The following is a 57,671-nucleotide window of genomic DNA, read 5'->3' on the forward strand; positions in this document are numbered from 1 at the left end:
TGGTGGCAGACATCCGGCAAGGCACGTTACGGATCGGCGCGCGAGATTTTTATCACCGCCGACTGCGGGGGCAGTAACGGTTACCGCAGCCGGCTCTGGAAGCTTGAACTTCAGGGGCTCAGTGACGAGCTGGGTCGATCAATCAGCGTCAGCCACTTTCCGCCGGGCACGAGCAAATGGAATCGAATCGAGCACCGACTCTTCAGCTTTATCACCATGAACTGGCGCGGCAAGCCGTTGTACGATTATCGCACGGTAATCGAGCTGATCGGAGCGACGAAGACAGAACAAGGACTAGAAGTACGCTGTGAGCTTGACACAAACACCTACGAGAAAGGGCGCAAGGTAACGGACGAAGAAATGGAGTCAATCAACCTGCACCCCCACAAATTCCATGGCGAGTGGAACTACACGATAAAACCACGGGAATAATGCAACTCTGTGTAATTGAATAGTTATTTATGCACAGGCCCTAACGTAAACCAACAGGTGTCCAGTGATTGAATTCGTTCAACAGTACCCCTTGGCAATACTGATGGTTGTCTCGCTTTTGCTGGGGATTTTCTCTGGATATCCGGTGGCGTTTTTGCTGGGCGGTATAGGCATTGTGTTTTCGTTTATAGGCGACATTCCGGTAGCCTTTCTTGGCACGGTCAGCTCTCGAATTTTCGGTGGTATTATCGAAAATTGGCTGTTACTTGCGGTGCCGCTCTTCGTTTTCATGGGCCTGACACTTGAACAATCCGGGGTAGCCAAGAATTTACTGCTGACGCTTCAGCGTCTGCTGGGGCGAACGCCCGGAGGTTTGGCAATATCGGTTGCCATTCTTGGCGTGGTAATGGCAGCTTCCACGGGCATTATCGGGGCATCGGTAGTGATGCTCGGGCTATTGTCGCTGCCGGTCATGATGAAGCAAGGCTACAAAGCTGAGATGGCGTGCGGTGTTATTGCAGCCTCTGGTACGCTTGGTATCCTCATTCCGCCATCGATCATGCTGGTGATCATGGGCTCCATTCTGCAGATATCTGTCGGAGATTTGTTCAAGGCTGCGATTATCCCAGGTCTGCTTCTGGGAGGGCTTTATATTACGTATATTTTCGTGACTGCATCAATCAAGCCTGAATGGGCACCTCCGGCCAGTGAGGCGCCGGAGGATATAGATGACACGCCGCTCTATTTTGCCTTGCTGCGAGATCTGATGGGGCCGTTGTTCTTGATTGCCGCGGTTTTGGGGTCTATCATCATGGGGATAGCGACACCAACTGAGGCTGCCGCGATCGGAGCCGTTGGTAGTCTTTTGTTAGCGGCAATGGCGCGACAACTGAACTTTGAAAATCTCCGCACAACGGTGCGCAACACGTCCAACACATCGGCAATGATTCTATTCGTTGTGATTGGAGCGACTTGCTTCTCAGTGATATTCAAGCGCCTTGGCGGTGATTATATGATTGAACAGCTTATCACTGGCACAGGCTTCGGGCCATTTGGTCTTTTGATGCTGATAATGGGGATTATCTTTGTTCTGGGATTCTTTCTGGAATGGATCGAGATCAGCTTTGTTGTGCTGCCGTTGGTTGCGCCTGTTATTGAAACGCTTGATTTCGGCCTTGGTCTTAGTGGGCAAGCGGTTCTTGTGTGGTTTGCAATACTGATTGCAATAAATTTGCAGACAAGCTTTCTGACACCACCTTTTGGATACGCATTGTTTTATCTAAAAGGGATAACCGGTGGGGAAATTAGCATAGGCACAATTTATCGATCAATCATCCCCTTTGTTTTGCTTCAAGTGACGGGTTTGGCTTTGTGTATTTACTTCCCCGCCATCGTGCTGTGGCTGCCAGGCCTCATGCCCTGATTTTATTAAGATAAGGCTGGTCGATATCAACCGCCAGATGCTCAACACCTAGTACCATTTGGTGTCGAGCTTCTGGCTAAGCCGAGACATTGGTGTTTCTTTTTGCATCACTCCCCAAAGTAGGGGACCATGCGCTTGAAGGAGGCTTCTATATGATTGAACATTGCATCTCTAGCGAGAAGAGCCTTTCTCTTTATTACGGCGTTAAATATTGCACGGTGCTCCACGATTGCCTCTTCGGTTACAGTGTGGTGATTGCGCAACCGAAACAAATGAGTGTGTGTATGTAGTTGCTCAAGTGCATGGGTGGTAATGCTATTGCCCGCTTTCTCTGCGATCCACATGTGAAATTTCCCGTCATCCACCGCGAACTGACCATAGCGCAGATTGAGCTCTTTTTGAACAGGGTCTTCCATTCTAGCCATCAAAACTTCCAGCTTGCTGACGTCTTTCTTGCTCATGTTCTCAGCTGCCATACGCGCAACTTCGGGCTCAACAAGTAATCTGAATTGGAAAATATCCTTGTAGACTTTAGCCGAAGGCAGCGGCGCTGTTGAATAACCAACGTTCTGTGCCTTCACCACCAATCCTTGTGCCTGTAATCTAACCAGTGCTTGCCGAATTGGAGTTTGAGACACCTTAAGATCACGCCCGAGAGCATCCACTGACAGGCGGCTGCCTGGAGGGGTCTTGGGCGAAATTATTAGCGCAAGAATTTTCTCATAGACCGTCTCGGCCAGTGATGCTCTGCGCGGCACCGGCGAAAGTTTCACGGCAGATTTCCCGACTTTTTCTGACATAAGATTTCTTTTATAATCCTTCATTCAATGTGCAGGAGAATATACAAGGATACGCTCTTTTCGGCCAGCCGTGATCCGATCGGATGTACTATTGATGCAAATGTGTGCTTGTTCCATGCGCAAGCAGTCCGGTGAGCAACGCTTTTATTGATTAGTAGCGCTGCTATAACGTAAAAGAGGGATTCTGAATTGGATAAAACTGTTCTTATAACGGGTGGCAGTCGCGGCATTGGCGCCGCCACAGCCGTTTTAGCCGCGCAAGTTGGATATGATGTGGCAATCAACTTTACCGCCAATGAGGCCGCTGCGGAAGAGGTTGCGAAGCTTGTGCGCGCAACTGGACAGCGTGCCATGACAGTTCGCGCTGATGTGTCGAAAGATAATGACGTCATCAAAATGTTTCAAGCCATCGACAATCAGCTTGGCAATCTGAGGGCGTTAGTTAACAACGCGGGTATGGTTGATACGGTTTGCCTGGTTGAAAACATGTCTGTCGAGCGGGTTCGACATCTGTTCGATGTGAATGTCATTGGCACCTTTGCCTGCGCCCGTGAAGCCGTTCTGCGCATGTCGCTAAAGCACGGCGGTAGCGGCGGCGCAATCGTGAACATGTCATCAGTGGCAGCCCGTTTGGGTGCGCCAAACGGGGCGGTGGACTACGCGGCAACCAAGGGGGCGATAGATGTTTTCACCAAAGGCCTGGCCATCGAGGTGGCTGCGCAGGGTATCCGTGTTAATGCTGTCAGGCCCGGGCTGATCGATACGGATATGCATGCCTCGCAAGGTCAGCCTGATCGGGTTAGAGAGTTGGGGCCAACCGTTCCGATGGGACGCTATGGCACTGCGAATGAAGTCGCCGCCAGTATTCTATGGTTGTTATCCGATGCTGCATCGTACGTCACCAGTACGATAGTTGATGTCAGTGGTGGACGTTAATAGCACAACCAGCCCTCGCCAGTAACTCAACAGTTTTAGCTTGACTGTGACGGAGTAGAAATATACTATTCTTTATATCTAGATACGATCGGATCGGATGTTTGATATTTTTACAAATTTAAAACCCAAATGTGCGATTAATGTTGAGGAGTAAACAGATGAACTATCACTTAGGTGTAACGCGGGCACCAAGCAGTATTCTTTTCGGTGTGGGCCAGCGTCACGCTTTGGGACGTGTTGCACGTCAGCATGGTACGAAGACCTTGGTCTGCACCGATGAACGATTCGCGGATAGCGAGGAAATGCGTGATGCACTGGCCTCACTTAAAGATGCAGGCGTCGAGGTCAAGGTGTTCTCTAGCACGTTACCGGAGTTACCTATTGAGAGCATTATGGCCTGTGCTCAAACTCACGCAAACTCAAAAGCGGACTCGGTGATTGGGGTGGGCGGAGGTAGTTGTCTGGATATGGCTAAATTCGTTGCACTCTTGCTAACTCACAAGGGTGGGTTGTCGGATTACTACGGTGAATTCAAAGTACCTGGCCCTGTTATTCCGGTCATTGCAGTACCGACTACCTCGGGCACAGGGTCAGAGGTGACACCAGTTGCTGTGGTGGCCGACAATTCGCGAGACCTGAAAGTCGGCGTATCTAGTCCTTTTCTGATACCACACTCAGCCATTTGCGACCCCGAGCTGACACTGAGCTGCCCTACCTCACTTACCGCCGTGGCAGGGGCCGATGCCCTTACCCATGCAATTGAGGCTTTTACCGCCGTTGCTCATGAGCCTACGCCATCAATCTCTGGCGAACGCGTGTTTGTCGGCAAAAATATTCTGAGCGACTATTACGCGCTCAATGCAATTCGAGAAATTTCTGCCTCGTTGGCTAATGCTGTCAGAGAAGGCAGCGACCTTGAGGCGCGCACCCGCCTGATGCTCGGCGCCTTGTTTGCAGGCCTTGCCTTTGGGTCGGCTGGCACTGCTGCGGCTCATGCAATCCAATACCCCATAGGCGCAATTACCAACACACCACACGGGTTGGGCGTGGCTACTTTAATGCCCTACGTGATGCGATTCAATCTGGCTTCTCGGCAGAATGCTTTCGCCGAGGTTGCGCGCGCGATGGGGGCTGATTCTGGTAGCACACAAGCTTTGGCGAACGACGCGATTGATAGAGTCACCATGCTTTTTTCGGAGATAAAAATTCCTGTGACACTTGCAGAGCTCGGTGTACCTGCAGATCGATTGGAGTGGGTAGCGACACAATCGATGAGTGCTGCTCGGTTGATCAACAATAATCCGGAGTTGCTTGATCACGCCGGTGTTTCAAAAATTATCGCGGCGGCTTTTGCCGGAGCTTGAATGATTAACAAAGGAAATTTCTGATGCGACTCGAGAGAACAGACATGAAGACGGACCTGTTTATCGGAGGGGCTTGGTTAGCAGCTTCGGGTGGAAACCGTATCGACGTGATCAATCCATCCACTGAGGAGAAACTGACGGCAGTGGCTGACGCTACAGTCGAGGATGGCCTGAAGGCCGTTGATGCAGCAGCAGATGCAGCAGCAGACTGGGCGCAAACCAGTCCCCGACATCGAGCAGATATTCTGCGCAAATGCTACGACTTGATGATGCGCGACAAAGAGTTCTACGCAAGGCTTATTTCACTTGAGAACGGCAAGTCACTCAATGACTCGCGTGGTGAAGTCGGTTATGCCGCCGAGTTTTTCCGCTGGTACTCTGAAGAAGCGGTTCGCATCATTGGTGACTTTGCAATCGCACCCAGCGGCACAAATCGCATGCTAGTGCAGCATCAGCCAGTTGGTATCGCGCTGTTAGTGACGCCATGGAATTTTCCAGCAGCTATGGCCACACGCAAAATCGGTCCTGCATTGGCTGCAGGGTGCACATGCGTGTTGAAGCCTGCGACCGAAACACCGCTAACCGCCTATGCAATCGCTGCGTTAATGGCCGAAGCGGGGGTGCCCGATGGTGTCGTCAACGTCATCACGACCTCGAGCTCTGGAAAGGTGGTCAGCGCCATTATGGATGATCCGCGTGTACGAAAAATTTCTTTTACAGGCTCCACAGAAGTGGGCCGTATCCTTCTCAAGAAAGCGTCCGAGTCAGTGATGAACTGCTCGATGGAACTGGGTGGGAACGCACCCTATATTGTATTCGATGATGCCGATCTGAATAAGGCTGTCGATGGCTTGATGATCGCCAAAATGCGTAACGGTGGCGAGGCCTGCACAGCGGCCAATCGCATCTATGTGCAAAGTGGTGTGTATGAAGCTTTCGCCAAAAAGCTCAACGATAGAATGGGCGCAATGAGACTGGGCGCTGGTGAGAGTGAGGATACTGAATGCGGTCCAATGATCAATGCCGATGCAGTCGAGCGGATTAACGAGCTCGTCCAGGATGCAGTTGAAAAAGGCGCTGAACTGATGCTGGGCGGGCAGAAAGAGAAGCGGCAAGGTTACTTCTACCCACCAACTATTATTGTGAATACCCCTAGCGACGCCAAGTGCCTGCATGAAGAGATCTTCGGACCTGTCGTGCCGCTTGTATCCTTTGATACAGAGGAGCAGGCAATCGCTGCTGCGAACAATACCGAGTATGGATTGGTAGCCTATGTGTACACTCAGGATCTTGCGCAGGGCTTAAGAGTCTGTGAACAAATAGAGGCTGGCATGGTAGGACTGAATCGCGGTTTAGTATCTGACCCAGCCGCGCCTTTCGGTGGGACCAAGCAAAGCGGGCTGGGCCGAGAGGGTGGTCACGAGGGCATGCTCGAGTATCTGGAAAAGAAATATATCGCGGTGGATTGGTAGTCTGCAATGATGTTTAAGAATTGAAGTTCAAGACAATGACGCTTGAGAAATAGAGGAAATAGACATGCCGAGAGTTGGAATCGTTGGTGTTGGATTGATAGGACGTGCTTGGGCAAACGTCTTTGCCCGCGCGGGTTGGTCGGTTGCTCTTTGGGACGCGAACCCACAAGCACTTGCCGCAGCACCAGCGCTTATCCGTCGATCACTCGATGACTTGGTGCCACATGGCCTGGTGAACGATGCTGCAGCGGCCGCTGAAAACCTGCGAGTCGGCAGATCCTTACAAGATACTTTGAATGGTGCTGACCTGGTGCAGGAAAGCGGACCCGAACAGATCGATATTAAAATTGCAATGTATCGGGAACTGGACTCCTTGGCTGACCCTGCAACAATTCTTGCCTCTTCCACATCCGCGCTAGTCGCCTCTCGCTTTACCAGCGAGCTGCCGGGCAGAGTCCGCTGCCTTGTCGCTCACCCAGTAAACCCACCGCATGTGGTGCCCATCGTAGAGCTGTGCGGTGCTCCGTGGACTAGCCCTGATGTCATGGTTCGCGCTCGGCAGTTCTACGAAAGTGTCGGTCAGTCCGCTGTAGAGGTTCGCAAAGAAATCGATGGATTCATACTTAACCGCATGCAGTCCGTGTTGCTGGCTGAGGCCTTTCGACTTATAGGAGAGGGCTACGTCAGTGCTGCCGATTTAGACAAAACTATAAAGGACGGGCTGGGTCGACGTTGGGCATTCATGGGACCGATGGAAACAATTGAGTTGAACGCACCGAATGGAATTGCCGACTATTGCGCACGTTACTCCAAGATGCTACATGGCCTATCTGAATCGGCTGTGACAGCTGATATCTGGGGGCCAGAAAATTGTCAACGCGTCGCAGACAGCTGGGGCGAAAGGCCTACTGCTGACCATGTGTTAAGCAAGAGCGCTTGGCGCGATGAGCGCTTAGGTGCGCTCGCTGCACATCTTAATACCGCAAAAGCCTACGGGGATGAATGATGTACCCCTGCGAAACTATAATTATGCAAACGACATTCGGCTGAGGAGCCCCAGATATGCCTACCAACAAGAAAAAAGTCATTATTACCTGTGCGGTGACAGGGTCGATACACACCCCGTCTATGTCGCCGCACCTGCCTATTACCGGTTCCGAGATCGCCACTGCTGCTATTGAGGCGGCAGAGGCCGGCGCCGCGATCGTACACCTGCATGCACGGAACAATGAAACCGGCGAGCCTGATCAATCGATTGAAGCTTATGAGCCATTTCTGGGAGTCATCAAACAGGCGACTGACGCGGTCCTGAATCTGACCACTGGCGGGGCTATGACCATGACCGTGGAGGAACGAGCTAAACCTGCGATCAAGTTTAAGCCGGAGGTCGCATCGTTGAATATGGGAACCATGAATTTTGGCTTGTTCCCGATGCTTGATCGCTACAAGGATTTCAAGCACCAGTGGGAAATCGACTATCTAGAAGGATCGCGCTCTCGGTTCTTCAAAAACACCTTCACTGATATGGAGTATATCCTCACCGAATGTGCAAGCAACGAAACACGTTTTGAGGTTGAATGTTATGACATTGGCCATTTGTATACGTTAGCCCATCTTGCCGATCGCGGTGTTATCAAGGCACCTTTCTTCGTGCAGTCTGTTTTCGGTATTCTTGGAGGAATCGGCACTCATCCCGAAGATGTTTCGCACATGAAGCGCACGGCAGACCGGCTGTTCGGTGACGATTACCGTTGGTCGGTACTGGGGGCAGGCAGCCATCAGTTGCGGATCGCGGCTATGGCGGCGTCTATGGGTGGAAACGTGCGAGTCGGTCTCGAGGATTCCCTTTGGGCAGGTCCTGGCAAATTGGCTGAGAGCAGTGCGGTTCAGGTACGTATGGTTCGCCAAATCCTTGAAGGGCAGGGGCTTGAAATTGCAACGCCAGATGAAGCTAGGGAAATGTTGAAGCTAAAAGGCGGCGATAGGGTTAATTTTTAGGGGGTTGCGGGGTATGAAGCCCAGCGGAGCGAGAAGTTGCGCTAAGCGATAAATGTTGGATGTCCGGAAAAGTAAATAGTGTGGGGGTTTTCTTGCGTAGATTATCGGAATGAGTTTCCTTGCGGTTCTCAGAGCCAAATCCACTGAATATTCGGACATTTGAGTTGTCCGAAAAACGAGGGTTCTTATTGCGGCTGTGAAGCACAGCCCTAAGTAGGTTGCGCTAGATGTACAGAAAAAGGGGCCTGTAGCGCTTAGCGCAACTTCTCGCTCCACTGGGCTTCATACCTGTCTTTGCTGGATCAAAAGCGCGGCTATTTGCCGGAGAGTTTTTCAATAAATGAGACTGCCTGACACTGGACCCCGCAGGATCCAGATGCTAGAAAAGCATGTCTTTGTTAGAAGTCCTCGTCGTCCCAGTTGGGCATTGACGATCGGGACAGGCCACGCTTCCACGGGGGGTGAAGTTCTTGATGTCTTTGTTCGCCCATGCGCCTTATCGGATCCTTGTAGAGTTCTTCGCAGGCGTGCAATAGCGCACGGAGCAAATTATGCATTTCACCGATATCCTCGTCACTCAGTGAGGACAGAGCGTCGATTGATGGCAGTGCGTCCCATAGTTTGGTTTTGTCGTTCATCACACCCGGCTCTTGTGAGGTTCTACCGGACTGGTTACATGAGGTCGATTCCTGTTTATCATCCCCTGCCATTCGGTCTATTTCATCGTCAAAACAAAGATGCCGCTGGCGTGGATCACATTGCTCATCAAGCTCCGGCGTGCGGCACTCTATGATGTCCTCGCTGTAGAGCTCCCAAACCGTATCGCGCAAACGGTCAAGATAATCAACAATGGCGGCAGCTTCCTCTGGCGTCCAGTAGAAGGCCACATCAACACAACGTGAGTTCATGAGTCTTTGCCTTTTGGTTTGGGCGTTCTTGTCACTTTGGCTCGGGTCCCTTTCTTTGAAGCTGCTCTTTTTTTGGCCTCATGGACTCGATACGATTCACCCTTGATCACCAGTATTTCTGAATGATGCACCAGTCGATCAACAATGGAGACCACACTGCCGTTGTTGGGGAACATGGATGCCCATTCGCTAAACGGTTTGTTGGTAGTAACAATGATCGGCTTCTTCTCGTAGCGACGGTTGACGATCTCAAATAGAAGATCCGCATGTCGATCGCCATAGGACAGATAGCCCAACTCATCAATGACCAGCAATGAGGGGTGAGCGTAATATCTGAGCCGGCGTCGCAACGCGTTATCACCATCCTGTGATGCCAGATCTCCAAGCATTTCGGCAGCATTGACATACAACGCGGTATGACCTTGCATCACCGCTTCATGCGTGATGTTTTGAGCCACAGTGGATTTGCCCAAGCCATTTGAACCGATCAGTATGATATTGCTTGTCTCGTGAATAAACTCCAGATTCATCAGCTCCGAGATGGCGCCTTTGTCGCATTGTTCAGGCCATTGCCAGTCGAAGTCTGCCAGTGGCTTGAAGCGCCCAATGTGAGCGCTGCTTAGACGTCGTTCAAGGCCGCGCTGTGTTCGTTCTACCTCTTCCCACTGCAGCAAAGAGGGGATCCAGGCAATCTGATCCTTTGAGAGTTCATCCCAATGTGCTAGAAGGCCATGAAGTTTCAAGGCCAGGGCGCGTTGTTGTAATTCACTATTTAATGGAGTCGTCATCTGTCTCTCCCGGCACGCTATTGTCGTTGTCGTTGTCGTTGTCGTTGTCGCTCAACTGGTCATAGCAATCCAATGAGCCCGGGCGCACGACAATGTGATTAGCGCGTGCGTTAGCTGGCAAGGGTACGATCAGTGGTGGTGGACGGTTGTGCTCATCACGCCGTCGTTCAAGCACAATGCGCACAGCATTGGGATGTGGAACCTGTTGTCTCAATGCCTCTGCAATGGCGTGTTCAAGCTCCTGTGCCCCGTAGCTGTCCAGCAGGTTCAGTAGCTGGGCAACCACCTGGCTAGGCCGGTAGCCACGCTTGGCGCCTTGTGTCAGTAGTGCAGTACTGCTCGGTGCAGACTGCGAAAGCCGATCCTGGCCGCGGTGTGCACGCCCCCGACGCTTGTAGTTAACGAGTGCCTGCAGATGCGCAGGATCTTCAATCTGTTCGCCTTTACCATAACTGCGAACATGGCTGGCAATCACCTTGGCACCATCAGTGATTCGCACCGTGCCCATCGAGGCAAGTACTGTCAGCACGCGACGCACATGAGTGTGTGGCAAGCTATAATCGTTGAGATCGTAGCGTGCGTACGGTGTTTTTCCGATGGACACACTGACCCGATCATCGGCTGGATACGGATTGTCCGGTAATGCAATCAGGTGCTCCTTCTCCTTTTCAAACGCTTCACCGACCGTGATTGATGTATCCGCCTGGCAAGGGCGTTGGGTACTGTGCTCAGTGCACCATTGGTCGGCCTGTCTATTCAGATCATCCAGATCACGGAAGTCACGGGCCGCAAAGAAATTCTCGCGTATAAAACGAACTCCTCTTTCAACTCGGCCCTTCTCATTCCCCCTGTACGGTGCGCAGGGGCGCGGTTCGAAACGATAGTGTGCCGAGAGTTTTAGCAGTTCGGGATTGAATGTGATCGCATCACCGTGGCGTTGAATGACAGCCGATTTCAGGTTGTCGTACAATACAACTCGAGCAACGCCGAGATGCTCGAAGGCAGCAACATGTCCCCGCAGAAAACTCTCCATGCGTGCGTTAAGATAGAAGCGTACGAAGATCATGCGGCTCCAGGAAAGCACCATCACAAAGGCCATCAACGGACGCTTGGCCCGGCCGATTTGCAGATGACCGAATGAGCCCCAGTCACATTGCATTTGTTCTCCTGGAAAAGTCTTGAGACGCTGGAAGGCCTCCGGATTTTTCCGGGGACGCAGCTCCGCCACGCGAGCACGAAAGTGACTGGAACACCCGTTATACCCGCGATTACATGCCATCACATATAGGCGAGTAGCGGTCAGATCGGGGAACTTGTCCAGCGTGGCTACGATGAAGTCGTTGTAGGGATCGCGTATCGATCGTGACTCGGTTCGCTCAGATTGTGGCACACCAACCTGGCTCAGTACACGTTCAACCACGCTGTGATGAATATGCAGCTGGCGGGCGATGGTATTGACACCCCAGTGCTCGACAAAGTGAAGCCGTAGAATCTGGCTATGCAACTCAGCATGAATCGTCATGGTGGTGTCCCTTTGTAATTCCGATGTCGAGAGTGATGTCGTGTTGTTCGCAGGAAATCGATTCTCATAGCCTCATTGCAGGCACGTTGACACCCGTTGCAGTAAACAAAACGAGACTGTGTTGGCCTGGATATCAGTGGAGCACTGCCGGACTCCTCGACGGAACCCCGGTGCGTTACTATGGGTGAATCGCAGGGTGTTGCACTCGGTTCTGAGTCAGGTGGCTTTAGCGTGAGCGGGGGTTGTTTGCTCGACTCGAGATCCGATTCAAGCATTGCTTTACGCAACCGGTTACGACGTTGACGGGCGGCAGTGCTACGCCTGCCTTTAGGACTGCGTCGGTAGCGTTTTGCGTTTCGTTTGCAGCGTTCTTTATTTGCAGCCTGGGCGCATCCATCGAAGCAGTAGATATTGCCTCGATCACAGTGGCGGCAGATAATGACCGGTTGGTGGCAACGAGCGCAGTGGTAGCGCCGTGCAGTGTCCAGGTCGTCCATCGGCAATCCCTGCCGGGTAGCTCTGGATTGAAACCTAATGAAGTGCGATACTTCACTTGGCTGTGTGAAAACACGGTTGGGGATGCGGCGTCAGATCGGACCGTCAAATCAGGACTGGCGTCGCGTCTTTCTACACGGCCATTCCTTCCTATCAGTTGATTGAGTCTGTGTCACGCGAATCAGAGGATCGGTAACAAACTAACCTGGAACCCTGAACAGAAGTGATGAGCAGGGTTGTTTTATAATGCACTAGCTCCCCGGCAACTATGCGCGGGTATTGAGCGTCGTATACAATACCCCGGGAAGTTGCGATTGAGCATCGTCAATTCGGAATTGACGTTAGCAGCGCGACACGGAGGAGGCTGTAGCAAATAGCTAATAGGTGGGGTTGCCATGTTAGCGGCTAGCATCACCGGAGAGGGAGCGTAAAACAGACCAAATATCCGATATATTGGAATATCGGATATTTGGTGTATGACCGCTATATTGACTAGACGGGCAGGTTGATAGTCAGCGCACAAACCCTACTAATTGTGATTAATTGCACAACCAATGTATCGAGAGACAAAGTAGGGCAGTAGAGGCGTCTGCCTCTTGTGGCATGTACGGCTGGATTGTCCTCATAGCGGACCTAGCCGGACAGCATCCAGCATAAGCAAAAGTTACGCCTCATGCGCGTTCTGAGGTATTCGCGGTTGCATATGAGGCGCAGCGGTCAGCTTCATGCTAACGTTAAACAACTGCATCGGATTGACGCAATATGCTTAAAGCCGCACGAAAACAATGTAAATTTATAATAAATTTCGCTCTAACTTAAAAACGAAATATTAATGTTATTTGGACGCCTCTCGTAATTCGTCATGCTCTGACTTGAACTCATCGAGATCGATTTCAGCAGCTTGGAAAATAGTACTCAACATCCGAACATACCCTGCTGTTGCGGCTGCTTCTCTTAACTCGGATTCGGTCGCACCCAGCTTTATTGCATTATTTCTGTGTGCATATACACAATAGGGACAGGGGATTTGTGCAGCTACTGCAAGTGCAATCAGTTCTCTTGTTTTTGGATCTAGCGAAGAACCTTCACCCTGAAGTGCGCCATAACTTTCCAGTATTTTTGCCATGGCATGTTCTGGCAGCGAATCTGTAAAAAACTTGGGTGGACCATCAGCTAGAACAACACCGACAGAAAATACATAGATCAAAAACAATCTAGATGCAATATATTTCACTTTATATGCTCCTGTATGTTCATTGACTGCGCCTCATTGTCTCTTCGACATGAATTATCAATGGACGCAATAACGATCGTACACAGTTATCAGTATTTATCTACTGGCAATAGATTGACGAGGTATGGTCGGAAGTGGTGTTGAGAAAGGGTTATTACCAAAAATATGTCACTTATGAAGTTGTCTATTGGGTTTGACAGTTACTGAAAAACCCACGAGGGTGATTCTAATCTGCGATAAATCCCTAGCTCTATACATGTTTTCTATACAAGAACCAATGCTCTATTCTGCATCTATTGGCTCCTGCATTTTGCTAGCACAGACGTCTAACAATAATATCCTCAATATAACAACGTCCGCTTGATCTTTAAAGCGAACGTTGAACGTGTTTGGTTTGTTGTAAAGTTGAATAGAAGCACTTGGTTGATGAAAGGACAACAGAGTACATTGTGCGAAATCCCCGTCAATAATTGAGAGATCTGCCATGACCGATCCATTCCAGGACGTCGATTCTACAGATTCCGAATTCGTGGCCATTGTTGTCGCAGCTTTGGAGAGCCGTGCGGCAGAGGATCATATGATCCCTATAGTTGAGCAGTACCTTGATCGCTTGAATTGGCTTGACGGTGCAACTCACATCGAAGTCGGTGCCGGTACTGGTCCGATCGCACGCCGCATGGCGGCGAGGGCCAATAGCGGGAGGATCATAGCTATCGACCCTTCAGAGAAGCTGATAGTGAGTGCACGGGAACTGGCTGACGACTTGTCCAATATAGAATTCGAAGTAGGTGATGGATCAGCGCTGCGATTCGCGGCGGGTTCGATTGACAGTGTCGTAATGCACACGGTTCTGAGCCATGTTCCCGAGCCGAAAATCCTGCTGATCGAAGCGATGCGCGTCCTGAAGGCAGGCGGTAAGTTAGTTATCTGCGATGCTGACTTCGAAAAATCCTTCCTGGGTAATTTTGAGGGTGATCCTCTAAATGCTTGCGCAAAGTACTTTGTACAGAACTTCGTCACCCAACCCTATTTGATATCAAATATACGGAGAATAGCTACTTCAGTTGGCTTCAAGATTGATGAGTTTCGAGTCGACAGTCGCACTATAACCGATACAGATGGTGGGTTGGGATGGATAAAGATGGGTACCAAACAGATGGTGGAGCGTGGACTCATAGGCGAGGAGCTTGCGGATGCGCTCGCAAGTGAATATATTCGTCGCAAAGAAGATGGAGTCCTGTACGGACATCAACCTTTTGGAACACTGGTCGCGACGAAACCTGAATGAATTTCTTTTTTGGCCGGAATGCTGGCGAATGCTCTGGCTAGCACAGCGTTCGGAGTCAAGCACTTTGCGACTTATACCGAACGACGAATTTGTTACTTGCGGCTAGCACGCTGCCATGATTACCACAGCACGCACTCCAACCTCTATTGCAAGTAGTCGTCGTTGTCATAGCCAGTGCTCACTGCAAGAGCCTGGAAGATAATAGAGAATTGTGGGTATACAGCAGGGCACACCGCTCTATCAGCTAATTTGGGTAGAGTCCGTGAATAACTGCAGATGCAATTTCAATCATCTTGACGGTCCACTACGAGGTCGGATTGGTCGTAGTTCAAGACACTTAGACACATTCCAAGTGAGCTCAGAAGGCGGGGAGCACGGCCGGGGTTGGTAGCCCACAAACCCTCTTAACTGTGATTAATAGTATAACCAATGAATAGAGAGAAAGAGCAGGGCAGAGCCCAATGGCACTCGATTAAGCCATTATTGAGCGTATCTATGAGCGCAAGTGCGTGCTGCTGATCGCGGTGTGTCCTACAAATGCCTCGGTTTTGGTCGTCTTTTCTTTGCTCGAGGTTCTTTGCGCCCCGGGCGATTGCCTACACGGCGACCAGCAATTGACCCTACTCCTGGGTTCAGTTGGCAGCCGCTTAGTGACCATGCACTCCATAGCTGCACGATGTGTCGAAATCTGATCGAACGGGTTCGCGTCCGCAAACTGTAGTCGCTTCATTCGTCAGTAACCGTATCTGGTTGTAGGGCAGAAGATGGACTGTAATCTCAAGGTGCGCGATGGTAGATGTGCTACGTTCTCGCAGTTTAGTATATTTTTCACCGAGTGTATCAAAGATGGATTGGTTAGAATTTTTCGCCTCTACTATCGATTCACTGGCATGGCCAGGACTACTTGCCGTTTCGCTATTTTTGCTAAAGGCGCCGCTTCTACAAATCCTCGCCCGCATTAGTTCATTGAAATTTGGTGGGATAGAGGCGGATTTCAAAGAAGCCTTCGGCAGGAGTCCCGATAATGCTGACGACCTCTCTCTCATCGACGGAGGTTCGACGCCAGCAGCGGAGCCGGAAGACGACAAATTGGCTGCGCTTTACTCGTTAGCTGAGCTGTCTCCGCGCGCAGCGGTACTCGAATCCTGGATCGCCGTTGAATCAGCTGCTCGCGACTACATCGAGTCCGTCGGTGCTAGTAAGAATACTCTCGCGCTAGGTCTTGATCGCTTGCCAGACAAAGCGCGAACTCCAATCGAAGGAGTAATTTTAAGGTATCGAGAACTGAGGCATCTACGAAACGAAGCTGCTCACGCAAATGATTTCGACTTTCCTTCATTCTACGCAAAGGATTTTGTTGAGGAGGCGCACCGAATCGCGCGAGTTATTGCTTCCAAAACAAAGAACAGCTGACTCAACCGAACAGTACCTATAAAGGGGCGAGCGGTCTTTGTCCATCATGCTCACTCGGGATATTTCAGGAGAGTTCTAAGAGTGCGGGAGCATTGCCGGAATAGTGGTCAATATAGGGCCCAGCCGTCACTGTTGCGACTCGTATGAACGAAGAGGGAGCGTGAAAAAGCTCATATATACGATATATCCCAATATCGGATATTTGACAATCTGGACAGCCTGAAGGACGCTGAGCAACACCGATTACGAGAGCTGGCCGGCATGCTTAAGACAGCGCACGAAATCTTCGATATCGCCAAGCTTGGTACTATTTATTCACTTCATCCATAATGACTCTGCCAGCTAGGGTTTGAATGTCTCGACGGCGTGAATAGCCAAATGTTCCGCAAACCTCTCCAGTTCAGCACCTTTCTTAGGGAAGCGTATTCCATGATCTTGAGGGCTCTTGCCTCCAGTCAACCCTGCTTTTTCCAGCGTTTTCATCGTATCTTCAAGTTGAGAGGATGCGAGCAAGTAGAAATCCTGACCGGTGCCGGAACGCTTGAATGTGATCCGGCCTTGGTCGAACAGTCTGTCCAGACTCGCGCAAAGCGGTATTCCGTTAGCTGGATCAAGCCGTTGTCCGTTCGACTTACAGCGGCGCCATGGAACGATGTGCGATGCAGTGATCATCGTCTGCTCTGAAGAGAGTGTCGCTGCGCAACAGCCATTCCAGATAGAAAGCACATCCTTTCGGAAAGCGCCTTGTCCGACCCGTGCACTGATCAATTGCTCTTTTTCCGTCTGACTGAGATCCGGGTCGTTGCTAATCTCTTGTTGGTCCTCAATTACCTCCTTTTCGGACGAGTCCGATGTGCTGAAGTCAGGATGGCTCTGCAGCAGTGCCACCAAGCCTTCCTGAATTTCAGAATAGTTCCTCGCTTTGTTAACATTTTCATGCCGCAAATTAAGAAGGATAGGGCCGTGTGCCCACGGCTGCATCGCCTTAAGTAGCTGGAACCAATTTTGTTTGTCCAACAGCGGCATTTTTTGGAATAGAACACCAACGTCATTTTGAGCGTTAATGGTACCGCCTGAATTGTTACCGGCGATGAAGCATGATCGAACGTGGAAACCCTTGCTTGGCACCGAGCCAACCTTGCCCCACAGCCAAACAATATCGCCTTCTCTCGGACTTCTCTTGCCCTGCTTCGTGGTCACCACCCTGAGTGTATCGATGTCTTGCAGAGGAATGTCGTAGTGGGGTGTCTGATAAACCATCCAGTGCTTCTTATCTTCGATATCTGAAAAATCCATCCGGTGCAGGTCTCGTGAGGTTTGTGTCTACAGGGCTTCATGCCGGCTCTCCACCTCAATCCTACCAGTTCATCATGGTTGAACCTTATCGAGAGATTCTTTGGCACAATCGCAATCTGATGCCTCACCTCTGGAAAAAATACGCAGAGGAAAGACTAGAGAAAGTAGAGCGTGCAAGATCAATACTGACATGCACAGACTACTTGAGATAGTACGCTAGAGATCATAGCTTTCACCGGCTTTCTTAAGTACTTGGCGCACTTCCTGTTCAGTGACATCCTGATAGATGGTGGTGGTTGCGGCTGATTTGTGCCCAAGTACTTTTTGAACGGTTTCGAGATGCTCACCCTGATCGTGGAGTAAGTTGGTAGCCAATGTGCGACGCCCGGAATGACTACTGGCACGGTCGATACCGGACCACTCACGCAGCATCGTGGCCATATGATCCTGCAGCGTATTCGGGCTGTAGAAACCACCTTTCTGGGACAGTAACAGCGGATCATTGGGTCTCAGGGGCTTCTTCAGCGCCATGCGCTCGTCCAAGTACCGTGAGATTGCCTCCAGCAGAGCAGAGTCCGCCAGTGGCAGCTCTCGTGTCAGGCCACCGGGCTTCTTCATGGGCGGATAGTAGTCAGCGGCAGTGAGCGTTTCGCGTCGCCTGGCATCTTTGGCGATCTGCGCGACTAGCCGATCAAATTCAGCCACGGTAAACCGCACGCTGGTACGTTCATTGGTTTTGTTGCCGACGGCAGCCATCGCACGAGCGCCTTTGGTGAAGCTTTTCGGCAGTACCAAAACGTCCTTGATCTTGTAACCTCGCGCGAACTCATCGCTTAAGGCAGCGACTTCACGAATACGCAACAAGGCCATCTCCTGGGCACGAAGCCCAAGCTTGAAGCTGATCTGGATGATCAGGGCATTCTTGGCAGGGTAACGATGATGTTCGATCTCATCGAGTACGGCGCTGAGTTCGTCATTGGACAGCACCTTGGCTTGACCGTTTTTGGCCATCGTTTACCATCAATCTATGGGTATACCAAGCAGTATAGACCCGACAGGAGATATGTCCATAAAATCCGTACTAATCATATTTCTACGGATATTTGTATTCTATTTTGCCGAAACCATATTTGTTGTCTATCCGAATTGATTGGAAATAGCCCATAGGTATGGGAGGCCTCCAAAGGCTGTCCCAGCAGTTACAATCAGACGCCTGGATCAACTCAACGCTTTAATGGCAATGCCATGTGGTGTGTCCCGGCCAACCAAAAATTATTTCGTCACATTCCTCAGCTGTGTTGCAATGAATGAAGCTATCTGTTCTTTATCAGGCAATGCCACCTGATAACGCGAAACAAACAACTGATTATCCATCCCGGCGGTTGCATACCGGACAAGCGCTTCATTTTTGCCGGTGCACAGTAAAAGGCCGATAGGCAAATTATCGCCTTCACTGCGTTCGTTCTCGGCAAACCAGTTCAGATAGGTATTGAGCTGCCCGAGGTTTTCATGATTGAAGGGCTCTGTTTTTAGGGGTCGTGAAATAATTAACTATACTTTTCGGTTGGTCCTGCGCCTGCCCGGCAAGGCGTGAGGAGGGCGAATAGCGGGCTATTCAACCGACAAACAACGCAGAAGGGCAGGATGCAGGGGCGACTGAAAAGTATAGTTAATTGTTTCACGACCCCTTAGTTCCACCAAAATGTGGCATTTGAGTATTCGGTGGTAGAAAACCAAGTCGACGAAAAAGTACTCACCGCCTATCAGGATACGTTTCTGTCGTGCTTCAAAACAAAACCCTCGACCAAGCTCCAGCAAGAATGGTTCGAGCTTATCAAGCAGAGCATGTTCAAGGTCCGATTCAAGCATGGTGTCCTGAGCCCGAATGCCAAGGAACTCAAATACCACTGGATCGCGCAGTATCAGCTCCGGTTTTTCAGTTTCTGCAAGCGATTTGACGTGTTGTCTGAGCGCTTCTTTATCCCTGGACAGTGCAGTCCGCTCATAGCTGACACTGCCGATCTGGCGCTTCAACTCACGAACAGACCACCCCCCACGCAGACATTCCACTTCGTAAAATGCACGTTGGAGAGGGTCGTTCAGTGCGAGTAGCAATTCGAAGTGGCTGTACGAGAGCCTGGCAACCAACATCTCAGCGGGTACCTGCAATAGTGGGGACGCTGTCTCCACACTCTGCAACATTCTGTCAGATGAGCCGATTGTCGCATCGGCAGGGAGCATCGCGGCCAATGATGGGGACAGTGTCCCCACAATCTGCGGATAGCGCTTGAAAAAGTCGAGGTACCGATACAATTGTCGCCGATCGCAGCTTTTTACTTGGCGTTGTTTAAGGCCGCTCGCAAGACTATCAATCAGGTGTTCGCCATAGGTTGCACGATCCTCACCCTCCAGTTCGTAGTAACTGATATAAAAGCCGATTGCCCAGTTGCGAAGCGTCAGCCCGACATTCACTGCGCGAGCAGTATCGTTTCTGGCTTGCTGATCAATGGAGTCGATCTGTTGAATCAGCTTGTCGAAAATCATTGCCAATGCCTACAGGGATAATGGTGGAGAAGGGGGAATATAGTACATTCTTCGAAGCTGTTGTTTTGCAGCGAACGACAAGAGAGCTCAGAAGGCGGGCGGAGCACGGCCGGGGGGCAGCCCATAAACCCTCTTAACTTTGATTAATGCTATGACTACAGTATATAGGCCACAATGGTGGCTACCCAGTCGAATAGCGGCCTGTAGGTGGCAAAACCACTCAAATTGGCCAGCATGCGCAGTGCACCGACGGCGCTGTTCGATACGATCAACAGATCGATACACTCGGGGCTCCCGCGTACCTGACCAATGGTGCAGTATGGCTATGGCTCGTACTTTCCTGCAGGCCTACACCCGGAAATCTGGGTACCTTTAATAAGCTAACGATGGGAGTTGAGCGCTTGCTGCACATTGCCAGCGAGCGACTGGAGATTATCCCAACCACTTGGGAGCAGACTCTGAGCCTCTGATACCGTCCATGTTTTTTTTCGTTGGGTATCCTGTAGTTTTCCAGGCTTCCAGGCTTTTGTAGATCACTTTTTACGCGTCGGGGGAGCAGCAGCCTGTGTCATCGATTCGAAGGCTTTTGTAAGCCAGTCAGTATTATTGGCTGTGCCGGTTGCCATCCAGCTTTCTACAAGAGTCGCTGGTGTAAAGTTTTCCATATCCGCCAGCATTTTCTTTTTCATTTCTGCCAGCCATGCATCCTGCATGGGCTTGATGTCTGGCAGGCCGAGAAACTGACGTGCTTCTTCGGGTGTACAGTCGATGTCAATGCTGATTTTCATGATGATCCTCCTGGATGGCGGTCTGGTTATCGATTTGAAGACGAACTGTCCTCAAATCGATAGCGAGTATTTCAAGATATACAACATACTACGATGAGGGTTCACGGCATATCTCAATGACGTTCGGTCCATGCATTTCGATACTCCAGTCACGGTTACGATATCCAGGTTGAGAAATTCTGTCGATTCAGCAGCGGACCTGTAAGGGATCGGCAAGTGTTTTCTCCTGACCATTGATACAATTTAACATAATATGCATTATGCGCAACAAAGGATAGCTGGGCCAGAATCAGTCGAAAACTCAGGATTTGGCCCGAATTTCTCCGATATCCACACATGTCTACATCTTTGTTGTTGATCATCAGATTCTGACGTTTCAGCGCCTGTGATACCTGTGTGCCATGCGGCGCTATGCAATTGATGTCTGGTTCTGGTCAAGTTTTGTAATGCGCTGTGCACCGATGACTATTGGGTCCATCCGAGTCGGAATCTTAGCTGCACAGTCTTGTTCAAGTTCCTGTTCAAGGTTTCATTTGATAAAGCCTTGTTAGAATCGAATCTAGCTGTTCTGGCTGCTTGTTGGTGGCTACAGCCTGTGGCACCGTATGACTACGAATGGCATTTCCATGTCTGGCTTGTTAAAGCCTCACAAAGCCATCTAAATGCAAAGACCGATCATTTGGATATGGACTCAGGCTTCAGGTTCGCAATTGCTGCCTGGAATGAGTTTCGACGCCTGAAATCAGATTCCACACAAGATTTGGTCGACTTCAGTTTCGACGTATCTGGGCACGTATGACACGCGGCGTGCGCAGCAGCAATCACTTGATGCAGCGTGGAGAAATTCGGATTTGCCTCTGAGTGACCGTTTTCCGATATATAGCGTTGTTTGACATGACGATGCCTTGTTCACGTGTTGATTGCCATGGCTCACAACGAGTTCGATGCGCATTCTCTGGAATGACCTGTAAGGACGAAACCCACCATAGCCACATCGTTCAGATGATAGGTTGCTTTTCCAAGTGAACTCGATCCATTCGGCAGCTTTGACTTATACCGACGACCATTGCGAAACAACCATGGTCAAACTCCACATTTAGCGCTTCTGGAAATGCCTGGAAATGCAAAGACTCCTGAGGAGAGGGCCTCGGAGGGGAGCCCCCGAGCCCATTGGAGTCCAGGCCCCTGAGGGGCCTACCCTCAGCTGAGAGGGCTTCAGAGGTTGAAAGTATAAAAATCGCATCTAGCACGCAGAACAGCGCAAAATAACGTGGAATTCCGAGTTAAACAGGCTACTTTTAGTCATATTTAATAATGACATAACCATATTTATGTGCTTATTAAATTTCATTTCGTCGCTAGAAATGCCTTCCAATTCGCGCAGTCAAATTTATCTGGAACAACGCTCAACCACTGCATCCATCAATGCCAACGCGGCATCTTCTCCAACTACTTCATCGGCAATCCTTATTGTCTTGCCGTTGGCTTCATATTCAACGGCAAAATACTCCGTCTTTTTGTTCTGACTGGTTCTGCTATCCACTTTCTTCAATCCCAATTTATCAGCATCAAACAGACCACCTTGATGCTCGGCATAGACATACCCAAAGAAGCTTTCCTGTGTCTTGAGCTCCCAGGATTGTTTGTCGATACTTACGTCTATTATCTTCCCCATACGATAGAGCGAAAAGAAAAACACAGCCGCTCCCAGGAGTATGAACAGATACCCGAATATGGAATTCTGGGAAGCCATGTAAAAGCCGACACCAATGGAAATTGCACCGAAACCCATCCCCACTACTCCGCCATCGGATGCTCGTGCCGCTTTGCTGTGAACATTGATCTGATGTGAATCTTCAGTCATTGAAACTTGCTCCAGGACAACCGCCTCAACAAAGTCTTGCGATTGTTGTGCTGCCCGTTCAAGAAAGCTCTGTGGGATGTCGATCTCATGACTTTGAGATCCATTATTGCCAACAACAACTTCCCAACTACGTTCAAACTTGCCTGGATTGACCGAACTGAAATCAGCCTCAACCGTCACTTTCCACATGATGAACGAACGCTTGTCCAATTTTTTGGTTGCTGTGCATGTCTTTGGAATATCTATCAAGAATGAGGCATCAACACCGTGGGCCACCTGCTTCAGATACACAGGGACGTTCTCCTGCCACAAAACAACGTAAGTGGTAGGGCTTCTTCTTCCCCCCTTGCTTTTACGAATACAGGCAAGTGTCGCCCAGCTTGGTATCGTCGAGTTGATGATCTCACTGTTATTCTGAGCGATTAAACTGAAGCGCCCACCAAGCTGACCACCGACACCCGGATTGCCCGGATCAAGAAACAACTGAGTGGAACCGAATCGTCGGTAATTTCCATGTATTTTGAACGCTTGATAGAGAAACCCTGCGCCAGCGATTAAAAACAGCAGGCAAAATAGAACACCGTAGTCTCCATCGCGAATGGCATCCGGCAGAAAAATAACCAGCACTACGGCACCCGTCGCAAAGAAGCAACTGCCCAATAAAACGAGTGGCCAATGTTCAGTCCTCTGATCGCTATTGATGCCGTTGCGGTTTTCAGGCTGCAATACTGACTGGCGATCTGTATTCGAATCCTCGTCCATGACTGTTTTCCCGTCGATCTACAAGTTCATTTGCGGTATCCAAGGGTATCACCTCAATGGAAGCATGCACGTCAGCAGTTTCAGGGTCGTTCCGGCAAAAAACTAACCTTTTCCCAGAACAAGCAAAGCCCCCTGGTAAAGACCAGTCAGTACCGCATGAGTACAGCGGCCGCCATCCAGAGGCTATTCAAGGCAGATAAAGCCACTTAATGCCGACTTTGTGCTCGAAAATCAAGAAAAGCGTTCATTGTCAATAATTGGATTTGACAGGTAAGCCGATCAACAAATTCGGTATCAATTGGAGGGATAATGGCCTGCGCACCGAATAAAGAGGTACACCAATGCCCTATACAAGAATTCAGAGTGAAGACGCGGTTTTCATCAATGAAGGAACGGTCGGAATAGGCGCCGTCCGCGAGGTACACACCGACCATATCATCGTGTATATCGAGAGATTTGGTGATCAGCGTATCAGTGCAGATGAAATTTCAGCCGTGCACGACGGCAAGGTCGTTCTTGCGTTTGACAAACTACCGGACGATGTCAGGGAGGCCGTATTACACGCGCACGATGCCGAAGATAACGCAGACGGCAACTGGCCGCCAGACGATTGAAACCAGCCTGAATCGTATTAACGTGTGGAAAGTGCGCAGAGGCTCTCCAGAAAACAACCTCAAACGCACTTTCCAGCATAGGAACGAAATCGCTACTTCGTGACCATGTTCATGACTGCTGGACACCTTGCGCAATTCGCTCGCCAACATCACTGTCGATATTGCGCCAGTATTCCAGTGCTCTCGCCAACACCGGCTGTGATACACCATTGCTCAGGTGTCCGACAACGTTGCTGACCAGGCGATCGCGAGCGGCATCATCCATCACTTCTCGAACCAGAGTTCCTGCCTGTCCCCAATCGTCGTCGTCTTCACGCAGCGTATAGGCGCTGCGCACCATGTCTCCACTTGACGCCCACACGGCATCTTCGGGGAAGCGTTCCGGGTCGGCACTGGGACCTCCGTAGGAGTTGGGTGCATACACAGGATCGGAGACATTATCGACACGCATTGCGCCATCCTTGGAGTAACTGTTCACCGGTGCTTTGGGGCGATTGACCGGTATCTGTCGATAGTTCACACCCAAACGCGCTCGATGAGCATCTGAATAAGAAAAGCCTCGTGCCAGCAACATCTTGTCCGGGCTCAGACCAATACCGGGAACCAGGTTATTCGGTTCAAACGCTGCCTGTTCGTTCTCCGAGTGGTAATCGGTCAGATTGCGATTCAGCGTCAGCTTCCCAACCTCGTGTAACGGGTAGTCAGCATGTGGCCAGACCTTGGTCAGATCGAATGGGTTGTAGCGATAGGTCTTGGCTTCCTCGAAGGGCATGATCTGAATGTGCAGGGTCCAACTGGGATGATCTCCCTGCTCTATGCTCGTGAAAAGATCACGCTGGTGATAGTCTGCATCGGCACCTGCAAGACGATCTGCTTCTTCCTGAACCAGGTGATCGACACCTTGATCAGTCTTGAAATGGTACTTGACCCAGAAGCGCTCACCCGATGCATTTACCCACATATAGGTATGACTGGAATAGCCATTCATGTGGCGCCAGCTCTTCGGAATACCCCTGTCACCCATCAGCCAGGTGACCTGATGAGCAGACTCTGGCGAGAGCGTCCAGAAGTCCCATTGCATGTCGTGATCACGCAGATTGTTCGCAGCTCGTCTTTTTTGAGAGCGAATGAAATGCTGGAATTTCATCGGATCACGAATGAAGAAAACCGGTGTATTGTTTCCCACCAGGTCATAGTTACCTTCTGACGTGTAGAACTTGACAGAGAAGCCACGTGGATCGCGCCAGGTGTCCGGACTGCCTCTCTCTCCCGCCACCGTGGAGAATCGCATGACAGTGTCAGTCTCGACCCCGGGCTGAAAAAGCGCCGCCTTGGTGTACTGGCTGACATCATGGGTCGTCTCGAAGTGGCCGAAGGCACCACCGCCCTTGGCGTGGGGCTGCCTTTCCGGAATCCTTTCCCGGTTGAAGTTCGCCATCTGCTCGATCAGATAATGATCTTGAAGCAGCAGTGGACCATCAGGTCCGACCGACAGGGAATGTTCATCGCTGGCAACCGGAATGCCTGCGTCTGTTGTGGTTGGTTTGGAATTATTATCTGCCATTTTTTTACCCCTCATACAATGGATGCAATGAGACTGGCCAAGCCGATTGGAAGCCGTGTCGTTGGATGAATACGGGACGAGTGGAAACTTGTGTATGTGTGTGTTTCAAGACACCAATCAACGTACAACTTCTCAGGAATGCGCTTCGCTCATTTGTAACTTTTCCCATCGTTGATGGTTGCTACAGGCGATGCGCAGGGCTTACATTTTCCGGCATGTGGTTGAATCAGGGATCGGCAACGCGCAGGTGGTTCTGTCCACGCTCTTTGCTCGCCTGCCGTCTCAAATACGGCGTTTTGGGAACACGAACCTCGAGCCGCTCTTCGGTGAGAAACGGATTGTCCGGCAGTTGCATTAACGAGGATTGTTCCTGGGAAAAAGCTTCATATACAGTGATAGTGTTATCCTATCGCCATGCTCTATCACTGCTGGTACCGGCACACCATTGATCCCCAGCAACCGTACGGCACTCAAATCCGGATACTGCTCGAGCGCCTGAACCATGAAGGGTAAGTAGGGATCCAGGATCGAAGGGCGTGTGGCGCGTTCAATCTTGGGCATCTGCCGTGTGGAAATTCCTGCTAACTCAATCATTTAGGAGTCTCAGGACAGGCACTATCTAGTTTCACACGATCATTGTTGTGCTAAAAGACAGTTATCCTGGTCTGCTATCTCATCGCTCAGACGTCTTGCCATGTCCACTGCTCGACAAGCGTTAACTGCGCCTGTATCGAGATTTGCCGTGAGTTCGAGCAACGCGAGTAATTCACTTGGTGACAATGTGGGCGAAACGCTACGCAGCAGCGCAGCAAGCCCCGTGATGTGTGCTGTGGAAAATGAGCTGCCGTCAAAAAAGGCGTATTTATTATCAGGAAGTGTACTGAGAACTCGCCGTCCGGGTGCAGATATCGATTTTGACTTGTTGCCTGGCATATCGACAGCAATTGTTCCTTGAATAGACACCGGAAATGCCCTGTTTTCATGAGCAGGTACTGCACCGATAACGACGATACCTCTCTCCAACGCCGCCAGGACCAATCGTTCCAGCACAGGATCTGGAGGCCCTGTCAGGCTCAGGTTGATAATGTCCACATTCTGTAAAATCGAATAGTTGATCGCTTTCGCCAGAGTGAGCGAATTACAGCGCGCCTTGCTTTCACCCTGATTTACATGCCAGCAAGCCTTGAGCGCCAATAAATTTGCCTCAGGCGCTATGCCCACCATGCCGGTATCGTTGTCGGCACTAGCAGCAATTACTCCACCAACGGCTGTACCATGAGTGTCAGAGCGGAATTTAGCGTCGTCGCTGTCAACAAAATTACGCGTAGCTTCGCTGCTTAACACAAGATCAGGGTGAGTGTTATCCATGCCCGTATCAACTACCGCCACCGTTACGCCCTTGCCACGCGACCATTGATGAGAGCTGATAGCCTGGAGCGAATGGAACCCGTGTTGAAGCCCCAAGTAAGGATCGTTGTAGTTTTCTGCCTTTACTTCAAATGTTTGCACTATTTGTGCGGTTTCTACCCCCGGCTCCTGTTCTAAAGCCGCAACAATAGTTTTCCGCGCCTGGGCATTTTCAACCTCGAAAACGACACAGAATATCTCGATTGCAGGTAATGGCCAGTTGGCTACGCGCTTCAGCCCGTATCTGGATTGCATCTGGTTGAGAAAATCCGAATAGCGAGGAGGTAGATCTCCTGACATCGGCACTGATTTCATTCCAGTCAAAAATGCATGACGTTCCGGAGTCATTGTTATCAGAATCAGATTTGGCTCCAGATCCTCATCATAGTGTCCAAACGTCTCATCGGTCACTGGCTTGGGTGATGCGGGGTTCGACACGCATCCCGAAATGGAAAAACACAGCATGAGCGCTAATAGGTAGTTATAAGTGTTAATCAGAATCTCCTATGCAAGTTCATCTTATGCTTCAGGTTTGGAATACGAATACCCAGAGGCACTCAGCTTCACACACTACATCCTCTTTTCAATCGATCACAAGCTTTGTCACAATAGTTCGGTAGTCAGGCACTTTGCAGGGGTACCATCTGATGGTACCCCTGCAGTGAGCACTTTAGTTAATTGTCAAAGAACCCTAATTTCACTGAATCTGCTGTTGAACAAAATCAGGCAGATCAGACAGAGATACCAGGGTTGGTGGGTTTGTGGTGATATCCAGAACATCAATGTTCTCAACCCCACCACCATCAGCTACTTCACGCTTTGTACACACAACATACTCAACATTGCGAAGACTCAATGATACTCGCAGACCATCATCATCTTCGCGTTCACCGGCATCAAAAGCGTTGGCGACGCCGCGCAAACCAAACCGTACCAGGTGATCCAGAGAAAGCATTGCCAGCTCTGTTGGATTGGTTGAAATATCAAGTACCGTACAAAACCCGGGAGATGTGGAAACACTTAATGTCGGCAATCTCGTGTTCTGATCGAGAAAAATCCCGTCAAAATCAAAACTACCGACTGAACCAGGAGCATTTACGTTGAAAAAGGGCGCTCCAGAAATACCAGAGTCGCTGTCACGCTCTTCGCCGAGCAGGCCAAAAGCAACAACATCAGTTCCCGGGCCACCATCAAAATAATCACTGCCGTCCCCTGGTGTCCAGATAAAAATATCATCACCATTTCCACCAAATGCTCGGTCACGGTTATCAGCACCAAGTGCATCGCCATCAACACTGGAATTGAAATCTTCAGTTCCACCGATCAGCACATCATCACCATCACCACCCAGCAAAACATCAACTCCAAGCGCACCGATTATCACCTCGTCAGCGACTCCCCCCTGGAGAATGTCGCCGCTACGCAAGCTTTGGTTCGGTGATCCACCAGGTCCATCAGGGTTGAGTGATAATAGTGGACTGCCAATATTGTTAAGGTCATTACCCTGCAAAACAACTCGCTCTACGCCTTGACCCGGTGGTTCTTCACCCGGCGGGACACCTTCAGGCGGCTCCTGTGTCGGAAGTTCGACTCCGTCGTGTTCAGAATCTGAGCCGCTACAGCCGACCAGCAAAAGCGTCATGGCAGTGCAAATACAAACCTGGCTAATCAATGATGTTCGCGGTTGTGTCGATTTTTTGATAATCATCAAAATTCTACTCCAATTAAATTATGCGATTGTTTAGCGAATGAGCTGGAATGCTTGCGCAGGTATTTCCGAAATATCGATGGGCGTCGGTGGACTTGTTGTAAGGTCGAGTACCACCGTCTCACCGATGTGCGCACCGCCACACACCAGATACTCTGTGTTGGTAAGATGTACCGCTATTCGAAGTCCGGTATCCGGATTAGCCAAGTCTGCGGCAGGACCACGTAGTGTGAAACGAACCAGATGATCCAGACCTAAAGCAGAAAGCTCGGATTTTTCGACTTCATTGTTGTACCCATCCACCACCTCACAAAAACCCGGACCACCTGCAACATCCACGATGGGTAAACCTGACGATGGGTCGATGTAGATGCCATCAAAATCCTGACTTCCATCGCCTGATGGTGGGTTCACACTAAAAAATGGAGCACCTATTTCGCTGCCATGGTCATCAGTTTGCTCACCGACCAGACCCAGCATGAGTACATCACTACCTTCACCGCCGTCGAAGAAATCATTACCGTCACCCGGCGCCCAAATGAATACATCTTCGCCTTGTCCGCCAAATCCCCGGTCACGGTTGAAGGGGTTAAAATCTTCGGTGCCACCGATCAAGATGTCCTCACCACCGTAGCCCAACATGACGTCTATTCCCAACGCGCCAATGAGAAGATCTGATTCTTCAGAGCCACTTAGTGCATCACCAGCCTGCAGGCTCTGATCTCCTCCCCCATTACTTCCTCGATTGGCCGAGAGAAAATCTCGCACATTGTCATCCACTCCTGAGATGGAGTTCTGATCAGTACCAATAATTGTCGTCGATATCGCGGCAATTGCCGACAGCGAAACGCTTCCTGAAATACAGAATGCTGCCAGAATTGACAAGTGAAGCTTCATGTGGCTTGTTTTGGGTGACATGATATTTATCTCCGTATGCATGTGTTGTGAGAATGTGACTTCGCCTCTTTCAGGCGCATTCTTTAAGTAATAAAGCGAAATCATCAGACTGAAAATGGGCGACTTAGTGAGCTCGACTTGACCAGCAACAACTATTGACCCAACCATTCAAATCCGGGTGGAATTAACTGGTTCGACAGTAGGTACCGGCCCTGCGTGATGTGGTTCATTTAACAGTGCAATTTTTTTAGAAAGTCTGAAATACACGTATTTCGCATGGCATCACCTACGCACAATGATGCGATTCGAGGCCTGGACTGGCCTCAATTCATCAGCCTTCAAAATAGTGTAATTCCGGATTGAACCGAATCAGCTGCACCAGGTACCTACTAATTCAAAAGATATATTTGAGCGGATGATATGCTTGCAGCAACCTCAGGCAGCGAGAACTACATAGCGTTGGACCAGCCGATTGATATAGACGTCGAATTAGTTCGTGCGGTTGCAGATGGAGACCGAAAGGCTTTTGAGCGATTGTTTCGTCTGTACCACAGCCGAATTTACAAATTCTCGATCAGAATGCTGCAGGATCATCTGTCCGCTGATGAGGTGGCCTGCGATACCTTATATGCGGTCTGGACCAGCGCTTCAAAATTCCGAGAGCAATCTACAGTTTCATCATGGATTCTGGGCATTGCCTATAGGCGCTCACTGAAGAGCTACAACAAGAATGCAAGGCATACAGAAAATAGAGAGCCTACCTATCAAATGGAGGAACTGGTGGAGTCATCGCCAAGTGTAAATCCGGAAACCTATACGAACAACGCTATGGAAGTTGGTCAGATGCAGAAGGCCCTGTCCACACTCAGTAGCAATCATCGTGCTGTTATGGAACTGATAGCGCTAGGCTATTCAGTTACAGAAATTGCAACCATCGTCGGGTGTCCAGAGAACACTGTTAAAACCAGAACCTTCCATGCACGTCGTCAGTTGCGAATAGCACTTCAGGATTAATCGATATGTCAAATAAAATAAGCAACCATCCTGACCACGAAGAAATTTTCTCATTGCTACCCTGGTACGTAAACCTGACATTGGATGAGGGTCAGCGAGGGGCCGTATCGAGTCATATCAAAAATTGCGATGAATGCCAGCGTGAAATTCAGTTCCTGGAATCACTGTCCGAGACTGTAAAGATTGAAACTGAGGATGCATACAGCACGCATGTTGACGTAGATAAAAGTCTGGCTAATGTGATGAATCGGATTGATGAAGAGAGCCATCAAACCAATGCTGTCGCCTCTGGTGCATCATCGCTTCTGAACCAGCTTGGCGAGTTCTTTAAATTTGCAACGACTCTACCCGTTACTCAATGGGGCGCAACTGCTCTGGCTGGTTTGTTGGTGGCCGTATTAGGATTTCAAGTGTATTTCAGTCAATCGAATGATGACTATTCAGTACTCAGCTCTTCTGACATTACTGACTCGTCAATGCGTTTGTCTGTTGAGATGTCAACGGCTGTTGGCCTGCAACAGGCTCAATCTATCATTGAGCAGGGAGTTGAAAAACTGGGACAGCGGATTGATATTGAAGCGAAAGCGGATAGTGTTTATACAGTCATTTTTAAAGACTCGATCGCTGTGCCCGAGCTGAGCAAGCTTATTGCCGATCTGGAAAGTGATGCGCAAGTTAAGCGTGTTGAAATTCTGCCTTAGTCTTTTTTCGCCTAGCTGCATCTTCATGTAAGCGTCGATACTCAAGGAGTGAGTATTTGGCCAAACTGGCTCGACGCCTTCTGACGACTTATTTGAAGTCGCCTCCTTGGAGCTTTGACTCACTCACCTTCTTCCACCTTGAACCGTGCACACTCAGAAGGCCGAACTACCCCAAACCCCTGCTTTGGCATATTATTACCAGGGTGCTCTAAATCTGGTCCCCATATCGCCTGATAGGTGTCGTATGCATATCCGCGTCGCTGCAAAAATACCGCGACAACGATCAACAGTGACAACCAACCGCCTATGCACAGCCACATCCAGTGTGGTGCATTGGCCTCCCAAAGCCCAGACAGCAAGGCAACAACAATCAGGCCAATGGTTGTATAGCCCACGCTCTTATGGACAAGCTCGAAGACAAGGCGGCGGCGAGTCATATCGTAGTGATCCCCTCGCAGACTGCCATCGGATTGTGGCGCTGTAGCCCCACCCTTGGTGCCCCGAAAAAGACCCGACAGAATCTGCAGCGTCCCCAGGCTCATTATCATGTACCCCAACACCCGGTGTACAAGCACCGAACCTGTGTTTTGCTGCGATATCAGAATCAGTATCAAGGCAACGCTTGCTATGACAAAGGATGCGGATTGCCCCAGGTAGTGAGCATTCCACCACAAGCGATTGTCCAGATCCTGAGGCCAGTTCTGTCGAGGCCTGATTTTGTAGAACCTGGCTATCAGTACAGCCGTCGGTGTCAGTATCCCCCAGGACAGCACCATCAGGCGTGCGTGCCAGGATAAGGCAAGGCCTATTTCATGAGCACGTGTCGGATCAATGGGAGATAGTAACCAGTGCAGCATCAGCCTTTCACCGCACCTGCGGTCATACCGGTAATGATCTGCTTGGAGGCAATAAAGGTGAAGATAATGGGAGGTATGGCCAGCAACATACCCGTGGCCATAATGACGCCCCAATTGATATCGTACTCGGTGATCGAATTCACGATCGTCACGGGTACAGTTCGGGTGTTGCGATCCAGCAGTGCGTTGCCCAGCAAGAATTCATTCCAGGCGATACGAAAGGTAAAGATCGCAGCCGCCGCAAGCCCGGGTTTGATGATAGGCAAGACAACAAAGAAAAATACCTGCAGGGGATTTGCCCCATCCATACGTGCCGCCTCCTCCAGCTGGATAGGAACCTGCACGATGAATGATTGCAAAATCCAGATGACAAACGGCAAATTCATCGCCGTATAAACCAGAATGATGCCGGTATACGTGCCATCCAGGCCATATTGGAATGTCCAGATACCAAACACTGGTACCAACAATACGGCAGGTGGCACCATCCGCATCAGCAAGGTTGTCATGGACACCGTGTCGCGCCCCATGAAGCGAAAGCGCACCAGTGCGTAGGCTGCCATACAGCCCATGAAAAGGGTCAGAGCGGTAGAGACGAGTGCCACATAAATGGAGTTGCCCAGGGAGCGACCAAAGGTTGGATCGCAAAACTCTACGTGAGCCGGCTCGTACCACAACACGTCACACAGGACCGTTTCGTAGTTGGCCATTGTTGGTGTGAAAAAGAAGGCTGAAACAGCACTGTCATAAACATCAACATTGGTTTTGAACGAGGTGGCCAACATGAGAACAATCGGCCCAAGCGACATCATGATCAGCATCACAATGAGCATATAGAACCCTGTGTTCTGCGCATCCTTTTGAATAGCCATTCAGGTGGCCTCCTTCATTGCGGCGTTGCGCATACGCTCGGCGCGGCTTTCTTGTATTTTGTTAAAGGTAAACATGCCGATTGTTAACGCCATAAGCACCATCAACAATGAATTTGACATGGCGGCGGCCTGCCCCAGCTCCTGGAATTCCTGAGCTGTACGATAAATACGCAAGGCCACTATTTCTGTCGACAAACCAGGTCCGCCGTTGGTCAGGACAAGAATGACTTCAAGCACCTTGAACGCATCAATCAGGCGCAATAGCAGTGTGACGATCAGCACCGGCATCATCAGCGGTAGTTTGATCATCCAGATTTTCTGCCACTCATTAGCACCATCAATCTCGGCAGCCTCAAGCACGGAGCGTGGCAATGATTGCATCGCCGCCAGAGACAATATGAAAATGAATGGCGTCCACTGCCAGACATCGGCCATCACAACAGCCACGAAAGACCAGGTGCTGTCAGAGAGCCAGGGTATGCCTTCTTCGAAACCCAGACTTTTCAGTGTGCGGTTAAAAATGCCGACCGTAGGATGATACATATAGCGCCACATCAGACCGACAACGATGGGGGCAATCATCATCGGCAGAATGAAAATGGTTCGCAGCATGGACATGCCTTTGATGTTGCGATCGAGCAGCAGAGCCAGACCCACACCAATGAACATCTCAAGCGTTACGACAACGGCGGCAAATTTGATCGTGACCCAAAAGCTTTCACGAAAGGCTTCGTCCGTAAGCAGGTTGGCGTAATTTCTGAGGCCAATAAACTCGGCCTGGCCAATTCGTTGACTCGGGCTCCAGTCCAGGAAACTGGCGTACACCATATATCCAATGGGGTATAACAAGGCTGCCACCAGAATGATCACAGCGGGCGCCATGAACATGTAGGGCGTGAGCCGGTTCGCTTTGATTGCGATACTCATCAGGACATGCCTTTTGTCTAAAGGGTTGAATAGGTTTGGTGCTCCGCAGCATGGCGGAGCACCGCTGGTTCAGATTACTGCCACGAGTAATATCCAGCTTCTTCCATAATCGCTCTTGCACGCTCTGCAACACCATCAAGTGAGCTCTGAATGTCAGCACCCTCGGTCAGTACCTTGGACAAAGTTGTGCCTAAGTCAGCGTTGATTTTCCCCCAGACTGGAATGATCGGGCGCCAGTCAGGATCAGCATTTTTCAGTGCTTCACCAAAGGTGGCCATGTACGGGAATTTGGCGTTCACGTCCGGATCGGCATGCGTCGAGTAACGCGACGGGTTACCGCCCGCCAATGCGATCAGCTTGTCCGCCTTCTTGGATGTCAGCCATTGCATAAGCAGAAAGGCGGCTTCTTTGTTCTGTGCATTACGAGGAATGCCAATACCAAAACCACCGGTCTGAGAGCCTGCACGCACGCCCGCAGGATGCGGTGCCCAGGCAACTTTTCCAACTACCTTGGATTTGGCAGGATCATTAACCTGACCAGCAAAGACCGTAGAGTCGAGGAACATGGCCGAGGTGCCTTGCAGAAAGGATGCTCCGGCTTCGGCAAAGCCGAACGTGGCCGCACCTTCAGTGCCGCAATCAACGATTGTTTTCAGAGCGTTTGCTGCTGCAACCCCTTCGGCATTGTTGACGATCGGATTCCATTCGTCGTCAAAAATACGACCGCCCAATGGGGCAAGGTGTAATAGGAACGCATGGCTTGCGTGATGGCCTGAAGCCGCCCTTGAGGCCAAGCCTCCCATACCAGGCTCTAGCTCGGGAATCTTGCAGGCTAGATCCAGCAGTTCTTCGTAATTGCTGGGCACTGTCAGTCCATGTTTTTCAAAAATGTCAGTACGATAACCAAGAATGGAGGTCTCGGCCCCAAACGGCAGGCCAAACAAAGAGCCTGTCGCTCCTGGCAGATAACCTTTTTCGCCACCAGCAACACCGATATTGCTCACATATCCTTCGACCAGGTCAGCCGCATCATAATTGGGGTCAACCAGCTTGGGGTTCATGAAATAGCGTGCAAGATTTTCCAATTGGTCGGCATAAACATAGTCAGCCTTGGAAAAAACCACGTAGGCCATCAGATCGTAATCGCCTTTGTTCTTTGTCAGTTCCAGGGTTTGCTTCTCACGCATCTTCAGGTACTGAAGCTGATCAACTTCAACCTGAATACCAGTCTCTTTGGTGAATTCCGGTAAAACACGTCGCACAGCATCGTAATGCGGATGAGCCGGAAAGTTCACCACCAGCGTTGTGCCTTCGTAGGGCTCATAGGGCCCGGCAAAGGCCGCTGTGACGCTCAGTGCGATACCCGCAACCGAACTTGCGAGTGGTTTTATTATCTTCAGCATTTCTCTTCTCCGTGGGACTGACAAGGTGGTGAATCGATCAAAGGGCAACTTCAGTGTCTTGATCGAACAGGTGAATACCTTCGGGGTTGATGGCAAAGCGTAATTGGCCGGAACGATCAATCGGAATGGTCGATTTCAGTTCAACCTCCACTTTTTGACCGCCACAATCACACAGCAGCACTGTCTGAGCGCCGATGTATTCAGAGACAACAATGCTCAGTGACAGCGAACTTGTTGCAGCCGCCTCCAGGTCATAGACCAGGTCCGAGGGCCTAATCCCCAACGTGACCTGCTGTGTCGAATGCGCCAGGACAGCTGCGGCTTTCTCCGGTGGCAACTCGACACAGAACCCCTTTCCCTCAACAAAGCACTTGTCGGCTTTTTGCGAGATCGAACCGTTGAGAAAATTCATGGGGGGCATTCCCAGAAAGCCGGCTACAAACTTGTTAACAGGATTTTTAAACAGCTCCTCAGGAATGCCTTGTTGCTGGATATAACCGGCATTCATCACCACAATTCGATCGGCCAGAGTCATGGCCTCAATCTGATCATGAGTGACGTAAATCATGTTCTTCTGCACCCGCTCGCTCATCAACGCCAGCTCGGCTCGCATCTCCCCACGCAGCTTGGCATCGAGATTGGAAAGAGGCTCATCAAACAGAAACGTAGACGCATCACGCGTCAGTGCGCGCCCCATGGCCACCCTCTGGCGCTGACCACCCGACAAGGCTCCAGGTTTACGATCCAGATACGGGGTCAGGCCCAATGTGGCGGCTACGGCGCCAACCTTTTCATTGATCTCAGCTTTGGGGGTGCGTTTTAGTCGCAGTGCAAATGACATGTTCTGTGCCACGTTCATATGCGGATACAGCGCGTAATCCTGAAATACCATGGCTAGATCACGTGCCTTGGGTTCCAAGTGACTGACAGGGTTGCCATCGACATAGATCTCCCCCTCAGTGACACTTTCCAGGCCTGCGATCATGCGCAATGTGGTCGATTTACCGCAGCCTGACGGGCCGACAAGAACCGTGAACTCGTTCTCCTGCATTTCCAGGTCAATGCCGTGCAGAACCTCGATGCTGCCATATCGCTTCACCAGACCTTCAAGGACAATCTTTGGCATAACCGCTCCGTTTCACTACTTCTATCCGATTGTTACCGGTCACATTAGCATAGGACATTATTGATACCAACAAGTTATTAGGGAAATCGTGCCGTCGAAAATTACCTGACGACTTAGCTGCTGGCGCGAAAAACGGGCTCTGCAGGCACCTCAATATGCGTTGGGCTTTTGTCTGTGGCGTTCTCATCCAGCAGGCGGACAATCAGACGGCCGGTTTCACGCCCGATAGCCAAAGGATCCACTACAACCGTAGAAATGGACGGTGAGGCGAAGCGTGAAACTTCAAAATTGCCAAAACCTGCAATCGCAATCTGTCCAGGAATGGCTATGCCTTTGCCCAGAAGGTAGCTCTGGACACCAAATGCGGCAATATCTGACACGCAAAAAATGCAGTCAGTGTCTGGCCAGACTTGCAGGACGCGGGCCGCGGCCTCTGCCCCCAACTCACTGGACAGCGGTGGTGCCCCATGTTGGACGATGCGCGTGGAATCCAGACCAGCGGCCTTCATCGCCGCAATAAAGCCTGAACGACGTGCCGCGCCACGGGTCCAGCTGTCGTCACTTTCCCCTAGAAAGGTAAGATGTCGGTAGCCTTTCTCAATCAGCTGCTCAGTCATGCGAAATGCAGCCTCTTCATTGGAAAACCCGATTGTGTGCTCAATGGCGCGAACAGGACGTTCCCAGATTTCGATGATCGGTATATCTACGCTTGAAAGCAGCTCAAAGGTGCGTTCTGTGTGTCCATCGTAAGACAGCACCATGGCTTCAGGACGCCTTCGCAACAAGGTTTCAATCATGATCTCTTCGCGCTCCGAAGAATAGCCCGTATGACCGAGTAAAATCTGCAGGCCCACCTTCTCCAGCTCTTCAGTCAGTCCCTGTACGGTCAATGCAAAGTGAAGATTGTTTACTGAAGGGAGAAGCGTGGCCACAAAACCGGATTTTTTTGTACTCAGGCTGCCCGCCATCTGATCAGGCACGTAATTCATCTCTTTGACGATGGCCAGAATATGTTCGCGGGTTTTTTCAGAAATCGAGCTGTTTTTCTTGAGCGCACGAGACACCGTCATACGCGACACACCCGCCGCTTTGGCTACGTCGCGCATGGTTGTTGGTGTTCTCGGTTTCTCGCCTGCTCGCATGACTCTCTCTGTTTTCAAGGTGGTAGGTAAAGCATGGCATGCCACAAGCTCGCCTGCCAAATGCGGCAGCTGCTCGAGTGTCCAGGAAATTCAACGCAGGCCGCGTATGAAACATCGGGGCAAGCCCCTTCATTATAAACGGACATATTCTACACAATCACTAGTAGCGAACCCTGAAGTCATAGAAGTGATGTCCATCAGATCCGAAATAATTTGTTCCGACTGTAACCTTCTGACATCGGAATGCATCCTGTAAGTAGCTCTAGTCAACTACGCTCCAATTCCTTTTTACTCGCTTGATACTTGCCAGTAGCTGATAATAGAAGAGCGGCAAACCAAATAGTATGGTCGAGCCCTAGCCCACCATAAAGATGATGGAACAGAAGATTTGTGACGAAAGCTCTGAACATTAGCCACGATGAAACACACACTGACAATGGAGTTGGGATACAAGTAGCGTGTCAACAATGTGATGTGCTGATCAACATCCCAGAACTTGGAGAGGGAGAACAGGCAACATGTATTTCCTGCGGTGCGGTACTGGCTGTGCGCTCCTCCTTCGGTTCAGGATTGTCGCTGGCATGCGCGCTGGCCTCTATTGTCATGCTTGCGCTAGCCTATGTGTATCCGTTTCTGACTCTTGAGGCGAATGGATTAGGGCATCAACTATCCTTGATAACGCTACCAGAGACAATGTATGAAAATGGCAGGCCGGAGATTGCAGCAAGCATTGTATTGTTAACGCTTGTGTTTCCGATGCTATTGATGTTGTTGAATATATCTGTGCTTATTCCGTTTCATTTTGGTTTGACAGCACCTCGCTATGCCACCGCCGTGATGCGATGGAGCCATCACCTGGCACACTGGAGCATGGTTGATGTATTTGTGATTGGTGTTCTGGCCAGTCTGACGAAAATTGTGAGTCTGGCGGATATAACTCTGGGTGTCGGATTTTGGTCCTATATGACGTTTGCGGTACTGGCGTTGGTGTCACTTTGGCACTTTGATCGTCCACCACTGTGGCAGTGGATCGAACCGCACGTGCATCGCGGCGAACGCAGCTCTGGTGTCACCGGATGAAAGATGCCCCCAGAAAAGCCTGGCAGGCTGGTCTTCAGGCTTGCCACGTTTGCGAGCGCTTGGAACCAATAGAGGTGGATCGATGTGGTCGATGTAATACGTTGCTACGATTGCGCAAACATCAAAGTCGCCAGCGTACTTTAGCACTGACCGCTACGGCCAGCTTATTGATGTTCCCTGCGCACATGTTGCCTATCATGACCACAGAAACGCTCGGCGATGCTCAAGAAAGCACTATAGTTGGCGGGGTTGTCACTCTTTGGCATCACGGTTCCTACCCTATCGCACTGTTGATCTTTATAGCCAGCGTGGTTGTGCCAATAGGAAAACTGCTTGCACTTTACTGGGTGGTTCTGGGTCAGGCAGGAATTGATCTTGATAGCGCAGTTCGCCGTAGTCGTTTGTTCCGTTTATCTCACATGATTGGTCCCTGGTCGATGGTCGATGTATTTGTAGTAGCCATTTTAGTGGGGCTGGTACAGTTGGTCGGGATTTTACAAATTTTCCCCGGATTTGCGGTTGTTTGTTTTGCAGGAATGGTGGCCGTGACCATGCTAGCGGCCAATTCTTTTGATGAGCGGCTAATCTGGGACAGGGTGAAAATGTAGGATGGACAACAACAGTCATAAGGCAATAGTGTCTAAGCGTAAGCGAATATCAGCGGTATGGCTCATTCCCATATTTGCACTATTGGTGGGTGCATGGTTTGTATATACCGAGTATCAACAGCAAGGTTCTGAGGTTGTGCTTCACTTCCAGAGTGCTGAAGGCATCGTTGTCGGAAAAACCAAAATCAGGCACTTGAGTATTGATGTTGGAGAAGTCACCGACGTAGCGCTTAATGAATCGCTTGATGCAGTGGAGGTTCGTGCTCGCATGAAACGCAATGTGATGCCGTTGTTGCAGGAAGATACTCGCTTCTGGGTGGTGCGGCCACGCGTTGGTGCAAGTGGAATATCCGGACTGGGTACTTTGTTGAGTGGCGCCTATATAAGCTTTAACAGAGGTGTTGGTAACACACCAACACGTACCTTTATCGGTGAGGAAGAACCTCCTGTGTCGCCTGCTTCAGCTCCTGGCGTGCGGGTTCGATTGCGCAGTGAAAATGGCAGTGACATGAATATCGGCCAACCGGTGTTGTACAAGAATTATCGAGTAGGGCAAATTGAGAGTGTAAATTTCGATCACGAATCAGAGCAGTTGATTGCGCAGCTGTTTATAGAGGCGCCCTATCACACGCTACTGAATTCCCAATCGCGATTCTGGAATACTAGTGGGGTCAGAATAAAATCCCGTGCATCGGGATTTGAAGTCGAAACAGGTTCGCTTGAATCAATGCTGGTAGGTGGTGTGTCTTTCGATATTCCAGAAGGGTCAGAACAAGGTGAGTCGATTAGCGATAACGCGCTGTTTGAGCTGTATCCGGACCGTGAAAGCATTGATCAGAATCCTTATGTATATGCGTTGGATCTCATCATGATGTACACCGGTTCGCTCAGAGGACTACAGATCGACGCATCGGTTGAGTTTCGGGGGCTTCAGATTGGGAATGTGACTGAGTTTGGATTCGAAATTTTTGATCAGAAGCAAATGGCAGAACCGTCCGCCGGAGAGCAGATTGCAGTACCCATCCGGTTGAGAATTGAGCCAGCTCGCCTGATAGGAGAAGACACTCAGGAAAATATAGATCGCGCCTTGCAAGGGATTACAGACTCAGTGCACCGTGGGATGCGCGCCACGCTGCGACAGGGCAATCTTGTCACGGGGGCGCAGTACATATCGTTTGAAGCACTAGCCGGTGTCGGCGAAGCTCAACTGGAACAAATAGGTGATGCTTTGGTTATCCCGTCTCAGGCTAGTGGAATTGACCTTCTGACGAACAAGGTAGGCAAGACTCTGGACAAGTTGAACGAGATGCCTGTTGATGCCGTAATTGCCGAGTTGGTAGAAACAATGGATTCAGCCCAGCAGACATTGCGTCGTGCGGATACTGTTTTGGCAGATGTGTCAGCCGATTCTGCACTGTATGGATCGATGCAGGATTCTCTCGATCAGCTACGTACAACACTAATTGCCGTTGATCAGCTAGCCAGCTCGCTTAAGGAAAAACCTAGTCAACTTATCTTCACTAGCCCGAAAACAGCCGACAGAATTCCACGAGGAGCTGTGAAGCGGGAAGGATTTGAACGATGAAATATATGACTAGGCGGGTATCGTCAGTAACGACGTTGTGCGTGCAAATTGGTGCTGTATCGATGTTGCTTTTTGCAACGGGTTGCGCGTCAACCAAAGAACCAGAACAACAGGTGTACATGCTGCGATCAGTGGTGCCGGACGAAGAAGTGATTCAGGGTAGCGTGGGATTGGCCAATGCCAAAATGCGGATAGCAGAGGTGTTGTTTTTGGCGGCGTATGGACGAGCACGCTGCGCAGTGAACGAGCCACCAAAAACACCTATCTGTTCGAGTATCGTGAGAGGCAGATCAATGATGGCTATGGCCCGCTGGTCGCCGCGCTATCTCAGACGGTACAAATGCTTTGTAACGACATACTCGAAAAAGCACGTTGATCAGGAAAGCTTAATGTAATTTGTGGCCGCTGGACTAGAGCAGATAACCATCCCTGCTCCCACTGTAATCGCAAAAGTACCGGCCAGGTATGGCGGTTACCAGTCAGTTGAATCTATGTGCTCTGCGCGCATCATATGCATTGAATTAACGGCCTGTGCCTCTCGCTACAAAACGTTCAATACGACGGCGAAGTTCTGATGGCGACAAAGATCTGCGTTTTTCAAGAGCATCACTTCGAACGTTGCTGAGCCGCTTTATACGCTCGGTAACAAGATTCAGGAATTGTTGCCGAAGCGCTTCATGGGCATGCAATATTGGCCTGAGACATTCTGCATCGATGGCTAAAACTAATGAATCTGATGTTGCCCTGACAGTCATGATCGATTTTTCATCTGTCACAATCGTAGTCCAGCCGAAACTATCGCCTCCACTAAGCTGGTCAGCCAAGGCACGCTGGCCGTTGCTTACATTAATGCTCGATTCCAACGAACCATTCACAACAACGTACACATGACTGGAGCTGGTGTTTTCTGTCAGTAAGTTTGTATCTGTCGCGACTAATATGTAGTCGCTACTGCTGGCTATTTGTTCAATTTCAGTATCGTCAAGCTCCGAAAATATCTCGATTGAACGCAACGTGTCTGAAATGCTGGGGCTGATCGGATTCATCGCAGTTGCTCGCGAATACCTTACTTCTTGTAGTTCGCCGATTGGAGATACTCCTGCGGCTTTGAGGCTGCTATTTATGTCCATATGCAGGTGCTCTTGACCACGGAAGTGATCAAGATAGCTGGAGAAATGCACCCAGACCGAGTAGATATAGGGAGCACCTGTAGCGTCGAGTAAACGCACGGTCGGGGCAGGCTTTCGCAATACATAGTTACAATGCCCAACCGCGGTGGAAATAACGGTCACTACCAGTTTAGGATCAACTTCATTGCTGACCCTGACCTTATAAAACATCGCGTAGATCTTATCGGGGCGATCCAGATTGTTGATCGCCGACGTCGCCATGACCGAGTTGGGTATTGATAGCAAGGTGCTGCTAAATGTCTTTATTCGTGTCGATCGCCACGTCAAATCAATTACCTGGCCAATGGTCTTGTCTTCCAGCTCAATCCATTCGCCAATGTGAAACGGTTTATCAACGCTTAATGCTAGCCCGGAAAACAGATCACTCAAAGTACCCTGCAAAGCAAATCCCAGAATTCCTGCTACCACACCTGTGGAAACCAGAAAGCCGGTAACGGGATAACCTATGCTCAGTAGAAAAATGCATAAGGCCACCACTACAAAAACTGCGTAGTTCAGACCTCGCAACAATCCGGGCGTTGTGAAACCGGTTCGGTGAAACACGTACCACTGAAGAATAATGAGATCGACACCCCGAGCTACCAACCAGAAACAGGCGATCTTCATCGTGAACGACTGCAGATACAGTGATTCTACGAGCGTGTCCGGGATCGAAGTGAGACGAAGTATCCCGGAGAATACAGCGAAAAATGCGGCGATTCCAATTGGCCAGATCAGTAAGTCAAAGATCCATACCGTAATGGGGGTTCCGGTTGCCGAGATCGGCTTCCCAAGCACTCTGGTTAGTAGTAGATAGACCAGGCAAAGGAGCAAAATCCCTCCGGTTATGGTCAAGTTTTCCGCAAACTGTTGAATCATTGTCCCATTACTTTGAGTTGCTATAGCTCACAGTTAGTGAGCTTCCTTATATCATCAACAGCCTACCTTAATCGCGACGTCTTTCCTCCCGGGACTTGTCGGCGTTCTCTGTCGTTGTAAAGCGCAGATTGATGATGTCCGGTGAGAACAGCATGCTCCAGGTCCATTCGAACAAAATACGCGTCTTCTTTGCCATGGTTGGCATCAGCGACAAGTAGAAGGCTCGCCACAAGAGCCAGGCAGGAAAACCACCGAGGCGGATACCACCGGAGATCTCCGCAACACCATTCAGGTGTCCAATGGTAGCCATTGAGCCCTTCGAGTCGTAGTTGAAGGCATTTGTTGGCTTGCCAGCAATAGCTTGAGCGATGTTATCTGCCAGCTGATGGCCTTCACGTATGGCGAACTGCGCGGTGGGTGGTGCAAGGTTGCCGTCATGAGCGTTGGGTATGGCTGCGCAATCGCCGATCGCCCAGAGTCCTTCGTGTCCCGAGATGGACATGTCGGGCTCAACGGTGATGCGGCCACGCTGAACAGGAACATCCATGGTCTCCATCAACGGGTTTGAGCGTGTGCCGATCGTGGAGATAACTGTTGCCCCCTCCACTCTTGCGCCTTTGTCGGTTACCACTCCACGAGCATCGACTTCGGAAACTCCAGTACTCATCCGCATACGAATTCCTTGCTGTAGCATGCGTTGCATCGCGTGCTCACCCAGTTTCGGACTGAGTTCTTGCAGTGGCACCTCACCACGGTGAATGAGGGTGACGGCAAGATCATCGTCGTGCAACCTAGGGTAGTGTTTGTGTGACGCATGGATAAAGTCCTGAATCGCACCACCGATCTCCGCCCCACTGAATCCCGCACCGATAATGACAAAATGTCCGAGCCAGCGGCGTGTCTCGGCGTCTTCTTCCTGTTCGGCCTTCTCCATCTGTTCAATCACGCGATTACGCAGTGCCAGCGCATCACCGAGCAACTTGAATGGCATAGCGTGCTCAGCCATACCAGGCACAAGCTCCATATTGGCCCGTGAGCCGAAAGCAAAAACAAGATGCTCGTAGGCAAGGACATGATCTCGCTCCTCGCCTTCAAAGCTCACCGTCTTGCCCTCAATGTCCACACTCGTCAATCGGGCCGAGATGAAACGGGTCTTCCTGATCATGCGCCGAATCGGGGCAATGACATGGCTTGGCAATATGCTGGCGCCTACCACCTCAGCGAGCATGGGATTGAACGTGGTGTAGTTCTCTTCACTGATCAGTACGACCTGCCAGTCATTCGGCAGTTTGCGTTCAAGTTTCCTGACAAGCTGCGTACCAGCGAAACCACCACCGACCACAACCACATTCTTCTTGTCGAGAGAGAGGATATGGGCAACTTCCAGGTCAGAGCCAAAGTTGATCAATCGCAGGGAGACAACAGCGGCAATGATCAACAGATGAAACAGGATATTGATGATTCCGATCTGTGACGATGAGGCATCGGCGATACCTACCGTAGCCAAGTGAAGCAGTGCCAGTGCTGCGAGCACCCAGCTCATGGTGTTTGTCTGAAACCCGGTCAGCATGGACAAGCCGCCGATCAGGGATACGAGCAACAAGATATTGCGAAACCAGATTGGCTCAAGCAGCACGCTTTGGTAAGCTTCGTCGGTCAGCCCCAACCAGAATGCAGCAATAAATGGAATGGAGACCGACGCACGAATCAAGAACACGCCAACATTCCTGCCAGCACCGCTTGTCACCGAGTGAGCCGCCTTCGAGAGTCGGCCTGCATCTCTTGAGGCCAGCCAGTGCAGTACACTCCTGCCGCGCCCTATCGCCCAGCGACCACTGCCCAGAAAGAACATGGCGCTGTACAGGCCAATTCCCATGAGATGTGCAGCCAGGCTCAGCAAGCGGATGTTCGACGCTGTGTCGTTGATAACGACCAGAGACTCGGCAATCACCGTGATAACGACCAGAGCGGGCACGGCCAGTCGGATATTCCAGCCAACGATCAACATCAGGCCGCCGAGTATCTCTGCGATGATCACGAGATTGAATAGCCAGTCCAGCTGTGATTGTAAAGCTGCAGGGAAGTGTGCCGTCATCGCTAGAAAAGACTCTGGAGCGATAACCTTGAGGATACCGGGCACCAGAAAGAAAAGACCCGCGGCAATACGCAAAATACCCACACCGGTATCTGTATGCAACTCGGATCGATCTAGCAACTTGCTTGTTTCACTCATCGATATTCTTATTCCAATTACTTAAGCTGACAAACAGAGGATTAATCCGCGATTGTCAGGTTGTTCTGATCTACATGGATTCGGTTTAGCAGACCATGCTTGCAATAAAATAGTGGCAAGCACGCTCTGCAGGAAGGCACAAGTTCCTTGAAAAATGGCTTGTTTGCTAGGCTTTTGGAGTAAACGTCAAACACCAACCGGTGGCTTTCACTTCATTTCCCGGAAATATAGGACATCCACCCTGCTCTTCCTGGCCGCCTTGATAGAACATGCAGGCTTTACAGGTAGCATTGTCTGTGGAGCTTGTTTCCGTATATTGAAGCGCCTTGGCGCTATCGGATGAAGGGTCAAGCAATGAATCTGCCGACGCTGTTCTCGGAAGAAGAGAAGTCATGGTAGCCAGAGGAAATGAAAAAACAGCCCCCATGCCAAGGAGCTTGGTGAATGCCCGTCTGTTCTTGTTAGCTGTGTCGTTTGTTTTGTTCATTTTCTATTCCTCTTCTCATAACGATGGATTGAATGGAAGTCATGCACAGCTCATCATTTGTTGAACTTGAGGCATGGTTATACTTACCGAAGCACCGATTCCTCCACTGCATCGAACAACTATTATTTGACTAACTGTTCAACTCCCATGCACACTAGATGCACGAAGAAGGCTTTTGGTTACAAGCTATCGAGAATGCATTTCAAATCGGAACTCCCCTATCTGCCTCCGTTGAAATTCGTGAAACGCTGGATGGCTTCGACGATTGCGTAGCGGGAGCGATCCTTGCTTCTACACGCAGATGATCCTCTCACGGTGATAAACTATCGTTGTCGCAGAGCGCTCAAAGGTCTGCTGGCGCACAATATCACTGCACAGCAGCCCGCCTCCTCAGTGATAAGCAGTTGCCTTAGATTCGGATTACCTGCCTCAAAAGGTTCTCCGCCGTTATAGATGCCTGACAGAACCAGAATGCTCAGGCACGTCCTGGATACAAAACTAACGTGTCAAATATCCTGCTATCGCTTGTTGTGGGGGCCATCCTTGGTTTCTCTGCTCACCGAGCCGGGCTATGTACAGTCAAGGCTGTGGCGGAGATTCTCACATCTCGTCGCGGCTACTTCCTGTGGTCATTCATGAAAAGTGCTGTCTGGGTAATGACGCTGATTGCGATAATCGGGGCATTTGGACACGCGAGTACTTTCACCCATTGGCCTCTCACGAGTCTATCTGTCATGGGTGGTGTGTTATTCGGTGTTGGAGCCGGACTGAATGGTGGTTGCACATTTTCAACCCTGACCCGCGCTGTGGATGGCAATATTGGGCAGTGGGTCACTGTCGCTGCCTGGCCAATAGGTATGTGGATTGCCACGATAATTCCTTTATCTCACCCAAATCCCATCGTTTTGCAACAGCCTGACTATCCTTTGTGGGTTCTGCTGCTGCTTTGCACTGCTCTGTTGGGCGAGAGCTTCCTTATTGCGCGACGATTCTGGCGCAAACATACATTGAAGCGAGTTCTTGGTGCCTCTGTCTATACCTTATCGGCTGGAGCTGCACTGGTTGGCTTGTCCAACGCAGTCATTGTCGAAGCAACAGGCCCCTGGTCATTCTCCTCCACCATCCTGTGTGGCATCGGATCCCGATCAGGAACAAGCTGTGCCCAGCCTCTGTTGGCCTGGGGTATCGTGGGTGCGGCTCTACTGGGCATGGCGTTCTCAAGCCTGCAACGCGGATCGTTCAAACTGCGTTTACCCGGCGCAGGAATCGCCATTCGTCACGGCGCAGGCGGTTTGCTCATGGGGATGGGAACCGTGCTGGTTCCCGGAGGCAATGACGGTTTGATTCTGTTTGCCATACCGTCCCTATCACCGCATGCTATTCCTGCCTATGCAGGCATCATCGCAGGCATTCTGGTAGCCCTGGTGAGCATGCGTGCACTCGGCAGCCATATACCGCCAGTACAGTGCCGTGGAGACATCTGCAGGATGCCGTAGTGCCCAGAATGTAGCGGGTGACGATTTGCTACACTTTGAAGGCCCTGTCGAGTCAACGGGGCAGCTACTTGCCTCATGAGTGCCCGATCGGAGAAAAGCATGTCCACTGAAATGAAAATAGATACCTGGCTCACCGATATGGACGGTGTCCTGGTCAGAGAAGGTGACGCCATCCCGGGAGCTGCTGAATTCCTGGCTCGCCTGATAGAAAAGGATCGCAACTTTCTGGTACTGACCAACAACTCGATCTTTACGCAGAGAGACTTGTCGGCACGCCTGGCTCACTCTGGACTGCAGGTGCCAGAAAACCGTATCTGGACCTCAGCGATCGCCACTGGGCAATTTCTGAACGATCAGGCGCCCAACGCATCTGCCTTTGTTATCGGCGAGGCCGGACTCACCACCGCGTTACATGAAGTTGGCTATACGCTCACCAACACAGCCCCTGATTTTGTCGTATTGGGAGAGACAAGAACCTATTCATTCGAAGCCATTACAACGGCTATTCGTCTCATTGAGAAAGGTGCACGCTTCATCGCGACGAACCCCGATGCAACGGGTCCGTCACCAGAGGGCTCATTGCCAGCAACAGGATCCGTAGCGGCACTGATTACCAAGGCAACCGGTGTCACTCCCTACTTCATTGGCAAGCCGAACCCCATGATGTTCCGCAGTGCCATGAACCAGATTGAAGCTCACTCAGAATCCACGGCGATGATCGGAGATCGTATGGATACTGACGTCATTGCCGGAATAGAGGCTGGCCTGGAGACCTTTCTGGTGCTGACAGGCTCCACCGCAAAATCCGAAATAGAACGCTTCCCCTATCGGCCCAAACATGTTGTCAACTCAATAGCAGATATCGTTGATCGCATTTGACAATCGGTCACGCGGCTGAATCTCATCCAGTAATCAATACGCACCTAGCATGAATTCAAGCAGTCATGTCTTGCAGATCCTCAGACGCGCAGTGTTCACCCGCCGCGGCATGTTTTTTCTTGCTACCGCAGTGCTCTTGCTCGGTGCTGTTGTTATCGGCGGTGAAGCTCTTGGCACCCAGCTCTCCAGTATCGAGTCAAGAATCAGTTCTCTTGGTCCGATGGGTAAGCTTGCACTCATACCTGCCTACGTCATACTGACCTCGCTGCTGTTCCCTGACACTTTGTTACGCATCAGTGCTGGTGCCCTGTTCGGACCTGTGTGGGGAGTTCTTGGTGTCGCCCTGGCTACGTTGCTGGGGACTTTGTTGCAATTTACGTTGGCTCGTCCATTTGCTGCACCTATCGAACGCTTTATTATTAAACGGCCCAAGATGCGAGCAATACAACATGTTGTATTGAATGAAGGACTTCGACTGCAACTTCTCATTCGACTGACACCCGTGAATCACGCCAGCATCACGTATATGCTAGGCGCTGCTGGTATTCGTCTCGTGCCATTGCTGCTGGCGTTGCCGGCGATGCTGCCCTCTATCGTGCTGGAGGTCTGGATTGGACATATAGGGAACAAAGTGGTGCACATGGGGGGCAGCGAAACTGGCAGCTACTCCATGAGTGAGGTTATTTCCTACGTTGGTCTTGGCATCGGAGCTGTTGCGGTCATATTCGCTGCCAGGGAGGCACATCGGGCGATCAGCCGCGCGATCGATCAGGATACGAATTGAGTCGGATCGAGAGCCGATCAACACTGCCATGATTGTAAAGCGCACCAAGCCGGCACCCTTAACAGACTCATAAGCCGTTAAGAGCAGGCTCACGCTTTAACAGCAATGAGCCTGTAGGTAGCAGTGCATACGCTTCAGATAGAGATTGGTTACATTGAAGTTTCCATCAATGCAACTTTACAAGCTGCAATTGCGTTTACCGTTCTTTGAGTCGATCAAGAACGCTTCCTGATTTAGTTGGCTTCGAGGTACGCTGGGACCGAAAAGACGTAGTCAGACTTGTTCAAGGCAACCGCAGCGGTATGACAGGCGACGCAGTTAGGATCGGCAATATGCGCCTTTACCTTGCCCGTGTAACCAGCAGCCCAGTTCCAGTCAGCAGCGGAAGTACCCGGGTTGTCGGCCACTTTCAAGCTGATGGTATGTGCGGCACGCTTGCCGGTTTCCCAATCGGCTTTGTTGGCAAATTGTTCTTTGACCACAACTGTACCTTCAGGAAAATCGTAAGGCCCGTCTCCTGTCAGCATCTCAAGTCCGATCTCGTTGACATACACATCACGGTAACCTTCAATCCCCATGTGCACGCCACCCAGAGCTTGTGAATTCCCGGTAGAAGGCTCGCCTTCGGTAATTTTGGTCCAGCTTTTATAATCTGCCCAACGTGGATCGGGCTTTCCCAGAAATGGCAGACTGCTGCAACCGGCCAGTGCAACACCGCTCGTCAGAGCCAGACCAATCGCCCGTGATGTATTAAATTTCATGATGATCTCTTTATATTATTCGGACACGCAAAGTGTCGCATTGGTGGGTGTTCTGGTAGGAGGCTCGACTACAAATCAAGCCCGTGAAACACTTCAAGGGAGATGACGCCCGATGAAAGGGATTGATTGTCGGTTCAGAAACAGGTTGATCAAGGCAAGCACGAGATAGGCCAGAGCCATCGTGAACAAGCTGTAGCTGGGTTCAGCGCCCGCAGCCATGGCAACCTTGGTGCCTAACCAGGGCGACAGGTGGAACACGACAGCACCAGCAACGATGCCGCTGGCAAGCACTGCGCCAGCACCACGGGTCCGAGGATGAAACATCAATATGCCTGCCAGGACTTCGAGCACGCCAGAGAACATTCTGAATCCCGGTTCAAAGAAGGCGAATCCGGACTTCTGAGCAATCGTTGCGAAGATATAGTTATCAGCTCCGAATTTTTGCAGGCCCATGAAAAGCATCGCTGCAAGTAGTGCGATTGCAAGGATGTGCTTCAATAAAGTCATGACTTTTTTCCTGTGATATATCGTGTTATGGGAATCAAGCGGGTCATCACAACACGGTACTTTTAATCACCAGCATTTTTTCCCGAGTCATATCATGCATGGAGTATTGAATACCTCCCATACCCAGGCCTGACGCATCACGTCCGCCAAATGGCATCCAATCCACTCTGAATGCAGTGTGATCATTCACCATGACAGCTGTAGCGTTCAACTTGCTTGACGTGTCCAGTGCGTCCGTCAGGTCATTAGTGTATATGGAGGCCTGGAAGGCATAGGGTAAGGCGTTAGCCCTGGCGATAGCCTCGCTCTTGTCCTTGTAGGAGTAAATGCACACCACTGGGCCGAAGATCTCATTCTGCGATACCGTTGCGGTGTCGTCAGGGTTCAATAGAACGGTGGGCGCGTAACATGTTTCGGATAACTTCTTCCCGCCACACAACACTTTGGCACCGCTCTCCCGCGCCTGTTCGACCCATTGCGAGACTCGATCAACTTCTCTGGGCAGAATAAGAGGTCCGACCTCGGTCTTCTCGTCCAGTGGATCACCAACAATCAATTGACTGGCTTTCTCTGCCAGTTTTGCCGCCAGTTCATCACAGGCAGTTTCATGGACATAGACTCTCTGGACCGATACACAGACCTGTCCGGCATGATAGAAGCCGCCTTTGAGTACGCTATCGATAACTGATTCGACGTCTGCAGACCGATCAACAATCACCGGGGCTGCGCCACCGTGTTCCAGAGCACAACGAGTCCCTGGTGATAGTTTGGAGCGCAACATCCAGCCAACTTTTGCTGAGCCGATGAACGAGAAGAAATTGACCCGTTCATCGACGACCAGCTTTTCGGCGTCTTCATTGCCAACGATCAGGGCTTGGCACCATCCTTCTGGCAAGCCGGCTTCCTGGAGTATTTCCACAAACTTCAAACACGACAATGGTGTTGTTTGCGCAGGCTTGATGATAACCGGTGCACCAACGGCAATCGCAGGAACGGTTTGGTGCACGATCAGATTCAGGGGGTGATTGAACGCACTGACCGACGAGACCACGCCAATGGGCTCACGCTGAGTAAAGGCCAACCTGTTAACTGAGGACGCCGTATGCCCCATGGGTATCTGCTCGCCCTTGATCTGCGGAATGTGCTCGATGGCCAGCTTCAGGCCATTGATCGCTCTGAGCACCTCTACTTTAGAGTCGGCATAGGGCTTGCCGCCTTCCTCTGCGGCAAGAAGAGTCAGTGCCTCTACCCTGTTACTCATGATCTGCGCAGCACGCTCGAGAATCTCGATACGTTGATAAGCAGGTAGCCATGCAGAACGATCTTCGAACAAGGCATGTGCTCGCGCCAGAGCCTGCTCCACATCCTCGGCTGTATTGACAGCGACCTGCTCGATGAGCTGACCGTTGAAAGGATTATTGACATTCAGCATGACGTGGCTCTCGTTGGAATCAGACAATGCAGGCACTTTCCTTCAACAACACATTAAGGATAGAGTGATTTAACGAATAGTCTACGGGTAGATCAATGACGTGCACCCCATCACCATTCAAAGCGGTTTCCAGAATCGATACAAAATTATCGTAGCTCGAAGCGCGATGTCCGGTTGCTCCAAAGCTATTGGCATACTGAACCAAATCCGGATTGTTGAAGTCCAGTCCGAAATTATCGAAGCCAACACCTTCCTGCTTCCACTTGATCATGCCGTAGGCATTGTCAGTCAACACGATGACCACCAGATCCAGACCCATACGAACAGCGGTTTCCAGTTCCTGAGAGTTCATCAGAAAGCCACCATCGCCATTGACCGAAACAACCTTGCGTTCCGGATGCAGTTGTTTGGCAGCCATAGCAGAGGGCAGACCGGCTCCCATGGTGGCAAGTGCATTGTCCAGAAGTAAGGTATTCGGCGCGTAGCATTCGTAGTTTCGGGCAAACCATATCTTGTAGACACCGTTGTCCAGAGTCACGATATCTTCGGCATCAAGATGTTCGCGTAGCAGGCTAACCAGTGCCTGAGGCAGCACAGGGAAACGCGTATCCTTGAAGTACTTTGTAACGTGTGAATCAACATCGTCACGGACACGTTCAAAGAAACTGAAGTCCTGGTCCAGCTTTCCCAGTTTTTCTGTAATGTTGCTTATCGAGCTGGAAATGTCACCAACTACATTGAGCTGAGGAAAGTAGACATCATCGATGTTGGCAGCATCAAAATTGATATGAATAACCTTCTTGCCGCCTTTCTCCATGAAAAAAGGTGGTTTTTCAATGACATCGTGACCTACATTGATAATCAGGTCCGCGCGCTCTATTGCACAATGCAGATAGTCGTCGGAGGATAACGCTGCGGTACCAATGTAACGCTCGTGGCGTTCATCAACAACACCTTTTCCCATTTGCGTATCGAAAAAATACAAGCCTGACTGATCAACCAGTGCTTTCAAAGACTCGCTGGTTCGCTTGCGGTTGGCGCCAGCACCGATCAGCAACAATGGCAACTTGGCCTCTTTGATCATCTTAACGGCTTGATCAATAGAGGGCTGGCCTGCATCCGGACGTCGGTGACCGACGACATCAAAGACGGTTGCATCTGTCTGCTCTTCTGCAATATCCTCAGGCAGCTCGATATAGGCAGCTCCCGGTCGTTCATCCATCGTCAGACGGAACGCTTCACGCACCATAGAGGGCAAGTTGTTGCCGTCCACCACTTGCTCTGAATACTTGGTAACAGGCTTCATCAGGTTGACGACATCAACGATTTGAAAGCGCCCTTGCTTGCTTTTACGAATCGGTTTCTGCCCACCGAGCATGATCATGGGCATACCACCCAGCTGAGCGTAGGCTGCGGCTGTGACAAAATTGGTCGCACCAGGGCCCAGCGTTGATAGACATACTCCGGGTTCGCCGGTCAATCTGCCGTAGGTGGCGGCCATGAAGCCTGCCGCCTGTTCATGCCGTGTCAGTATCAACTTGATACTTGAGTTTTTCAACGAGTCCAGAAAATCCAGATTTTCCTCACCAGGAATACCGAAAATATACTTGACGCCTTCGTTCTCGAGCGCTTTTACAAACAGGTCGGAGGTCTTCATGAAATATTTTCTATCCCTATAGTTGTGTTGAGTTACCAGCGATCTGCCTGAGCTGATTGCCAGTCATCTTTCCAGTCATCCGGGATTTTCATCTCATTGAGAAGGCAGCCTTCTTCAATGACCGGGTATAGCTGAGCATAGGTTTTGACCGTTGCTCCCTGCACTCGATGATTGATATGCCTGGGTTCCAGTTGATCGAGATTGTCCAATCCAGCGGCCGCAATCAGCTCTGCCAGATGGGCAATCGTTGCTCTGTGAAAATTTGCCACACGGGTTGCCTTGTCGCTGACGACCAGACCTTTGGCGCGTGCTGGATTCTGTGTTGCAATGCCTGTCGGGCAATGATCGGTATTGCAAGTGCGAGATTGTATGCAACCCAATGCCAGCATCATTCCTCGGGCTGAATTAGCTGTATCGGCCCCCAGTGCTATCACCCTTAGCAGATGGAACGCTGTGAGGATCTTGCCTGATGCAATGATCCGTATCTGATTTCGAAGCCCGGTCCCTATAAGTGCCTGATTGACGAATATCAGTGCATCCCGCAAAGGCGTTCCCAGAGAATTGGTCATTTCTGTCGGGGCTGCGCCTGTGCCACCCTCGCCACCATCGACAGTGATGAAATCGGGTACTTTTCCGGTCTGCTTCATGGCTTTGCAAATAGCCAGAAATTCATCACGCCGACCGATACAAAGCTTGAAACCGACAGGCTTGCCGCCTGAGAGCTCGCGTAACTGCTCCACGAAATCCAGAAGTTCCAGAGGCGTGGAGAAAGCAGAATGACCTGCTGGTGAGACAACATCCTGACCCATGGGAACCAGGCGTATTTGGGCAATTTCCTCAGTCAGTTTGGCCGCAGGTAATATGCCTCCATGGCCCGGTTTTGCACCTTGTGACAGTTTTATTTCAATCATTTTCACGACATCAAGTGTTGCCGATTTTTGAAATAGTTCTGCGTCGAAATTACCGTCCTGCGTTCGACATCCAAAATAACCTGTGCCAATTTGCCAGACGATATCCCCACCGGCTTCCAGATGATAGGGGCTCAGACTGCCCTCGCCCGTATTGTGTGAAAAGCCTCCAATGCTGGCTCCTTTGTTCAGCGCTCTGATGGCGCTTTTACTCAAGGCACCGTAACTCATTGCAGAGATATTGAGTGGAGAGGCCATATAGGGTTTTGCACACCGCCCTGCGCCAAACTCTACGCGAGGGTCAAGTTCGTGTGCATGCTTGGGCTGCAGTGAGTGGTTCATCCACTCGTAACCGGGTCGATTGACATCGAAAATGGTGCCAAATGGTCGTGTGTCACGATCACCTTTAGCGCGTTGATACACCAGTGAACGAAACTCTCTGGGTATGGGGGTACCACTAGTATCAGACTCCACAAAGTACTGTTGTATTTCTGTTCTAATGGATTCCAGCAGATATCTGAATCGTCCCAGAACCGGATACAGTCGGCGTATCGTCTGTTTGGTCTGTAGTACATCAATGATACCCAGAGCTATGATGGGGACCAACAACAGCAGGATCCAGACTGCCGGTGTCCAGACCGTGTACAGGCCCAGCAGCAGAATCGGGGCACTGACTGCAAAGATTAGAAAATATTGGCGTATCAACATGTATTTTGGCTCGTGTGACTCAGTGCTCGTTCATCTGATTCAGACAACCATGTCGTACAAGTAACACGAGATGGTTGAATTAGTCGCTTCAGAGCATTAGATGCTCGCTACAATCGATCGGTTACACACGATGTGAAAATAGTTTGGAACTAAGACGTCACGGCAAGCTCTCACACCCAATGTTTAGAAGTTGATTAAAGAGATTTATGCCAGGGGACACGCCGGATGATCCGTACAAAATAGAAGTAGCGACAAAAAAGTGCGATAAAGAGCACATTGTCAAAGAACACATTGTATGGATGTTGGCGTTAGCCGAAAAAATATTGAAAGATCGTGCACTGGCCCAGGATGCGGTTCAGGAATCATTCATCAACGCCTTTCGTTGCTACAACACATTGAAAGATCAGGCAAGTCTGAAACCCTGGCTCAAGAAGATTCTCATCAATAATTCATTGATGCAGCTACGCAAGATGAAACGTCTTTCAGAACAATCTCTTGAAGAGTGCCTTCCTGAATTTGACAAGAATGGATGTCGTCTGGAAGATCGCTGCACATACTTGGTGGGAACCGAAAAGGTCATGGAAAGCGTGTTACTCCAATCTTCGGTACACCGCGCCTTCGCACAGCTTCCAGATGACTACCGCATCGTTCTACTGCTTAGAGATATCGAGGGCTACGACACTGCAGAAGTTGCTTCCTTGCTGAATATAACTGTCAGCAATGTCAAAACACGGCTACATCGGGCAAGATCAGCATTGAAAAAGTTGCTGGATCCGGTTCTCCGGGGAGAATTCAATTGAAGAGCGAATCAGTATTACAACGTACGGTTCGTTGGTTGAAGGGACAGATGTTGACGCATATGCCCGGTATGCTGACGTGCCGCCAATTTGAAGATTTCATACTCGCCTACCTGGATGGCGAGCTGACTCGGAAGCAGGTTGCGATGTTTGAAATGCACTTGCTGGTATGCAGGGAATGCCGCGACTATCTGGCTTCGTACAAGCGCACTGTTGAGATCAATAAAGTGGTGTTGGGCCTGCCTGATGATGCGGTTCCCGATGAGGTGCCAGCAGATTTGATAGCGGCAATTTTGAAGTCGAAGCAATGATTTGATTCGGTCTCAATGAGAGGCAGGCCATGATGTCATTCGTGCCTGCCACTCCTCACAGCGCCTAGTGGCGGTAGGTCACGCTGAAAGCGCCATGACTTTCTCGATCGCTAGTCAACTCTGTTCTGGAGCTGGAAGACGAGAGTGCAAACACAAAAGCCCAGCGATTTCGACTCCAGATTGCGCCAGCCGCGCCTTCATTCTGGAAGTGTTCCAGAGCAAGAGATGGGCTATCTGTGAAAGTATTGCCGTCTATCAGGATGTCATTGGCAACATACCCTGCCCGCACGCCGGCAAACAGATAGAAGTCATTGGTATCTGTAAAAGCCAGTGGATTCACGTGTCTGTCCGCCTGTAGTGAGAATGCGCCGACACTGGCGCTAAGATTAGTCCCCCAACGTACGGCGAAACCCGCCTTGGCAGCGCTCTTCAGGTTGCCCAGCCCCATGCCTCCTAACCCAACAACATCATATTGCAGTCGACTGCTCTCGTTGCGATACAGGCTCCAGGTACGTTGCATTTCAATCTTCACGATGGGTTCATTCTTGAGCTGATGACCCCAACCTCTGGGGGCGTCCGCACCGATCATCTTGTGAATTGCTATTTGCGACTGCTCAGCTAATGAGGCTGGCCCAACCATGCCCAGATACAGTGATAGCTGGTCAGAGACATGCTCATCCCATGAATAGGCAGTGCCTTGCCATGCAAGCAGACCGGCATAAGGAAGGTCGTCGGCTATAAAGGCGCGATCCGTGATCTCGGTGGGCGTTTGCATCCGTTGAAAGAACATATGTGCAATAGCGCGATTTTTGTCAGGCTCGGTACTGATGTACCGATCTTTGATCAGCCAGTAGATCCAGCCTGGTACATTATCGTTATTGAATTCACTGAAACCGGCAGAACCTACAGTGATACCAGTGCCATTGGTATATCCGGCATCCTTTCCGACGAAAACGTCGTTTTCAAAGGTGAATGTAAAAAAGTCTGTACTCTCATCATCATCATCTGACGCACCGAGTACGACATCCGCTTGTAACAGAGCCATGAGACACAATGATTTGCAAAATGTTCTGGAGACCAAGCTCATTTTCATAGGTGCCTACTGTATTTAGAGAGAATTCCCACGCCCTTTCGCAGAACATGATGCGCTTGGTCCACTGATTATCAGCTTGTCCGCACTGTAATCATCATGATAGCCATATTTCTCGATTCGATGTAATACAACTCTTGGATATTTGAATAGTGATGCCACCATCACACTCGCTGAATGGTACTTATATGTATACGTTTTTTGCTACAAGGGCCATCCAGATAACTGGCTAAGCGGTAGTGTGTTTGATGTGAATTATGGGCCAGCCTCATTCTCTTAACACCGGAGTTGCAATATAGAATCAATAGGCTATACCGGTATTCCCTTCTGAATAGATCCCATGATAATCGCGGCCGACGTGAAGCAGCCAACCGCTAACATCAATAATTCGTTATCCTGATGCTTTAATCATAGTCAAGAGAAGTGCACCATGAAATACTTTCTGATACTGCTCGTCGTTGGCGCTGCCTGGTATGTCGCGAAGCAGTACATGAGCAACGGTAAAGCTATGGAGAACATCCAGTCAGGGCAGACCTTTCTGGATGAAAATGGCAAAGCTGATGGTGTGCAAAGCACCGCTTCCGGATTGCAACTGATGGTCCTGGAGCCAGGTACGGGTAGCACGCATCCGTCCGCCTCAGACAGAGTGACGGTGCACTATCACGGCACACTGATTGACGGCACGGTGTTCGACAGTTCCGTCGAACGAGGCGAGCCAATTACCTTTGGCTTGAATCAGGT

The 57,671-nt window shown here is 50.4% G+C and carries 54 protein-coding genes (2 of these 54 only partly in view); 22 read left to right on the plus strand and 32 right to left on the minus strand.

All coding sequences use genetic code 11. From position 1 onward, the window contains the following. Together IMCC3135_RS16860 and IMCC3135_RS16865 are read left to right on the plus strand one after the other, a co-directional pair. Positions 1-432: the 3' end of an ISAzo13 family transposase gene (locus IMCC3135_RS16860; protein ID WP_088917300.1), read on the plus strand. The gene continues 801 nt to the left of window position 1, outside the view; the window shows 432 of its 1,233 coding nt (coding positions 802-1,233); its start codon lies off the left edge, out of view; the stop codon is at positions 430-432. A 64-nt stretch (positions 433-496) separates the two neighbouring features. Continuing rightward, the gene (locus IMCC3135_RS16865; protein ID WP_205737572.1) at positions 497-1,855 is read left to right on the plus strand and encodes a TRAP transporter large permease; all 1,359 of its coding nucleotides are present in this window, start codon (positions 497-499) and stop codon (positions 1,853-1,855) included. 107 nt (positions 1,856-1,962) lie between these two features. Here IMCC3135_RS16865 and IMCC3135_RS16870 read toward each other — a convergent pair whose 3' ends face one another. Next, a complete protein-coding gene (locus tag IMCC3135_RS16870; protein ID WP_169727476.1) occupies positions 1,963-2,655 on the minus strand; it encodes a GntR family transcriptional regulator in 693 nt (230 codons plus the stop codon). Positions 2,656-2,844: 189 nt separating this feature from the next. Here IMCC3135_RS16870 and IMCC3135_RS16875 point away from each other — a divergent pair, with 189 nt between their 5' ends. The 5 genes from IMCC3135_RS16875 (at position 2,845) to kce (ending at position 8,425) form a co-directional block, all read left to right on the plus strand. Then, positions 2,845-3,591 (plus strand): SDR family oxidoreductase, encoded by a 747-nt coding sequence (locus tag IMCC3135_RS16875; RefSeq protein WP_088918677.1) that lies wholly within the window; start codon positions 2,845-2,847, stop codon positions 3,589-3,591. Between the two features lie 158 nt (positions 3,592-3,749). Continuing rightward, positions 3,750-4,955 carry an iron-containing alcohol dehydrogenase gene (locus IMCC3135_RS16880; RefSeq protein WP_088918678.1) on the plus strand — a complete coding sequence of 402 codons (1,206 nt, stop codon included), beginning with the start codon at positions 3,750-3,752 and terminating at the stop codon, positions 4,953-4,955. Between the two features lie 23 nt (positions 4,956-4,978). Further along, complete coding sequence (locus tag IMCC3135_RS16885) at positions 4,979-6,427, plus strand: NAD-dependent succinate-semialdehyde dehydrogenase (RefSeq protein WP_088918679.1); 1,449 nt, start codon at positions 4,979-4,981, stop codon at positions 6,425-6,427. Positions 6,428-6,491: 64 nt separating this feature from the next. After that, entirely contained in the window at positions 6,492-7,433 is a 942-nt protein-coding gene (locus IMCC3135_RS16890) for a 3-hydroxyacyl-CoA dehydrogenase (RefSeq protein ID WP_088918680.1), read from the plus strand. A 56-nt stretch (positions 7,434-7,489) separates the two neighbouring features. Next, positions 7,490-8,425, plus strand: a complete 936-nt coding sequence (kce, locus tag IMCC3135_RS16895) for a 3,5-dioxohexanoate:acetyl-CoA acetone transferase (RefSeq protein WP_088918681.1) — start codon at positions 7,490-7,492, stop codon at positions 8,423-8,425. 398 nt (positions 8,426-8,823) lie between these two features. On the opposite strand, the gene IMCC3135_RS16900 is transcribed toward kce, so the two are convergent. The 4 genes from IMCC3135_RS16900 to IMCC3135_RS16915 form a co-directional block, all read right to left on the minus strand. Then, positions 8,824-9,333, minus strand: coding sequence for a hypothetical protein (locus IMCC3135_RS16900; RefSeq protein ID WP_088917073.1), 510 nt, complete (start codon positions 9,331-9,333; stop codon positions 8,824-8,826). Beyond that, entirely contained in the window at positions 9,330-10,121 is a 792-nt protein-coding gene (gene istB, locus IMCC3135_RS16905) for an IS21-like element helper ATPase IstB (protein WP_088917074.1), read from the minus strand. The genes IMCC3135_RS16900 and istB overlap by 4 nt, the downstream gene beginning before the upstream one ends. Continuing rightward, entirely contained in the window at positions 10,102-11,643 is a 1,542-nt protein-coding gene (istA, locus tag IMCC3135_RS16910; protein ID WP_088917075.1) for an IS21 family transposase, read from the minus strand. The genes istB and istA overlap by 20 nt, the downstream gene beginning before the upstream one ends. Positions 11,644-12,973: 1,330 nt before the next feature. Further along, the gene (locus IMCC3135_RS16915; RefSeq protein ID WP_088918682.1) at positions 12,974-13,372 is read right to left on the minus strand and encodes a carboxymuconolactone decarboxylase family protein; all 399 of its coding nucleotides are present in this window, start codon (positions 13,370-13,372) and stop codon (positions 12,974-12,976) included. A gap of 484 nt (positions 13,373-13,856) precedes the next feature. On the opposite strand from IMCC3135_RS16915, the gene IMCC3135_RS16925 reads away from it, so the two are divergent. Both IMCC3135_RS16925 and IMCC3135_RS16930 read left to right on the plus strand, forming a co-directional pair. After that, positions 13,857-14,660, plus strand: coding sequence for a methyltransferase domain-containing protein (locus IMCC3135_RS16925; RefSeq protein ID WP_088918684.1), 804 nt, complete (start codon positions 13,857-13,859; stop codon positions 14,658-14,660). A gap of 846 nt (positions 14,661-15,506) precedes the next feature. Next, positions 15,507-16,073 (plus strand): hypothetical protein, encoded by a 567-nt coding sequence (locus tag IMCC3135_RS16930; RefSeq protein ID WP_088918685.1) that lies wholly within the window; start codon positions 15,507-15,509, stop codon positions 16,071-16,073. Positions 16,074-16,415: 342 nt separating this feature from the next. Here IMCC3135_RS16930 and IMCC3135_RS16935 read toward each other — a convergent pair whose 3' ends face one another. The 6 genes from IMCC3135_RS16935 to IMCC3135_RS16965 form a co-directional block, all read right to left on the minus strand. Continuing rightward, a complete protein-coding gene (locus tag IMCC3135_RS16935) occupies positions 16,416-17,369 on the minus strand; it encodes an HNH endonuclease (protein WP_088918686.1) in 954 nt (317 codons plus the stop codon). A 216-nt stretch (positions 17,370-17,585) separates the two neighbouring features. Next, on the minus strand, positions 17,586-18,380 hold the full coding sequence (locus tag IMCC3135_RS16940; protein ID WP_088918687.1) for a tyrosine-type recombinase/integrase: 795 nt from the start codon (positions 18,378-18,380) through the stop codon (positions 17,586-17,588). 261 nt (positions 18,381-18,641) lie between these two features. After that, positions 18,642-18,917 carry a PDDEXK nuclease domain-containing protein gene (locus IMCC3135_RS35560; protein WP_088918688.1) on the minus strand — a complete coding sequence of 92 codons (276 nt, stop codon included), beginning with the start codon at positions 18,915-18,917 and terminating at the stop codon, positions 18,642-18,644. 63 nt (positions 18,918-18,980) lie between these two features. Then, on the minus strand, positions 18,981-19,913 hold the full coding sequence (locus tag IMCC3135_RS16950; RefSeq protein ID WP_088918689.1) for a PDDEXK nuclease domain-containing protein: 933 nt from the start codon (positions 19,911-19,913) through the stop codon (positions 18,981-18,983). A 533-nt stretch (positions 19,914-20,446) separates the two neighbouring features. After that, complete coding sequence (locus tag IMCC3135_RS16955; protein WP_088918690.1) at positions 20,447-20,701, minus strand: DUF6489 family protein; 255 nt, start codon at positions 20,699-20,701, stop codon at positions 20,447-20,449. 1,390 nt (positions 20,702-22,091) lie between these two features. After that, positions 22,092-23,327 (minus strand): hypothetical protein, encoded by a 1,236-nt coding sequence (locus tag IMCC3135_RS16965; RefSeq protein ID WP_088918692.1) that lies wholly within the window; start codon positions 23,325-23,327, stop codon positions 22,092-22,094. A gap of 341 nt (positions 23,328-23,668) precedes the next feature. Between IMCC3135_RS16965 and IMCC3135_RS16970 the strand changes: the two genes are divergently transcribed. After that, a complete protein-coding gene (locus IMCC3135_RS16970) occupies positions 23,669-23,941 on the plus strand; it encodes a hypothetical protein (protein ID WP_088918693.1) in 273 nt (90 codons plus the stop codon). 109 nt (positions 23,942-24,050) lie between these two features. Here IMCC3135_RS16970 and IMCC3135_RS16975 read toward each other — a convergent pair whose 3' ends face one another. From IMCC3135_RS16975 to IMCC3135_RS16995, 6 genes are all read right to left on the minus strand, one after another. Further along, positions 24,051-25,505, minus strand: a complete 1,455-nt coding sequence (locus IMCC3135_RS16975) for a catalase (protein WP_088918694.1) — start codon at positions 25,503-25,505, stop codon at positions 24,051-24,053. 226 nt (positions 25,506-25,731) lie between these two features. Next, positions 25,732-25,860, minus strand: coding sequence for a hypothetical protein (locus tag IMCC3135_RS35260; RefSeq protein ID WP_257790390.1), 129 nt, complete (start codon positions 25,858-25,860; stop codon positions 25,732-25,734). Then, positions 25,860-26,099 (minus strand): hypothetical protein, encoded by a 240-nt coding sequence (locus IMCC3135_RS16980; RefSeq protein ID WP_157736056.1) that lies wholly within the window; start codon positions 26,097-26,099, stop codon positions 25,860-25,862. Before IMCC3135_RS16980 ends, IMCC3135_RS35260 begins: the two co-directional genes overlap by 1 nt. Before the next feature lie 39 nt (positions 26,100-26,138). Beyond that, positions 26,139-27,323 carry a S8 family serine peptidase gene (locus IMCC3135_RS16985; RefSeq protein ID WP_169727477.1) on the minus strand — a complete coding sequence of 395 codons (1,185 nt, stop codon included), beginning with the start codon at positions 27,321-27,323 and terminating at the stop codon, positions 26,139-26,141. 286 nt (positions 27,324-27,609) lie between these two features. Continuing rightward, on the minus strand, positions 27,610-28,620 hold the full coding sequence (locus IMCC3135_RS16990; protein ID WP_157736057.1) for a calcium-binding protein: 1,011 nt from the start codon (positions 28,618-28,620) through the stop codon (positions 27,610-27,612). A 33-nt stretch (positions 28,621-28,653) separates the two neighbouring features. After that, positions 28,654-29,538, minus strand: a complete 885-nt coding sequence (locus IMCC3135_RS16995) for a hypothetical protein (RefSeq protein ID WP_157736058.1) — start codon at positions 29,536-29,538, stop codon at positions 28,654-28,656. A 399-nt stretch (positions 29,539-29,937) separates the two neighbouring features. Here IMCC3135_RS16995 and IMCC3135_RS17000 point away from each other — a divergent pair, with 399 nt between their 5' ends. Then, the gene (locus IMCC3135_RS17000; protein ID WP_088918699.1) at positions 29,938-30,531 is read left to right on the plus strand and encodes an RNA polymerase sigma factor; all 594 of its coding nucleotides are present in this window, start codon (positions 29,938-29,940) and stop codon (positions 30,529-30,531) included. A gap of 5 nt (positions 30,532-30,536) precedes the next feature. Beyond that, positions 30,537-31,232 (plus strand): anti-sigma factor family protein, encoded by a 696-nt coding sequence (locus tag IMCC3135_RS17005; RefSeq protein WP_088918700.1) that lies wholly within the window; start codon positions 30,537-30,539, stop codon positions 31,230-31,232. A 119-nt stretch (positions 31,233-31,351) separates the two neighbouring features. On the opposite strand, the gene IMCC3135_RS17010 is transcribed toward IMCC3135_RS17005, so the two are convergent. The 6 genes from IMCC3135_RS17010 to IMCC3135_RS17035 all read right to left on the minus strand — a co-directional run bounded on the left by IMCC3135_RS17010 (position 31,352) and on the right by IMCC3135_RS17035 (position 37,523). Then, entirely contained in the window at positions 31,352-32,089 is a 738-nt protein-coding gene (locus tag IMCC3135_RS17010) for a cytochrome b561 domain-containing protein (protein ID WP_088918701.1), read from the minus strand. After that, positions 32,089-32,961, minus strand: a complete 873-nt coding sequence (locus tag IMCC3135_RS17015; RefSeq protein ID WP_088918702.1) for a carbohydrate ABC transporter permease — start codon at positions 32,959-32,961, stop codon at positions 32,089-32,091. The genes IMCC3135_RS17010 and IMCC3135_RS17015 overlap by 1 nt, the downstream gene beginning before the upstream one ends. Further along, positions 32,962-33,888: a carbohydrate ABC transporter permease gene (locus tag IMCC3135_RS17020; RefSeq protein ID WP_088918703.1), complete on the minus strand. Its 927-nt coding sequence runs from the start codon at positions 33,886-33,888 to the stop codon at positions 32,962-32,964. A gap of 74 nt (positions 33,889-33,962) precedes the next feature. Beyond that, entirely contained in the window at positions 33,963-35,291 is a 1,329-nt protein-coding gene (locus tag IMCC3135_RS17025) for an extracellular solute-binding protein (RefSeq protein WP_088918704.1), read from the minus strand. Between the two features lie 37 nt (positions 35,292-35,328). Further along, positions 35,329-36,417, minus strand: a complete 1,089-nt coding sequence (locus IMCC3135_RS17030; RefSeq protein ID WP_088918705.1) for an ABC transporter ATP-binding protein — start codon at positions 36,415-36,417, stop codon at positions 35,329-35,331. A 113-nt stretch (positions 36,418-36,530) separates the two neighbouring features. After that, entirely contained in the window at positions 36,531-37,523 is a 993-nt protein-coding gene (locus tag IMCC3135_RS17035; RefSeq protein WP_088921897.1) for a LacI family DNA-binding transcriptional regulator, read from the minus strand. Positions 37,524-37,949: 426 nt separating this feature from the next. On the opposite strand from IMCC3135_RS17035, the gene IMCC3135_RS17040 reads away from it, so the two are divergent. The 4 genes from IMCC3135_RS17040 to IMCC3135_RS17055 are packed head-to-tail and all read left to right on the plus strand — an operon-like array spanning position 37,950 to position 41,227. Next, on the plus strand, positions 37,950-38,639 hold the full coding sequence (locus IMCC3135_RS17040; protein WP_205737573.1) for a paraquat-inducible protein A: 690 nt from the start codon (positions 37,950-37,952) through the stop codon (positions 38,637-38,639). Next, a complete protein-coding gene (locus IMCC3135_RS17045; protein ID WP_088918707.1) occupies positions 38,636-39,247 on the plus strand; it encodes a paraquat-inducible protein A in 612 nt (203 codons plus the stop codon). Before IMCC3135_RS17040 ends, IMCC3135_RS17045 begins: the two co-directional genes overlap by 4 nt. Positions 39,248-39,275: 28 nt before the next feature. Next, positions 39,276-40,832: a PqiB family protein gene (locus IMCC3135_RS17050; protein ID WP_169727478.1), complete on the plus strand. Its 1,557-nt coding sequence runs from the start codon at positions 39,276-39,278 to the stop codon at positions 40,830-40,832. Next, the gene (locus IMCC3135_RS17055) at positions 40,829-41,227 is read left to right on the plus strand and encodes a hypothetical protein (protein ID WP_088918709.1); all 399 of its coding nucleotides are present in this window, start codon (positions 40,829-40,831) and stop codon (positions 41,225-41,227) included. Before IMCC3135_RS17050 ends, IMCC3135_RS17055 begins: the two co-directional genes overlap by 4 nt. 126 nt (positions 41,228-41,353) lie before the next feature. On the opposite strand, the gene IMCC3135_RS17060 is transcribed toward IMCC3135_RS17055, so the two are convergent. From IMCC3135_RS17060 to IMCC3135_RS17070, 3 genes are all read right to left on the minus strand, one after another. After that, complete coding sequence (locus IMCC3135_RS17060) at positions 41,354-42,880, minus strand: mechanosensitive ion channel family protein (protein ID WP_088918710.1); 1,527 nt, start codon at positions 42,878-42,880, stop codon at positions 41,354-41,356. 67 nt (positions 42,881-42,947) lie between these two features. Then, positions 42,948-45,113, minus strand: coding sequence for an FAD-dependent oxidoreductase (locus IMCC3135_RS17065; protein WP_088918711.1), 2,166 nt, complete (start codon positions 45,111-45,113; stop codon positions 42,948-42,950). A gap of 166 nt (positions 45,114-45,279) precedes the next feature. Beyond that, entirely contained in the window at positions 45,280-45,600 is a 321-nt protein-coding gene (locus IMCC3135_RS17070; RefSeq protein ID WP_088918712.1) for a high-potential iron-sulfur protein, read from the minus strand. Positions 45,601-46,103: 503 nt separating this feature from the next. On the opposite strand from IMCC3135_RS17070, the gene IMCC3135_RS17075 reads away from it, so the two are divergent. The 3 genes from IMCC3135_RS17075 (at position 46,104) to IMCC3135_RS17085 (ending at position 48,759) form a co-directional block, all read left to right on the plus strand. Further along, entirely contained in the window at positions 46,104-47,096 is a 993-nt protein-coding gene (locus tag IMCC3135_RS17075) for a YeeE/YedE thiosulfate transporter family protein (RefSeq protein ID WP_088918713.1), read from the plus strand. A gap of 99 nt (positions 47,097-47,195) precedes the next feature. Beyond that, a complete protein-coding gene (locus IMCC3135_RS17080) occupies positions 47,196-47,975 on the plus strand; it encodes an HAD-IIA family hydrolase (protein ID WP_205737574.1) in 780 nt (259 codons plus the stop codon). Between the two features lie 49 nt (positions 47,976-48,024). Beyond that, entirely contained in the window at positions 48,025-48,759 is a 735-nt protein-coding gene (locus tag IMCC3135_RS17085) for a VTT domain-containing protein (RefSeq protein WP_088918714.1), read from the plus strand. 233 nt (positions 48,760-48,992) lie between these two features. Here the strand turns inward: IMCC3135_RS17085 and IMCC3135_RS17090 are convergent, their stop codons facing one another. The 5 genes from IMCC3135_RS17090 to IMCC3135_RS17110 form a co-directional block, all read right to left on the minus strand. Beyond that, positions 48,993-49,520, minus strand: a complete 528-nt coding sequence (locus IMCC3135_RS17090; protein WP_088918715.1) for a cytochrome P460 family protein — start codon at positions 49,518-49,520, stop codon at positions 48,993-48,995. A 93-nt stretch (positions 49,521-49,613) separates the two neighbouring features. Continuing rightward, entirely contained in the window at positions 49,614-50,027 is a 414-nt protein-coding gene (locus IMCC3135_RS17095; protein WP_157736059.1) for a hypothetical protein, read from the minus strand. 46 nt (positions 50,028-50,073) lie between these two features. Then, positions 50,074-51,459, minus strand: a complete 1,386-nt coding sequence (locus IMCC3135_RS17100) for an aldehyde dehydrogenase family protein (protein WP_088921899.1) — start codon at positions 51,457-51,459, stop codon at positions 50,074-50,076. 19 nt (positions 51,460-51,478) lie between these two features. Further along, complete coding sequence (locus IMCC3135_RS17105) at positions 51,479-53,116, minus strand: acetolactate synthase large subunit (RefSeq protein ID WP_088918717.1); 1,638 nt, start codon at positions 53,114-53,116, stop codon at positions 51,479-51,481. A gap of 32 nt (positions 53,117-53,148) precedes the next feature. After that, entirely contained in the window at positions 53,149-54,732 is a 1,584-nt protein-coding gene (locus IMCC3135_RS17110; RefSeq protein ID WP_088918718.1) for an FMN-binding glutamate synthase family protein, read from the minus strand. Positions 54,733-54,938: 206 nt separating this feature from the next. Between IMCC3135_RS17110 and IMCC3135_RS17115 the strand changes: the two genes are divergently transcribed. Together IMCC3135_RS17115 and IMCC3135_RS17120 are read left to right on the plus strand one after the other, a co-directional pair. Beyond that, on the plus strand, positions 54,939-55,532 hold the full coding sequence (locus tag IMCC3135_RS17115) for an RNA polymerase sigma factor (RefSeq protein ID WP_088918719.1): 594 nt from the start codon (positions 54,939-54,941) through the stop codon (positions 55,530-55,532). After that, the gene (locus tag IMCC3135_RS17120) at positions 55,529-55,840 is read left to right on the plus strand and encodes an anti-sigma factor family protein (protein ID WP_157736060.1); all 312 of its coding nucleotides are present in this window, start codon (positions 55,529-55,531) and stop codon (positions 55,838-55,840) included. The genes IMCC3135_RS17115 and IMCC3135_RS17120 overlap by 4 nt, the downstream gene beginning before the upstream one ends. A gap of 64 nt (positions 55,841-55,904) precedes the next feature. On the opposite strand, the gene IMCC3135_RS17125 is transcribed toward IMCC3135_RS17120, so the two are convergent. Continuing rightward, positions 55,905-56,885: a lipid A deacylase LpxR family protein gene (locus tag IMCC3135_RS17125; protein WP_157736061.1), complete on the minus strand. Its 981-nt coding sequence runs from the start codon at positions 56,883-56,885 to the stop codon at positions 55,905-55,907. 475 nt (positions 56,886-57,360) lie between these two features. On the opposite strand from IMCC3135_RS17125, the gene IMCC3135_RS17130 reads away from it, so the two are divergent. Then, a protein-coding gene (locus tag IMCC3135_RS17130; RefSeq protein WP_088918722.1) for an FKBP-type peptidyl-prolyl cis-trans isomerase crosses the window boundary here: on the plus strand, positions 57,361-57,671 show its 5' portion. It continues 163 nt past the right edge of the window; 311 of the gene's 474 nt are visible here — the first part of the coding sequence; its start codon is at positions 57,361-57,363; the stop codon falls past the right edge of the window.

This window comes from Granulosicoccus antarcticus IMCC3135 (genome assembly GCF_002215215.1).
GTDB lineage: Bacteria > Pseudomonadota > Gammaproteobacteria > Granulosicoccales > Granulosicoccaceae > Granulosicoccus > Granulosicoccus antarcticus.

Coding starts and splice junctions, on each gene's coding strand:
- IMCC3135_RS16870 (WP_169727476.1), bottom strand. CDS start 2,655: ATGTCAGAAAAAGTCGGGAAATCTGCCGTGAAACTTTCGCCGGTGCCG.
- IMCC3135_RS16880 (WP_088918678.1), top strand. CDS start 3,750: ATGAACTATCACTTAGGTGTAACGCGGGCACCAAGCAGTATTCTTTTC.
- IMCC3135_RS16885 (WP_088918679.1), top strand. CDS start 4,979: ATGCGACTCGAGAGAACAGACATGAAGACGGACCTGTTTATCGGAGGG.
- IMCC3135_RS16890 (WP_088918680.1), top strand. CDS start 6,492: ATGCCGAGAGTTGGAATCGTTGGTGTTGGATTGATAGGACGTGCTTGG.
- kce (WP_088918681.1), top strand. CDS start 7,490: ATGCCTACCAACAAGAAAAAAGTCATTATTACCTGTGCGGTGACAGGG.
- IMCC3135_RS16900 (WP_088917073.1), bottom strand. CDS start 9,333: ATGAACTCACGTTGTGTTGATGTGGCCTTCTACTGGACGCCAGAGGAA.
- istB (WP_088917074.1), bottom strand. CDS start 10,121: ATGACGACTCCATTAAATAGTGAATTACAACAACGCGCCCTGGCCTTG.
- istA (WP_088917075.1), bottom strand. CDS start 11,643: ATGACGATTCATGCTGAGTTGCATAGCCAGATTCTACGGCTTCACTTT.
- IMCC3135_RS16925 (WP_088918684.1), top strand. CDS start 13,857: ATGACCGATCCATTCCAGGACGTCGATTCTACAGATTCCGAATTCGTG.
- IMCC3135_RS16930 (WP_088918685.1), top strand. CDS start 15,507: ATGGATTGGTTAGAATTTTTCGCCTCTACTATCGATTCACTGGCATGG.
- IMCC3135_RS16935 (WP_088918686.1), bottom strand. CDS start 17,369: ATGGATTTTTCAGATATCGAAGATAAGAAGCACTGGATGGTTTATCAG.
- IMCC3135_RS16940 (WP_088918687.1), bottom strand. CDS start 18,380: ATGGCCAAAAACGGTCAAGCCAAGGTGCTGTCCAATGACGAACTCAGC.
- IMCC3135_RS16950 (WP_088918689.1), bottom strand. CDS start 19,913: ATGATTTTCGACAAGCTGATTCAACAGATCGACTCCATTGATCAGCAA.
- IMCC3135_RS16955 (WP_088918690.1), bottom strand. CDS start 20,701: ATGAAAATCAGCATTGACATCGACTGTACACCCGAAGAAGCACGTCAG.
- IMCC3135_RS16965 (WP_088918692.1), bottom strand. CDS start 23,327: ATGGACGAGGATTCGAATACAGATCGCCAGTCAGTATTGCAGCCTGAA.
- IMCC3135_RS16970 (WP_088918693.1), top strand. CDS start 23,669: ATGCCCTATACAAGAATTCAGAGTGAAGACGCGGTTTTCATCAATGAA.
- IMCC3135_RS16975 (WP_088918694.1), bottom strand. CDS start 25,505: ATGGCAGATAATAATTCCAAACCAACCACAACAGACGCAGGCATTCCG.
- IMCC3135_RS35260 (WP_257790390.1), bottom strand. CDS start 25,860: ATGCAACTGCCGGACAATCCGTTTCTCACCGAAGAGCGGCTCGAGGTT.
- IMCC3135_RS16980 (WP_157736056.1), bottom strand. CDS start 26,099: ATGATTGAGTTAGCAGGAATTTCCACACGGCAGATGCCCAAGATTGAA.
- IMCC3135_RS16990 (WP_157736057.1), bottom strand. CDS start 28,620: ATGATTATCAAAAAATCGACACAACCGCGAACATCATTGATTAGCCAG.
- IMCC3135_RS16995 (WP_157736058.1), bottom strand. CDS start 29,538: ATGTCACCCAAAACAAGCCACATGAAGCTTCACTTGTCAATTCTGGCA.
- IMCC3135_RS17000 (WP_088918699.1), top strand. CDS start 29,938: ATGCTTGCAGCAACCTCAGGCAGCGAGAACTACATAGCGTTGGACCAG.
- IMCC3135_RS17005 (WP_088918700.1), top strand. CDS start 30,537: ATGTCAAATAAAATAAGCAACCATCCTGACCACGAAGAAATTTTCTCA.
- IMCC3135_RS17010 (WP_088918701.1), bottom strand. CDS start 32,089: ATGCTGCACTGGTTACTATCTCCCATTGATCCGACACGTGCTCATGAA.
- IMCC3135_RS17015 (WP_088918702.1), bottom strand. CDS start 32,961: ATGGCTATTCAAAAGGATGCGCAGAACACAGGGTTCTATATGCTCATT.
- IMCC3135_RS17020 (WP_088918703.1), bottom strand. CDS start 33,888: ATGAGTATCGCAATCAAAGCGAACCGGCTCACGCCCTACATGTTCATG.
- IMCC3135_RS17025 (WP_088918704.1), bottom strand. CDS start 35,291: ATGCTGAAGATAATAAAACCACTCGCAAGTTCGGTTGCGGGTATCGCA.
- IMCC3135_RS17030 (WP_088918705.1), bottom strand. CDS start 36,417: ATGCCAAAGATTGTCCTTGAAGGTCTGGTGAAGCGATATGGCAGCATC.
- IMCC3135_RS17035 (WP_088921897.1), bottom strand. CDS start 37,523: ATGCGCGACGTAGCCAAAGCGGCGGGTGTGTCGCGTATGACGGTGTCT.
- IMCC3135_RS17045 (WP_088918707.1), top strand. CDS start 38,636: ATGAAAGATGCCCCCAGAAAAGCCTGGCAGGCTGGTCTTCAGGCTTGC.
- IMCC3135_RS17055 (WP_088918709.1), top strand. CDS start 40,829: ATGAAATATATGACTAGGCGGGTATCGTCAGTAACGACGTTGTGCGTG.
- IMCC3135_RS17060 (WP_088918710.1), bottom strand. CDS start 42,880: ATGATTCAACAGTTTGCGGAAAACTTGACCATAACCGGAGGGATTTTG.
- IMCC3135_RS17065 (WP_088918711.1), bottom strand. CDS start 45,113: ATGAGTGAAACAAGCAAGTTGCTAGATCGATCCGAGTTGCATACAGAT.
- IMCC3135_RS17070 (WP_088918712.1), bottom strand. CDS start 45,600: ATGAACAAAACAAACGACACAGCTAACAAGAACAGACGGGCATTCACC.
- IMCC3135_RS17080 (WP_205737574.1), top strand. CDS start 47,196: ATGTCCACTGAAATGAAAATAGATACCTGGCTCACCGATATGGACGGT.
- IMCC3135_RS17085 (WP_088918714.1), top strand. CDS start 48,025: ATGAATTCAAGCAGTCATGTCTTGCAGATCCTCAGACGCGCAGTGTTC.
- IMCC3135_RS17090 (WP_088918715.1), bottom strand. CDS start 49,520: ATGAAATTTAATACATCACGGGCGATTGGTCTGGCTCTGACGAGCGGT.
- IMCC3135_RS17095 (WP_157736059.1), bottom strand. CDS start 50,027: ATGACTTTATTGAAGCACATCCTTGCAATCGCACTACTTGCAGCGATG.
- IMCC3135_RS17100 (WP_088921899.1), bottom strand. CDS start 51,459: ATGCTGAATGTCAATAATCCTTTCAACGGTCAGCTCATCGAGCAGGTC.
- IMCC3135_RS17105 (WP_088918717.1), bottom strand. CDS start 53,116: ATGAAGACCTCCGACCTGTTTGTAAAAGCGCTCGAGAACGAAGGCGTC.
- IMCC3135_RS17110 (WP_088918718.1), bottom strand. CDS start 54,732: ATGTTGATACGCCAATATTTTCTAATCTTTGCAGTCAGTGCCCCGATT.
- IMCC3135_RS17115 (WP_088918719.1), top strand. CDS start 54,939: ATGCCAGGGGACACGCCGGATGATCCGTACAAAATAGAAGTAGCGACA.
- IMCC3135_RS17125 (WP_157736061.1), bottom strand. CDS start 56,885: ATGGCTCTGTTACAAGCGGATGTCGTACTCGGTGCGTCAGATGATGAT.